Genomic DNA, 56,043 nt, shown 5'->3' on the forward strand with positions numbered 1-56,043 from the left:
AGCAGTAGGTGAAGCATCAACCAGATAATCCGATGAGATGCCGGTCTGTCTCACTCTCATGCAAAGGTAAGATCAACCATTTAATCCGCTTACCCGAAAAAACTTGGCCAACTCAACCAGGTGAAGCCAGGCAGCAATCGCAGCCAGCTCTCATACATCGCCCGATCGGGAAACAGCAGGCCGAAGCCGACGCATAGGATGAAGGTCACGGCCAGGAACAGACCCAGGCTCATACCCAGTGCGATCACCGGGATCCGCGGCACGGCTTGACCCGGCAAGGGGAGCGCATGATGCGGCTTGGGCTTGGCCGTCGAAGCAGTATCGATGTCAGGCATGTTCGTTCTCCGGCTGGGCGGGTGGGCTCTTGGCTTCAGCGGCGAGATAGTGCTCGGGCGCGGCTTCGAAGCGTTCCCGGCAGTCACGCGAGCAGAAGTAATAGACATGCCCATCGTGAACGCTCGGCTTTGCCCCTGCCGTATCGACGGTCTTGCCACAGACGGGGTCGACGTCCTCGGCTGGCGGAGTCCAGCGCAGGCTCTCGGTGGTCGCCTGCCTCTCTGGTGCCCCCTCGTCATGCTTGGCCTTGCCACGACCATGACCCATCACGTGAGCACCGCAGCCGAAGCGCATCATCAGAAAGATGATTCCCGCCCAGAGCATGAAATATATGAGCTCATTCATGGACTCTCTCCTGCTATTTCATTATCGGGCCCGGTGTCTTCGTCATGCCGAGAAGCCATCCAGAGTAAGGCTAGAACCTAGGTGTGACGCAGTGGTCAGGACCGAAGGCGATACCCTATGCCTCTCGTCGTCACGGAGGTTGTCAAAGGATATGCAGCAAAGCTGAGTCAATGCTGAAAAAGTGGCGTGCCCCGCCGCCTGGCGGTGGCTTGCGGTACGAGATGCAGCCAGCGTCAAGGCGAGGCTACGCGGTAGCCTGCCGCATGGACGGCTGGGGAAGAGCACATGCCTGGCCATGCAGCAGGGCTCCTGGGGAAGGACATGCCTTCCAAGGCAGTACAGTACCTATTGACCCTCATCAGCTCGGATGGCGCTGCAAACCTCGGGGCCGCATCGAGGTTGTGACCTGTGCTGGCAGCGTGAAATACTCATGTCGAAATCTGCGCTTCTGGAACCAGGCGACGCCTATGCCGCGCTCTGTCATGACATGGCTGCTGTGCATCCTGCTGGGTATCAGCATCGCGATGCCGGGTGTCGTCATGGCGGACGAAAATCACGCCGGAAATGCCTGTGTGGTCGAGTCGGCTTTAGACTTGGCGTCGGTCATGCCGGAAGCGGCCGATGAGCAGGGTGGGCTGACAATCTGCAGTGCACCCTGCGGACACTGCGACGCCGTGATGTGGCTCACCCGTTCCCTGACTGCTGTCCCCCTGCCGCCGGCCCCGGTCCGGAGCACGTTCTGGCCGCGGGCACTCCCCGAACGCCTCGATCGCCCGCCGCGCACCTGAACGACCTCCTGCCAGGTATCCCCCCGTTCACCCTCGGCGATTGCTCATGGCGACGTCGTGGCTCAATGCGGTCGTGACGCTTGGCGCCGTACAAGGGGGCCACGCCAAGGGTTACCGATGATGCCTTGCCGATGAGCCCTCCTTTTGCCGATGTGGCAGTTGACTCCCCTTTCCATACAGGGATGGAAACAAGATGATGCAGTATCCTCAGATCGATCCGGTTGCCGTCGCCATCGGGCCGGTGCAGGTCCACTGGTATGGCCTGATGTACGTTGTCGGCTTCGTCGCGGCATGGCTGCTGGGGCGCTACCGCGCTCCCCGGCTGGGCTTGAGCCGGGACGACATCGGCGACTTGCTCTTCTACGGGGCATTGGGCGTCGTGCTCGGCGGACGCCTGGGCTATGTCCTCTTCTATGGCATGGAACAGTTCCTGGCCAACCCGCTATGGCTGTTCAGGCTCTGGGAGGGGGGCATGAGTTTCCATGGCGGCCTGGCCGGTGTCCTGGTCGCTGCCCTGCTGTTTACCCGCAAGCACCGTCTCGGCTTCTTTCAGCTCACCGACTTCATCGCGCCGATGGTGCCGATCGGTCTGGGGGCCGGGCGTCTCGGCAACTTCATCAACCACGAACTGCCGGGGCGAATCAGCAACCTTCCCTGGGCCATGGCGTTCCCGCACATGGGACCGGAGCCCCGCCACCCCTCGGCGCTGTATGAATTTGCCCTGGAAGGCGTGGTGCTGTTCGCGGTGATGTGGTGGCTATCGCGTCGGCCGCGCCGCCGGGGGCTGATCTCCGGGAGCTTCCTGCTGCTGTATGGCATCTTCCGCTTCGTCGTGGAATTCGTCCGGCTGCCCGATCCCCATCTGGGCTTCATCGCCTTCGGTTGGCTGACCATGGGCCAGCTGTTGACGCTGCCGATGCTGGTGGCGGGGATGGCGCTGGTGGCGTGGTCACGTCGCCAACCTAGCCCGGTGGGCCAGGCGCGACAGCCGGAACGCCCCGTATCGGCTCCCTGATGACGGAGGATAGTGTCATGACGATCGACACCGATGGACCTGGTCGAAGAGGAGGGCGTCAGGCTCGGCGCTGGCTTCGGGCTGCGGTGCTGCTGCTTGCCGCCGGGAGTGCTCCCCTGCTGGCGGCCGGGGTGCCAGCCGACTGGCCCAAGGGCCACTACCCGCTGCCTGAGGGGAGCGACCTGATCGGGCAGGACTACACCGTCGAAGCGGGTGCCGAGGAGACGTTGCTCGACCTTGCCCGCGAGCACAACCTGGGATACGAGGAGATTCGTCGCGCCAATCCCGATCTCAGCGTCTGGATGCCAGGGGAAGACACCGAGGTAGTGATCCCGGCGCAGCGCCTGCTGCCGCCGGTACCCCGCGAGGGCATCGTGATCAACCTCGCCGAACTCCGCCTCTACTACTACCCGGAAGTGGAGGAGGGCGAGGTGCCGCGGGTCGAGACCTATCCCATCGGCATCGGTCGTGAGGGGTTCGACACCCCGCTCGGCAAGACCGAGACCACCATGCGCATCGAGAATCCTGCCTGGTACCCGCCCGAGTCGGTGCGACAAGAAGCGGCGGCGCGTGGCGAGCAGGCCCCCGCGGTGGTCCCACCGGGACCGGACAATCCCCTCGGCGACTATGCGATCCTGCTCGGCTTCGACGGCTATCTCATCCACGGCACCAATCGGCCGGACGGCATCGGCATGCGTGCCAGCCGTGGCTGCATCCGCCTGTTCCCCGAGGACATCGAATCGCTCTTCGCGCGGGTCCCCGTCGGCACCCCGGTCCACATCATCAATCGACCGATCAAGGCCGGCTGGCACGAGGGAGCGCCCTACGTGCAGGCCTACCGGCCGCTGGAGGCGCAGGAGAACGGCATGGCACAACTGCTGGAGGCATTGACCTTGCTGAGTCAGTCTGCCGCTGGGGAGTCCATGGCACTCGACTATCGGCAGCTTCGCGGGGTGCTGGATGCCGCCGATGGCCAGGCCGTCGCCATCCGGCCGGCGCCGGCCCCCGCCCCCGGGGTCGCCGAGGCGGAGAGCGAGGCCGGCGGTCTCTACGAACACCTGGGAGGACAGCAGGCCGTTCTCGCAGCCCCGGAAGTGTGACGCCCCGGCAGCCAGGCATCATCCGATTCGCGCTTGGTCCGGGGGCCACGCTCGTGGACGGACGGCTTCGTCGTTTGGGTCGCGGCCATGTCGCCATGGCCTTCAGCAAGGTGCCGGGCGAGCCTGGTGCGGTGACCAAGAATATGTCGTGACGGTGGGCGGCGATACGCCGAGACGTCGCAGCAGACGCGACGGTTGGATGCCGATCGGCGCCCTCAGCCGATCGTGGCCAGGGCCGGGAACCAGTCCACCAGGATGCTGGAGAGCCGGGTGAGCGTTCCCGAGACGATCAGCAACCCCATGAGGATCAGGATCACGCCGGCGATCGGTCGGGCATAGGCACTCCACTTGCCGAGACGGCCCCGGTAGTGGCTGAACTTGTTGAGCAGCAGGGTGCTGGCCAGGAAGGGCAGGGCCAGGCCCAGGGAGTAGGTCGCCAGGTAGAGCATGCCGGCCTGGGCGTTGGCGGTGGTCGAGGTGGCCATCAGGATCGCCCCCAGGATCGGACCGATGCAAGGCGTCCAGCCGATGGCGAAGGAGATGCCGAAGAAGGTCGCCGCCATGGGGGAGCCCCCTCTCAGCTCGGGCGACCACTGAAAGCTGCGCTGCAGGACGGGTAGCCGGAACACGCCCGTCATGAACAGGCCGAGCACGATGACGATGCTGCCGGTGATCCAGTTGAGCTCCTGGCGATAGCCGCGAAGGAGCTGGCCGATGCTGGTGACCCCCAGGCCCATCAGGATGAACACCACGCTGAAGCCGAACACGAAGAAGGTGCTCAGCAGCAACGCCTCGAAGCGCCGATCCGCCTTGCCGGCACTGCCGCCGGTGACCACCGACAGATAGGCGGGCAGCAAGGGCAGGGTGCAGGGCGAGAAGAACGACAGCAACCCGCCGACGAGGGCGCCGATCAGGCCGATGGAAGAGAGCGTTTCCACAGAGCTTCTACCCGGGTGAAATGAATGGCTATCGGCCGGCGATCGTCAGAGTCGCCGGCCTAAGTGCGGAAGCGGAGTCGGTGGTCACCTACTCCTTGGTTAACCTGGAACGCGATGCCTCGAGAGATATCTGGTGACCGATGCCCCCCAGCTCCACGGTCTGCAACACCTCGAGGGAGTCCGGGGCGAGGATCCACAGCTGGGGTTCGGCGCGGCTGGTGATCAGCACCCGCCCGTCGGTGGGTGCCACGGCAAGATGGTAAGGGGCCGGCGCCAGCTCGGTGCTGTGTCGTGTGCCGTCCTCGAGGGATATCCTGACGAGGCGGTTATCACCCTGGCTCGTCGCATAGAGCGTCTGACCATTGGGACTCAGGTCGATGCCATGAGGCGCCGCGCCGATCTCGTATTCCGCGGCCACATTCCCGCTCGCAAGCTCCAGCGCCAGGGCTCTCCCCCCGGTATCATCGTTGACTTACAGGCGTTCGCCACCCTTCGAGAGCACCATATGCTCCGGGCTGCCACCCACGCGCATGTTCCGTCGCACGAACCAGTGCTGGGGATCCACCTCGCTGATGGTGCCGTTACCGGCGTTGCTGACGAATATGCTCCCTCCCTCTTCATTCTGAACCAGGTAGTTCGGGTTCGGCCCCGTCGCCACCACATGCTGTCCGTCTTGCGTGATCAGGACATGGTGCACGGGCCCGGGCACCTCCAGCGTCCTGACGAGTCGGCTCGTGGCCGTGTCGGCGACGTAAAGAAGCCCCGTATTCGTGGTTTCCCGGGAGACCGTTCCGCCATTGCCATGGTGAGCCGCGTGCTCGTCTTCCGTGAGTGGGATCTCGGTATTGGGCTCATGAGGCGAGAGGCTGCCCAGAATCAGTTGCCGACCATCGGGCGTCAGGGCGGAGCCGTGCGTGTTGATCGTATCGGTGACGGTCGATATCACCGCCTGCCGGTCCAGGTCGATGACATCCACGGCATTGGCCAACCCCAGCGGCACGAAGGCCCGGTCGCCGTTCGCGATGGCGGCGGTCGAGGCGCCGAGGGCCATGCCGGCCACGAGAAAAGCCAGCCATGGGCGCTGCAGGACATTCATCATGAGAGGTATCTCCTAAGCATTGAGGCCCCTTATGGGCATGTGCGACCGTCGTCATGTGGTCGGACTATCTTGGACAACGTTCATGAGACCGTTGTTGATCCAGGCCATGTGCAGACGTCATCGCTCACGGCGTGTCACTAGATAGCGCATCGATGTAGCACTGCTCGCCGCGGTTGATCAGCCGCCTGGGCCAGCGCTGGTGGTGAGACCGGGCGCGATACGGAGAGCCGTGTCAATGGTCGTGGTTCTCGTGGCCGTCGTCGTGGCTAGTGGTGTCCTGGGCTGTCATGGCACTCATGTCGCCGTGCTCGTGGTCGTGGCCGTCGTCGGCAGGCGCCGACTCGGCCTCTTGCTCCTGATGGCTGCGGGTTATGGCGCTCATGTCGCCGTGCTCATGGTCGTGGCCGTCATCCGTGGCGGGCGGTGCCGTCATGGCACTCGTATCGCCATGCTCATGAGCGTGACCATCGTCCTTATGGGATGATGTGGTTGCTACATCTTGGGATGAAACAAGGTTGCTGTACTCTTGGTTGGAAAGAGATGGGATCTTTTGTATAAAGGCAACGAGCTCCCAGAGCTCCTTGTCCTCATGAGTCATTCCCCAGCTTGGCATTCCTGTCATTTTTATGCCATTTTTAACGACCCAAAACTGCTCTTCAGGAGAGCTGTCTATCATCTCTGTAAAGTCGGGTGGGGTAGGGTTAAGCCCCTGACGCAGTACCGTGTTGTTCATGCCGGGTTTAAGATGGCATGCCGCGCATAATGATTCATAAGCATTAGCCCCTTGTCTTATCATATCCATGTCTTCTAGGTTAGGAGCTTCAATATCTTTGCTTCTGGCTCTGACGGAGCTTTCCATGGTTTGATGCAGCGACCAGCCTACGATGGGGTGGTGATCATCTTGTGCAGACACATTGTAGAATCCACCGAAAATAAAGAATAATGTGCCGAACGATATTGCAATTGCGCCGACGGTGACTCCATGCCAAATCTTCATATTTTGATCTTTTTTTCCTGATTGAGAGGGTCGCTAAAGGGATGGGGGTGTCACTGGAATCCATGCGTTGATGTGGAGATCACATTCCCAACCCTTCTGAACATTTTTTGATAAAAGAAGGCCAGCCGAAGCTGGCCTTTCTATTATCATCAAGACCGCTGAAAGGTCGGTTATTTAAAGTTGACGTGGAGATTGTAACGGTTGGATACCTCGTTGGGGCTTCCCATGGCGTCGCCCGAGACCTCCAGGATATAGGTGCCGGGAGATACCCGCTCGGTAATCAGGAAGTGCCCGCGCGGATCGGTAGCCTGAGCGATCAGGTTTCCCGCATCATCATACAGGCGACCTTGGATGCGGACGTTCTCGCTGGAGTCGCTGGCCAGGTGCTCGCTACTCAATTGCAGTGTCGTCGCTTGCTGAACCTGGAGGCTATATCGTTTTGGCACTTGAGAGATCAGTTGGTTGTCGGAAACACCGGCTTCCAACATCATCGGCTCCGATGGTTGGCTGCCGGTGACGGCGAACGTCGCTGCCGAGAACAGCCCCAGCATGGCGGCTCCGATCAGGGTAGTATAGCGCTTCATGATGCATCTCCTTGTGTGGTTGACATGGTCGAGTATGGAATCCTTGTCTGAAACGACGCTGAAAAAAGTGCCATGTGTCACGGTATGGGGATGGCGGAGCAGCCGTTGGTTCAATACCACATGCGGATGCCGGCGACGATCCCGGTATCCTCGGTGGCCTCGCCTTCGGCTCGTGCCATATCGGCGGTATCACCATACGTTTTCTGCCAGTAGCCGCCGATGTAAGGGGCGAACTTGCGGTGAAACTCATAGCGTAGGCGAAGCCCCGTGCGCACGGAGTTCAGGCCTTTGCCGATGCCGAACTCCGGCACCTCATCGGCAGAAACCGCCATCTCCAGGCGGGGCTGAAGGAATAGCCGCTGGGTAATGCGAACATCGTATTCACTCTCCAGGCTTGCCGAGAGATCACCATCTTCGCTGATGCGCAGGTCGGCGTCGGTCTCGAAGCGATACGGCACCAGCCCCTGAAGGTTGATGACGCCAAAGTAGCGCTCGAGATGGTCATCCGTGGCGATGCCCCCCTGATAGCCGATCCCCCCCTGCAGCTCCCAGAAGGGAGCGATCAGACGGCTATACAACAGATCGAGACTCTCGAATTCGGGGGCCTCGCCATCGCCCTGGACGTTCTCGCCTTCTCCCTTCAGGTAGACCCGGTTGACGTCTCCGCCATACCAGGCGCGAAAGTCCCATACCAGCGCATCGTCTCCTTCGTCGGGCCTGGCGTATTCGAGGCGGTCGACGAGCAGCGAGCCGCGTGGATGCTCGACGATGGGCGATGGCCAGTGCGCTGGCGCATCGTAACCGTCCTCGGCCTGTATGCCGGTGGCGGCCAGCATGGCGATAGTGGTGCCGAGACTCACGGCGATCCTTTTGGCTTTCATGAACCCTCCTTAGGCGACCTTGACGACCCGGAACATGCCGGCATCCATGTGATAGAGCAGGTGGCAGTGGAAGGCCCAGCTACCCTCGGCATCGGCGGTGATCAAGGCGGAGAGGCGTTCTCCGGGCTTGACGTTCAGGGTGTGCTTGCGAGGAATCAGCTCGCCGGCGCCATTCTCGAGTTCCATCCACATGCCATGCAGATGAATGGGATGCTCCATCATGGTGTCGTTGACCAGGATCAACCGCAGGCGCTCGTCCTTCTCGAAGTGGATGGGGCCCGTGACCTCACTGAACTTCTTGCCATCGAAGGACCACATGTAACGTTCCATGTTGCCGGTCAGGTGCAGCTCGAGCTCGCGGCCTGGTGGGCGACGATCCGGCCAGGGACGCAGTGCCTTGAGATCGCGATAGACCAGGACTCGGCGCTCACCCGGATCGATACCGATGCCTGGCTGATCGAGGCGGGAGCCTGGCTGGGCCACGCCCACGGGAAGCATGCCGTCGGTCCTGCCGGATGCCGCGTCGGCCATGTGACCCCGATCCATGCCCTGCATACTCGAGTGATCCATGCCGGGCATCTTGGCGTGATCCATACCCTGCATGGTCGAGTGGTCCATGCCGGGCATCTTGGCGTGATCCATCCCCTGCATGGCCGAGTGATCCATGCCGGGCATCTTGGCGTTATCCATGCCCTGCATGGCCGAGTGGTCCATGCCTTGCATATCGGACATTCCCGACATGTCCATTCCCGCATGTGCGCCCATGGCTTCCATACCTCGGTCCGCAATCTGGCGGCGTACCGGGATGGGAGCGGTCATGCCGAGCCTGGGCGCGAGGGTGCCGCTGGCGTAGCCGCTGCGGTCCATGGACTCAGCGAAAAGCGTATAAGCCGTATTCGCTTCGGGAGTGACCAGGACGTCATAGGTCTCCGCGACGCCGATGCGAAACTCCTCGACGGGCACGGGTTGAATCGGTTGGCCATCGGCGGCCACGACCGTCATCGTTAACCCCGGAATCCGCACGTCGAAGTAGGTCATCGCCGAGCCGTTGATGACGCGAAGCCGTTGGGTTTCACCGGGCTTGAACAGTGCCGTCCAGTTCTGTGACGGAGATTGCCCGTTCATCAGATAGGTGTAGGTGCTACCGGTGACGTCGGCGATGTCACGGGAACTCATGCGCATATCCGCCCACATGGCGCGCTGGGCGGCGGTATCGGCAAAGCCGTGTCGCTCCACGTCGGCGAAGAAATCCGCGACCGTTCTTTCCTGAAAGTTGTAGTAGCCTTCACCGATTTTCAGGTTATGAAAAATGGTCGCAGGGTCCTCGAAGCTCCAGTCGGTCAGCAGCAGTACGTGTTCGCGATCATAGCGAAACGGCTCTGGCTCGGCGGCGTCGATGATCAGGGGACCGGCATGGCCGAGCTGTTCCTGCAGGCCGGAGTGGCTGTGATACCAGTAGGTGCCGTTCTGGCGTACCGGGAAGCGGTAGGTGAAGGTCTCGCCGGGGGCGATGCCTGCGAAGCTGACGCCGGGCACGCCGTCCATCTCCGGCGGCAGGATCAAGCCGTGCCAGTGGATGGAGGTCGGTTCCTCCAAGAGGTTGGTGACACGCAGCACGGCGTCCTGGCCTTCCCGGAGGCGAACGAGCGGGCCGGGGCTGGTGCCGTTGATGCTGATGGGGCGAGCCGACTGGCCCGCTACCGGAAACGACTCACGGCGGATGGCCAGCGAGACATTGGGACCTTGCTCGGTGCCTTGTGGGTATGCCGCGGTTTGGCCCCAGGGGGCAGCCCAGGCCGGTGACAGCCTGAGCGCCATGGCGCCGAGCCCCAGGGCGCTGCCGCCCTTGAGCACCTGGCGTCGGGTCAGCGGGGATGCCGTTTGGTTGGCCTTTATCATGCACGACTCCTTTCCGAGGCGATGGATGGAGTCGATGATGCCGTGGCCAGCTGAATCCAGGCTGAATATCGAATCAGGCCGCGGGAATATGGATCGTGACCCGCAGGCCCGAGTCGGGCGGTGCCTGAAACTCGATGTTGCCCCGATAGTGCTCCAGCAGCTGGATCAGGATTGAGAGCCCCAGGCCATGACCGGGCCGCCCCTCGTCGAGGCGTCTCCCTCGCTGGCCCAGTCGCGTGAGCTGCTCTGTCGGCACGCCGGGGCCATCGTCTTCCACCATCAGGCATAAGCCGTCGCTGACGGTCGCGTGAATGCGGATGGTATGGCGCGCCCACTTGCCGGCGTTGTCCAGCACGATTCCCGCCATTTCCATGAAGTCCTGCCGCTCCATGGCCAGCCTCGCATCGGCCTTGGGCATGCCGAGGGACAGGAAGGTCTTGTCGGGGTAGAGGGTGCGAAACATGTCCAGCAGGGTAGACAGCTCTCGCTCGGGACAGGTGTGCTGGCCGGAGTCGGCCCCGGCGATGCGCGAGCGACGCAGCTCGGCATTCAGCTGCGCCTGCATGTCCTCCAGGCGGGCCAGGATCTTGGCCCGCCGTGGTGGATCGATGGGGCGCTGGCCGCGCATGACCTGCATAATCGCGGCCAGAGGCGTCTTCAGGGCATGGGAGAGGTCGGACACGGCATGTCGGGAGCGCTTCAGGCGGTTCTCCTGGGCATCCATGAAACGGTTCAGTTGTGAGACCAGAGCCTCGAGCTCGGCGGGAACCGTCAACTGCAGGCGTGCCCGTGTGCCCTGACGAAGTTCTTCGAGCTGTCGCTGCAGCTGCGCGATCGGGCCCAGGCCGGCCCTCACGGCGAGCAGGTTCAACCCTATGAGCAGCAGCAAGACGAGCCCAGCAATGACGCCGATCCACCAATGCAATCGACTCAACCCCGCTTCGACTCGGTCGAAGCTCTCGCCGACGAGTAGTACACCTTCGTGACCGTCGAAAGAGAAGGCTCGACGATAGACGAGCAGGTGACTCCCTTGGCGATGAACGTCGATCAGAGAGGCATCGACACTCTCAAGAAACGGATGGAGAACCTCCAGCCAGGCCGGATGGGAGGTGGTGACCTCCCCGTCGAAGCGCAGCACGTAGAGATGGTGAAAGACCCGTGCCGCCAAGCTCGTCGGGGCCGTGAGCGGGGGACGGTCGGTCGGCTCCTGGCGAAGCCGCTCAATCGTGTAGGCAGCCTCCTGGCGCAAGCGATCGCCGAGGAAATCACGGGCCAGGTCTCGCAGCAGGATGCCATGCAGCAACCAGGTCATCGCCATCACCAGGAAGGCCGCCCCGCCCAGCCAGACGAGCAGCCTACCTCTCAGGCTGCGCCGATCAAGAAGATGCAAGGACGTACCCCTGGCCGCGGCGCGTCTGGATGACATCCTTGCCGAGTCGTCGGCGCAGCCGCCCGATATAGACCTCCACTAGGTTGGGCGCCGGGGCATCCTGTTCCAGGGCGTAGAGCTGGTCGAGCAGGCGAAGCTTAGAGTGAACGCGATCGGGGTGGTGCATCAGATAGCGCAGTAATCGAAATTCGGTGGCCGTCAGCGACTGCCAGGCGTTGCCGTCGGTACTCACACGTTGGAGATGTTCATCGAGATGGATGCCGTTGACCCTCAGCACGTTGCTGGTATTGCCGTGCTGGCGGCGCAACAGGGCATGTAACCTGGCCAGCAACTCTTCCTCGTGGAATGGCTTGGTCAGGTAGTCATCCGCCCCACGGCGTAGGCCAACGACCTTGTCTTCCCAGGTATCACGAGCTGTAAGAGCCAGGATGGGCTGCTTGTACCCGTTTTCCCGCCAGCGCTCGAGCAAGTCGAGGCCCGACCCGTCGGGTAGCCCGAGATCCAAGATGACCAGCGCGTAATCCTCCAACTGCATCAGCGAATCGGCCACACGTAGATGTGTGGCCGTATCGACGCGGTAGCCTTGGTCGCTCAGTGTCTCCGCGAGGCTCTCGCTGAGCAGGTCATCGTCCTCGAGGAGCAATAGCTTCATGGCTTAGCCTTCGATCTGGATATCGCCGCTCATGCCCGCTTCGTAGTGGCCGGGAATATTGCAGGCAAACTCCACTTCCTCGACGTCGTGCGGCGCGGTCCAGACCAGTGTCGCGGTTTCGCCGGGCGGGATGGTCACCGCTGGCATGTTACCTGCATCATCGTGTCCTCCGCCATGATGGTCGGCGCTCATGTCGTGCCCGCCGCCTGAGGCCATGTCACGCATCATCTCGCGATGCGCCGCTTGCTCATCATTGTCGCCAATCACGAATTCATGTTCGAGAGTGCCAGAGTTGGTGATTTCGAACTTAACTGTCTCGCCGGGGGCGATCGCCAGCTTGCCGGGGGTGAACCACATGTCCCCCGCCTCAAAGGAGAGGGTGCGATCAATCGCCGTATGGTCGGCAGCCCGTGAGCCGTCGCTGCCGTGCCCGGCACCGGCCAGGGCAGTGGTGGACGCCAGGCTGAACATGGCTACGAGAAGTGTATTACGCATCTTGATACCTCTTTAGGGTCTGTGGACCTTCCCATATTTAAGCCACCAAGCTGAATCGAGGCTGAATGCTGAGCGATCTCAATGATCGACAGTGGCTCCTTGCGCTCGTTTCTGGCAAGCCTTCCCCTGGTTATAAGATCGGGCCAGGCTGGAGACGTAGCATCCAGTCTGGCTCAAAGCGAATGGGCTCTAGGGATAGGGGGGCGGTGTCCGGCAGGGTGACCTGCGCGGTCTCAGGGCCCAGCAGCATGTGGGGCAGGTACGGAATCACTGGTCACGTTCGTCGGAATACGCAATGTTCTAGCCGGGCTTCGTGGCATGCGATGAGATGTCAACCGTCTCGAGGCTGGTATGTAGAATCATGCCTGTAGCCTAGGCCTAGTGTTGAAAAAATCGCCATTAGCCGCGAGGCCATGAATGATATTCTAGTTAAGGAGGCAAGTAGCCCCTCATTACTCTCCAGTTGCCTTCCGTGGTAGCGCAAGAGCCACCAGGGCGGCCGAGATCCACAGGCAGCCCACATCGGTCAGAAATAGCACCGCCATAAACGAGGTGATAGCCCGCTTATCGCCGGTGAGGTGGTGGGGCAGTCGAAGTGTCTGGGTCCATATGACGCCGTATCAGAGGTGATTTCCTGGTGTTCTGTTACGAGCAATATGTGCTGCCCCATCTCCTACACTTGGCATGCGGTAACAAGGTAGTCGATCGTCAGCGAGCGGCCGTGGTGCCGCAAGCGCGGGGGCGGGTCCTGGAGGTGGGCATGGGATCCGGTCTCAACCTGCCCCACTACGATCCGGATCGGGTCGAGCTGGTTTGGGGGCTCGAGCCCTCCGAGGGCATGCGCCGCAAGGCCCGCCATCACGTCGCCGGGGCGCCGTTCGAGGTTCGCTGGCTGAACTTGCCGGGGGAGGAGATCCCTCTCGAGGACAACAGTGCCGATACCGTGGTGCTGACCTATACCCTGTGTACGATTCCGGACTGGCACCGGGCGCTAGAGCAGATGCGTCGCGTGCTCAAGCCGAGTGGCCAACTGCTGTTCTGCGAACACGGCATAGCCCCAGATGAGGGCGTGCGACGGTGGCAGGACCGCGTCAACCCTCTGTGGGGCAAGGTGGCGGGTGGCTGCCATCTCAATCGCACCATCCCCGAGCTCATCGAGCACGCCGGCTTCGCTATCCTGCAGATGGAAACGGGCTATCTACCGAAGGTCCCGCGATTTGCCGGTTTCAATTTCTGGGGAGCCGCCGCTCCCCGTTGATCAAGCCCTCATGTAATGAGGCGATCAGCGGGCAGGTGATACTTCCCTCCTGTTCATGACATGCCTGTACCAGTTCGGCCAGTGTCCGCTCGATACGCTGAAGACTGGCGATCTTCTCTTGCACATCCGCCAGCTTATGCTCGGCCAGGGTGCTGGCCTCCTCGCAATGAGTGCCATCCTCCAATCGCAATAGCTCGGTGATCTCGTCCAGGCTGAAGCCTAGCCGCTGTGCGGTCTTGACGAAGGTCAGCCGCGCCACGTCGGCCGTGCCATAGCGACGGATACTGCCGGGAGGCCGCTTCGGCTCCGGCAGTATCCCGCGTCGCTGGTAATAGCGGATCGTCTCGACATTGACGCCAACCGCCTTGGCTAGGCCTCCGATGGTCAGAAAATTCGCTTCGCACTGCATGCGCCTTGACTCCGTATCTGACTACGGAAGTAACCTTATCTCAGTTACTACCGACACGAAAGGAGAGCCTGTGATGCCGCAACCGAAAATGGGGCGGGGGCCCCTGGCCGCCGGAGGGCTCGCAGCGCTTCTGGCCTCGGCCTGTTGCCTCGGTCCTCTGGTGCTGATCACGCTGGGCGTTTCCGGCGCCTGGATCGGCAACCTGACCGCCCTGGAACCCTACCGCCCGCTCTTCATCGGCGTCGCGCTGGTGGCGCTGTTCTTCTCCTGGCGTCGGATCTTCCGGCCTGCGGAAAGGTGCCGGCCCGATGAGGTGTGCGCCGTCCCCCGAGCCCGAGTGGCCTACAAGGGGATCTTCTGGATGGTGTCGGTACTGGTGCTGATCGCCCTGGTGTTCCCTTACGTCTTGCCCCTGTTCTATTGAAAGGAGAGTTTCCCATGAAAGCTCGTTTCGCCCTCATCACGCTACTCGCCCTGGTCAACACGCCCGCCCTGGCGGCCCTGCAGACCATGACGCTGTCGGTGCCGGGCATGACCTGCGCCGCCTGCCCGATTACCGTCAAGGCCGCCCTCAACAAGGTGGACGGAGTCGCGCGGGTCGACGTGAGCTATCCGGATCGTGAGGCGGTGGTTACCTTCGATGACACCCGGACATCCGTGGAGGCATTGATCGAGGCCACCACCAACGCCGGCTATCCCTCCACCCCGACATCCTCGAAATCGGATCGGGAGTGACCATGAAGAACCCCGAGACCTTGCTGCGCGTGAGCATGATCGGCACCGTCCTGGTGGCGCTGTGTTGCTTCGCGCCGATCCTGGTGATTCTGCTCGGCACCCTCGGCTTAGCGGCACTGACCGGCTATCTCGATGTTGTGCTACTTCCTGCTCTGGCCGTCTTCATCGGCCTGACTCTCTATGCGTTATGGCGCAAGAATCAACACGACGCCTGCTGTCACCACGATTCATCCGCTTCCAGGAATTCCCCTCATGAATGATGAAAAGAAGCTGCACATCGCCGTGATCGGCAGCGGTGGCGCGGCCATGGCCGCTGCGCTGAAGGCCGCCGAGCGGGGCGCCCGCATCACCCTGATCGAACGCGGGACCCTCGGTGGCACCTGCGTCAACACCGGCTGCGTACCGTCGAAGATCATGATTCGCGCCGCGCATATTGCGCATCTGCGCAATGAGAGTCCCTTTGACGAAGGGGTGAGTGCCCAGGCGCCGGTGGTGGATCGGGCGAAGCTACTGGCGCAACAACAGGCACGTGTCGAGGAATTGCGCGACGCCAAGTACGAGGGGATCCTGCGCGACCATCCGGCCATCACGGTCCTGAATGGGGAGGCCCGGTTTATCGATGAGCGGACCCTGACCGTTGCCCTCAGTGAAGGCGGCGAGAAAACCGTCCACTTCGATCGCGCCTTCATTGGCACCGGCGCTCGTCCGGCCGTTCCGCCGGTGCCGGGGCTGGCCGACACCCCGTACCTGACTTCCACCAGCGCACTGGCACTGGACACTCTTCCCAAGCGGTTGATCGTCATCGGCGCCTCGGTGGTGGCCGTGGAGTTGGCCCAGGCCTTCGCCCGTCTGGGCAGCCGGGTGACCCTGCTGGCCCGCAGCCGCCTGTTGTCTCAGGAAGACCCGGCCGTGGGTGACGCGGTGCAGGCGGCGTTTCGCCGCGAGGGCATCGAGGTGCTCAAGAAGACCCAAGCCAGCGGTGTGACCCATGACGGCCAGCTTTTCACCCTGCAGACCAACGCCGGCACCTTGCGGGCGGAGCAACTGCTGGTGGCCACCGGACGCACACCCAACACCGAGGCCCTGAACCTGGCGCGTATCGGCGTGGAAACCGCGCGTGGCGCGATTCTGGTGGATGAGCGCCTGCAAACCATGGCACCGGGCATCTACGCTGCCGGTGACTGTACCGATCAACCGGAGTTTGTCTATGTCGCCGCCGCCGGTGGCAGCCGGGCCGCTGTCAACATGACGGAAGGCGACGCCACACTAGACCTAAGCGCCATGCCGGCGGTGATCTTCACCGACCCCCAGGTGGCTACCATCGGCCTGACGGAAGCGGAGGCTGTCAGGCAGGGCTTTAAAGTGGATACCCGCTCTCTTGATCTGGAGAACGTGCCAAGAGCACTGGTGAACTTCGACACCGGTGGGTTCATCAAGATGGTGGCCGAGCGCGAGTCGGGGCGCTTGCTGGGGGTTCAGGCGGTGGCGGGAGAAGCCGGTGAGCTGATCCAGACCGCCGTGATGGCGCTGCGCGCCCGCATTACGGTGCAGGACATCGGCGATGAATTGTTCCCCTACCTGACCATGGTGGAAGGCCTCAAGCTCTGCGCCCAGACCTTCACCAAGGATGTGACGCAGCTGTCCTGCTGTGCGGGGTGAGGGAAAGTGTCGCTGGCACCTGTCCACTCCTTGCCCCCGTACCATGGTACGGCCAGTACACTCTTTTCGGAAACTACGCAGGTGCCGACATGAGTGACATGACCATCGGCAAGGTGGCCGAGGCAGTAGGCGTCGGGGTCGAGACGATTCGCTTCTACGAGCGACGCGGGCTCATCGAACAGCCGCCTCGTCCAGAGGGCGGAGGGTATCGCGTCTATTCGGATGAGGCGGTGCAGCGGGTGCAGTTCATTCGCCGCGCCCAGGAGCTCGGTTTCTCCCTGCGCGAGATCGCCGGGCTGCTCTCGCTGCGTACCGACCACGACACCGATGCCGGAGAGGTTCGGCGGCTAGCCACCGACAAACTCCAGGATGTGGATCGCAAAATCGAGCGGCTCCAGCATATCCGCCGAGGGCTAATGACGCTGCTCGACCGTTGTCCCGGCGAGGGACCATTGCGGTGCTGTTCCATCATCGACGCTCTGGAGCACGACGAGAGGCTGGCCGGCAAGCCGACCAAACGAAAGGAGCCTGACATGCAGACACTAAGACTCGCGATCGAGGGTATGCATTGCAACGGCTGTGCGGAGATCGTCCGCCACGTTCTCGAACGGCAGGCGGGGGTCAAGGGGTGCTCGGTCTCTCATGAGAACGGCGAGGCCAGGGTGGCCGTCGACACCACTCAGACCTCCGCTGAGCAGCTCGCCGAGGCGGTACGCGGTGCCGGGTATTCGGCAAGCATCGTGACAAAGGCAGACTAGCGCCTTGGAAATTGCCGTTGCCTTGCCGCTGGCCGCCGGGCTCGGGTTGCTGGGCTTCGTCGAGCCCTGTTCGGTCGGTAGCCACCTGCTGTTCATCCGCCATCTCGAACGGCTGCCTCGTCGGATGCAGGCCGTCCAGACGCTGCTGTTCACCCTGGCCCGGGCCGCGTTGATGGCCGGGCTCGGGGTGCTCGCGGCACTGATCGGCAGTGCGTTCACGGGGCTTCAGCACGCTCTCTGGGCCGTGCTGGGGAGCCTCTATGTAGGCGTGGGACTGCTGTATCTCGGTGGAGGCGCGCCCTGGCTCTTGACCCGCGTGAACCGCCTCCTGCCACGCCTGGCCGGGACTCCGGGCAGCCTGGGACTGGGCGTGCTGTTTGGCTTGAACGTGCCGGCCTGTGCCGCCCCTCTGCTGGCGGTCCTGCTCGGGGATACGGCCGCGCGGGCCGCGGCCGGTGGGGGCATCATCTTCGGCGCCACCACCCTGCTGGTGTTCGGCCTGGCGCTCTCCAGCCCCCTGGTGCTTGCTGTCTATACCGCCCGTGGCCGGCGTTGGCTCGAGGCCCTCGCGCGCCTCGCCGGCCGCATGCCGCGCTGGACGGGGGGCGTGCTGGTGGGACTCGGGGCCTGGACCCTGTGGCTGGCCTTCTCCTCGATGTGAGGACTCGACCGGCCCGACCACTGCGGTGCCTCTGTGCCTTCCCGTATTGATCCCCATTGGCGCTTGACCCCGTAGCAAAGTACGGCCTCTATCCTCGACGCATGACCTCATTTACATCAAGGGGGGCGGCGATGAGTTCGGCAGCGACAGCCACAGCGGAGGAAGGCCTCCAACCCTGGAGCCTGGAAGCCACTGGGGAGCCAGGGATCCAGCGGGTGCGGGCCCATATCGGCGGACTGCACTGCTCGCTGTGCACCGGCACCATCGAGCGGGCCCTGGGACAGAAGCCAGGGGTACGCCGCGTGGCGGTCAGTCTCACCCACGAGCAAGCCCTGGTCGAATACGACACGCGCGAGACCAGCGCCGAGACGCTGATGGGCACACTTCAGGCCATCGGCTACACCCTCAGCGACCCCCGCAAGATCGAACCCTACGCGAACCAGGAGCGCGAGCTAGCCCGCGAGCGTAACCGCTTCCTGGTCGCGCTGGCCGCCAGCCTGGCGGCGGTGGGCCTGATCGTCGATCCCACCTCGCCCTGGACCCTGGGGCTCTCCACCCTGGTCTATGTCAGCCTGGTGATCTTCGGCTATGCCGTCCTGCGTGGCCAGGGCACCCGAGCCGCCATGGGCGGTAGCGCCCTGTTGGCGCTGGGCGGCCTGGTCTTGTTCGCGCTACGTGCCGGCAACCTGCTAGCAGGCCAGGAGGCGACCGTGGTTGCAATCCTGGCGCTCGCCATGGTGTTCGGTATCGCCCGGCAGATGCTGGTCATGGCCTATCAGGCCCTGCGCCGGGGCATTCTCAACCAACACGTGCTGGTGGAGATCGGGGCCTTTGCGGGCCTGGTCGGTGGCGGCATCGGTCTGGCACTGCGGCCCGACAGCTACCCCACCGCCGCCTTCTTCGCCGTCTCGGTCATGGTGCTGACCTACCACCTGTTCTCCGAGTGGCTCTCGCTGATCGTCAAGACCCGCAGCTCCCAGTCGGTGCGCCGCCTGCTCGACCTGCAGCCAGAGACCGCCCACGTCATCGGTGGGGATGGCGAACGTGAACTGCCGGTGGCGCAGGTGGAAACCGGCATGCGGGTGCGTATCCGCCCCGGAGAGCGCATCCCGGTGGACGGCGAGGTCAGCGAGGGCGACTCGGCCGTGGATCAGTCCCTGGTCACCGGCGAACCCCTACCGGTCGAGAAAGGCGTGGGCGATGCGGTGGTCGGCGGCGCCATCAATGGCAACGGCACGCTGGTGGTGCGGGTGACGGCCACCGGCGAGGCGAGCTTCCTGCAGCAGGTGGTCCGCAGCCTGGAGGATGCGCGGGCGCTCAAGCCGGGTCTGCTACATCTGGTCGACCGGTTGCTGCGGGTCTATACCCCCACGGTACTGATCGTCTCCGCGCTGGCCTTCGTGTTCTGGATGAGTGCGCCGCTACTCTGGGGAGCCGGGGCCGACCTGGAACGGGCCGTGTTCGCCGCGCTAACCGTGCTGGTGATGGGCTATCCCTGTGCAGTGGGCATCTCCGCGCCGCTCTCCATCGTACGGGGCGCCGGTGAGGCCGCCGACCTGGGGGTGCTGATGCGCACCGGCGAATCCTTCCAGGCCCTGCGGCGCGTCACCACTGTGGTATTCGACAAGACCGGCACCCTGACCGAAGGTCGCCCCGCGGTACGCGAGGTTACCCGTGTCGAGGGCGACGAAGGCACGCTGCTGTCGCTGGCCGCCGCCGTCGAGTCCGCCTCGGAACATCCCCTGGGGCGTGCCGTGGTCGAAGCGGCCCTGGCTCGGGACCTAGCGATTCCCGACGTCACCGAGTTCCAGGCGCACTCCGGTCGCGGCGTCACCGCCCAGGTGGACGACGAAACGGTGTGGGTCGGCAGCCCGACCTTTCTCGTCGAGCAGGGCATCGACCTGGCACCGGTGAGCGATGGCATCGAGACCGACGAGCATCAGGGCCAGACGGTCATCGTCGTCGCCCGAGGCGAACGGCTGCTGGGGGCCATCGCCCTGGGCGACGGCCTGCGGGCCGATGCAGCGGAGACCGTGCAACAGTTGCGTGGGCTGGGCATCCGTACCGCCCTCATGACCGGCGATAACGCGCGCACCGCCCGACATATTGCGCAACAGTTAGGCATCGAGACCGTCCACGCTGGCGTACTGCCGGAGCAGAAGGCTGACCTGTTGCGAGGGATGCAGCACGAGGGACGGGTGGCCATGGTCGGCGACGGCATCAATGACGCCCCGGCGCTGATGCAGGCGGACGTGGGCATCGCCATGGGCAGCGGCACCGATATCGCCATTGACGCCGCCGACATCATCATCCTCAACGCACGGGTGAGCAGCGTGGTGACCGCCTGGCGGATCAGCCACTGGGGGTATCGCAAGATGCTGCAGAACGTCTCGCTGGCCTTCCTGTTCAACGGGGTGGGGATTCCGCTTGCGTCTACCGGACTGATCTATCCCGTCTGGGCTATGGTGGCCATGGCCGCCAGTGTGACTGCGATCTTCATCAACTCACTGTGGCAGCGGCCATCGCTGCTCTTCGATGCCGTGGCCAGCGTGCGCTCGAATGACCCGTGAAGCCTTGTCCTCAGCTACCTGCTGAAGAGTCCCTCAAGCGACTGGTACTGGGTTCCAGGTGGTTGAATACCTTTAACCCTGTATTTAGAGACGAGCTAAGTTTACGGGGGCCTATCACGTATCTTGAGAAACCTTGGGGATCACCGTTAGCCAAGGGATAGGACGAGGAGGATGTCAAAGGTCTGTGTGATAGGCTTTGCAAGATATGCGATGGCGAAAAGGCACGAGGTAGGGAATGACGGATCATGATCAGGATAACCATGAGAATCATCCGGTGGGCCACGAGGGGGCCAGTACCAAGCATCAGCGGCGGGGGCTTCGCCTGAGTGAGCATTGGCGTGAGCAAGCTCGGAAGGTGGCTTCTGGTGAGATTGATGATGTCGAAGAGACTTCGCCTACACGCGATACAGGACCCAACTTCTCATTTCCCAATGCATCACACGATGATGAGCCACCGGCCACCGTAAAGTCCCTCTTTCGTGACCCCGATCTCCAAGCTGCGCCCAATACTTCTTGGCCTTCTTGGTCGGCAGCGTCTGATTGGGGTAGTGAGTCTGGTACTAGAGGCATGGGGTTCTTTGGGGCGCGCCAAGTGCCAAAGCAGTCTCGTCATGATAGACAAGTAGCCGATGTCATGTCCATGCTGAAAGGACAGTTCTATATCACTAATAATGGGTCGAGAAGCCCTCTTTTGACTGATAAGTTTACGGGCGAAACCTTGCCGCATTTCGACCCAAAGATCCTTGAGAGACTGAAGGGGGAGTATTGGAGAACCTCCATAGGAAGGCAGCAGGATGTCTCCTATGGTGTCATCAAATCTGCCATCAGCAATTTTGTTTATGGTGCTATCCCCGAGGCTGTTCTACCGGTTTACGGTCGTGCAGGCGTCGACTTGAATAGCGGTCGACGCGCGCTGATCCTGGGGAATCAATGTCTGATTTTTTCACCGGGTTTATCGAGCTATGAAATACGGAATGGGATTCCCCATGTCATGCCTCGCGAAAGTTTTCCGGTGAGTGTTCCTGATGATATTGGGAATGTGCATCCTCAATCGATATCTACCTTATTTGATGTCACTTCGCTGCCAAGGGATAGTGACCTGTTGGTGATTGCCTGGATGATCATGGCCTGGCGCTCAGATAGTGCGCCCGTGTTGCTTGAGTTGTTAGGTGAGGTTACTCCTGAACTGATCGATTCACAGAAGTTGCTGAAGACGGTCATAGACCCGGCGAGTAGTCTGTTTGAGATCGAGGTTCCCAAGACGGTAAAGCAAGTGGATATACGGGCGCAGTGCCATTACCTAATGAGTTTTCATCAAGTGGATTCGCTGACCGAAACACAGCAGAAAGGCTTGCTTTCGATCATGCAGGGAAAGGCAGTAGAGTGGCGAACGAAAACGAAGCGTTCTGGGGTAGATCTCTTCATCCGTTGTGCGATCATGCTGAATAGCAGCGAGAGTGTGGTGACCTATGCACCGCTATCAGGCGCTACCCTGAGCATAGAGATGGATGAGGCTGGAGGGGGTAACCCTCAAAATGCAGTGAAGGATCGCAGCATGGCAGAGAGAACCATCATTCATGGCCTCCTCCAAATATTTGGCCATGTTAATAAGTTCTGGGGACATGTTGAAAATGATCGACAATTCGATTGCTATGGTGGATTGCGAGACCTATGCCGGATAGGTGTGCTGGTGGCTGATGCTTTGGGAAGAGGCACGGCTGAATTCTGGCAACAACTCGACGTCAACCAGCAAAGTCGTCGCGATTATGAGCTGGAGGAGAATCCCGTCGCGATGGCAGTTAAGCGTGTCATTGATGCGTCGGAGAATGGACGGATAGAGGCCACGGTCAAGGATTGGCTTGTACTGCTCGATGGGTATCGCCCTGAGTCTGATCCTGCAGGTTCCTGGCCTGTCACGTCCCGAGGGTTGGCGGCCAAGTTCAAGCAGAGCAGAGCCTTGCTCTCGACGTTCGGGATCCAGCTTGTCCCTCTCGAGAAACGTGGTCCCTATGGGCGCTGGCGTGCCTCATGCGATGCCTCTCGTCAGCAGTAGCGATGGACTCCTAGAACGTGAAAACTGGCATTGGGTTAGACATTGTGACTTTTAAATCTTAAAAAGCATCAAGGTCAGGCATCCTGAGGCGCCCATGTTGTCCGATAATCCGTTGCAATGTCTCAGACTCCATCGCTTTGGTGGGTCTCTACCCACTGTCTGAGCAGGGCATGGCCGACCCCAGAGGGCAGCCGTCGACCCTGCTCCCACTCCTGCAGGGTCCGCACGCTGACACCCAGTTCGGCCGCCAGCGCCGTCTGGCTCATACCTCGAATCCGGCGCAGGGCCATGATGTCACGTAGCAATCGGCGAGTGGGTTCCTTGCATTCCATCCTGGCAAGACGACGATCTCCTCGGGGGTCGTGGGATGACGGTACTTGCTGGCTGTCACGGGTATTGTGTGGGGTAGAGAAGGAAGAAAACATCGAAGTCGGGAACATGGCAGGCACCTTGTTGAGGGAGACAGAATGGGGCCGCAGAAGACGGCCTCATACCATGTCATTCAGTGATCAAAGACGGCTTCCATCGAAGACGTGTGCCTTCTGACCGAATGGTTTGCTGTAGGCCTTGCACAGGTAGCTGGCCATGTAGACCGCTTCATTCATGGCCATCCAATCATCCCGGTGCAGGATGCAGGACCAAGGTTCTTTCTTGACCGGGTCTTTGCAGACATGGATCAGCTGATGGAAGCGGGGATCGTTTGGGGCGAATCCCATCGCCTTCAGCCAGGAGCGCATCATGCGGTGGTAGAGATTGTTGAATGAGTAGATACCACGCCAATCTGCCGTGAACGCCCCCAGGCTGTCGTAGGCGTTCCTGTTGAGCATGATCATCAGGTGGTAGTGAGGCTTGTCGCTGTTGATCTGCTCGCGCGCCCACAGGTAGTGCAGCTGGGTCGGGTACTTGGTTTGCCTCTGCTTGAGTTCGTTGCGGAAATTTTCAAAGAACCTTGCCAGAACGACATTGGTCTCGTGCATGGGTAGGCGCGACATCTCATCCGGGAAGTGAAGGTCTACGCGGAAGACGAAGGTGGAATGATTGATCCATGTCACGGCATTGAGCGTCTTCAAGACTCGCTCCAGGTAGTTCGCGACCAGTGGGCCATCTGTCCAATGCTGAACGTCAAAGCCTCGATAGGTGTCGTCGTAGTGAAGACGCAGCTTGTCGTTGAGCGGATGACGAAGAGGGTGATGTTGAAACATGAGGAGTTACCTCGCTGTGGGAATGATGAAGGACTCCGCAGCGATTGTCTTGTCGGTCGATAGGGTGGATAGGGAACGGTAGGCGTTGACATGGGCATGATGCTGACGATCATCTGAGGTTCACATCAGGCGTTCTCCAGACGCCTGTCAGGTCAATCCCTAGAAAGGGGTGTCATGAATGATGACGGCACCATGGGGAGTGGTCTGTGGGGGACCACTCCTTGGATGGCCTCTCATGCTCTTGGATGGGCTTTCACAAGTGAGCCCATTATGGCCTAGTGCCTATCCCTGTAGATCCTGTTAGGTGTCTAGTGAGTATACCCATACTACTTACCCGTCACTGACGCATATCAGAACCCCAGGAAACGCCTATCCCTGGACATGCCAATCGCCCCAGTTTCCTGACGAATGAGGTGTCACTCACCTTTCCGGGAAATTCCGTTATCGATCCGTACAAGACGCCGTGACGTGATGACGTCACGGTTTCGCTGCATCCCATCTCACAGCGCTGTAAAATATTACGTCGTCTTGACTCATCATCCCGGCACTCATCGGATGGATGCTCTGGAACATGCTCAGGAAGCCGGTGGAGGCCGGAAAACCCGGCTTTTTCCCGTGGCTGACGTACACCCCGACGATGTGTTCGGTCTGATAGGCAAGAGCTTGCGCTTTGTCGATTTAACCGAATCTCAAACCTGTACTACCTCCTTGAAGCCCCAGACGGATGGCTTCGTTCTCATGTCTTTCCCTGCTTAGGAGGCAGTGCAATGCCAATGTCATGTCCCAGCTGCGGCGCGTCTCGGGTCGTGTCGCGCCATCATGGTCGGAAGGTGGGTGGCACCACGGGTGCCGTGGCCGGCACAGCCAGTGGGGCGGCCGGTGCCTGGAGTGGCGCCGAGGCCGGCGCGTTGGTTGGCGCAGTAGGCGGTCCGGTAGGGATCGCCGTCGGCAGTATCGCTGGAGCCGTATTTGGTGGGTTGGTCGGTGGTACGGCGGGCGGCGTCGCCGGGGCTCGCCTTGGCAGCGAGCTGGATAGCCAGGTGCTCGACAATCTCGAGTGCCGGGCCTGTGGCCACACCTTTCGTCCTCATGTCAATTGATCCCTGACGGCCTGTCTCACGAGTCCATCGCTACTCGGCGATGCCCCCACGATTCTCTCTCTACAAGCTCACGGTCGGCCTGCTTCCTTGGGGAGCGGGCTGTTATGCCGTGCGCGACTCACAAGGAGCTTTCCCCATGGCACACCTGATCGAGCAAATGGCCTACGTCGGCGATACCCCCTGGCATGGCCTGGGCCAGCAACTGTCTCGTCATCAACCGCTGAAGGTCTGGCGGCAACAGGCCGGCATGGACTGGCACATCGAAGAATCCCCGGTGCGCTTCATCACCGATGGTGCCGGCCACCTGGGCAGCATCCATTCCTTCCCCGAGCAGAAGGTCCTATATCGCTCCGACACCCGGGCCCCGCTGTCGGTGGTCTCCCAGCGCTACAAGGTGGTGCAGCCGGAAGAGGTGCTGGAGTTCTACCGGGACCTCACGGAATACGCGGGATACGAATTGGAGACCGCCGGCGTGCTCAAGGGCGGTCGCAAGTTCTGGGCATTGGCCCGCAGCGGCTTGGGCGGAGCTTTGAAGGGCCAGGACCAGGTCAACGATTACCTTCTATTGGCCACGTCTTGCGACGGTTCCCTGGCTACTGTCGCCACCCCGACGTCCGTGCGGGTGGTCTGCAACAACACCCTGACCATCGCGTTGGATGGCACCTCGCAGGGCGTGAAGGTGCCCCACAGCACCGAGTTTCGTCCGCAGCTGGTCAAGCAGCAACTGGGGATCTCCGTGTCCCAGTGGGACGACTTCATGTATCGCCTGAAGACCCTGGCCGAGCGCAAGGTCAGCCAGGAGGAGGCGAGGACCTACTTCCAGTCGCTGATCTGCAACGCCAAGGCGCCGCTGGAGGATCCGTCCAAGCTGCCCAACGTCCGCGCCCTCAATCGCGTTCAGAAGCTCTACCAGGGTGAGGGGCGCGGCTCTCAACTATGCACGGCACAAGGCACCGCCTGGGGCCTCCTTAATGCGGTCACCGAGTACGTGGATCACGAGAAGCGCGCCCGCAGCAACGACTACCGCATGGACTCCGCCTGGTTCGGCCAGGGCGCCGGCCTCAAGGACAAGGCGCTGGAGTCCGCCCTTGCGCTGGTGGCCTGAACGGGGTCCTAAAGCTCTCCCTACCTCGCCTTTCCCCTACCACGGCATATCGCCCGGCCCCACAAAGGCCGGGCGTTCCTGTTTCTGGAGATATCGATGCCATCACCCATGACTTTTGAGATCTGCCATGCCCTGACCCAGCTGACCCGTCAGCTGCTGGAGGCTGGCGAGCACGCGACCGAGACCCATGTGCTGGCCAAGGGCCAAGTCTATCGCGTGACCGTGTCCCTGAAGCCGGTCCCGACCGAGGAGCTCCCTGACGTCATCCAACGCTATCGATAACGGAGGCCATCATGGCGACCCCCATTCATCCCAAGACCGCCGACCAGTCACCGATCACTCAATCCACCCAGGACAGCACCGCGATCATTCAGGTGATCGAGCGGGCCGCCCTCAATCCCGAGGTCGACATCGACAAGATGGAGCGCCTGCTGCAGATGCAGGAGCGGGTGCTCGATCGCCAGGCGCTGATGGCCTATAGCGCCGCGATGGCGGCCATGCAGACCGAGCTGCCGAGCATCGCCGAGCGAGGCAAGACCAACAACGGTCACTACGCCACCCTGGAGGATATCGTCGATACCGTGCGACCGATCATGAAGAAGCATGGCTTCGCGGTGAGCTTCCGCATCCAGACCCAGGAAAGCGGTATCCAGGTCACCGGCGTGCTGATGCACCAGGACGGCCATCGGGAAGAGACCAGCATGCTGCTGCCGGCCGATACCAGCGGCAGCAAGAACGCTGTTCAAGCCTTTGGCTCCTCGACCAGCTACGGCAAGCGCTACGTGCTGTGTGCCCTGCTCAACATCACCACCCGCGGCCAGGACGACAACGGCCATACCGCCGCTCCGGTCAAACTCGTCACCCCCTTCCAGGCCGGGCAGATCCGGCAGCTGATTGCCGCCTGCCCCCCAGCGACCCAGGAGTGGTTCGTCGGCAAGTACGGCGACGCTGAGCAGGTGCCGCGTGGCGACTTCGACAAGCTGCGTGCCTCCCTGCAGAAGCGGGCGCAACCCCACCATCAACATCCCTGACCGGTCGGCGAGGGTCCTCCCCTCGCTGGTCTATGCCGTGTCATCGAGAAGGAGATTGTCATGCAGATCCTGACACTGGAACAGGGCACGCCCGAGTGGCATGCCGCCCGTCTGGGCATCGTCACCATGTCCGAGCTTAAGACGTTGCTGGTCAAGGGCAAGGGGCCGGGAGGCTTCGGTGCCGGTGCGATGAGCTACATGCATCAGCTGATCGGCGAGCGCATCACTGGCGAGCCGTCCGACGCCTTCCAGGGCAATACTCACACCCAGCGCGGCCACGAACTCGAGCCTGTGGCCCGAGAGCTCTATCACGAGGCCGCCGGCCTACCCCAGCTGGAGCAGATCGGCATCATCCTCAATCACGGGGTGGGCTACTCGCCGGACTGCCTGGTGGACAGCAACGGCCTGGTCGAGATCAAGACCAAGTTGCCCAAGTACCAGACCGAGCTGCTACTGGCCAACGAGCTGCCTCAGGAGCACGTGGCGCAGTGCCAGGGCGGCCTGTGGGTCAGCGAGCGGGAGTGGATCGACTTCGTCAGCTACTGGCCGGGGATGCCGCTGTTCGTGAAGCGTGCCTACCGGGACGAGGGAATGATCCGCACCATCGCCGAGCGGGTCGAGGCCTTCTACGAGGAGCTGGAGCGTCGCATGGCCATGGTCATGGCGGCTTGATGCCTGAAGATAACCTGGTGGATTTACACGCCTAGTGGTCGGCAGTGAGGAGATGGTGTCCTTCGCTGAGTGAGGATGTCTATGAAAAAATAACATGATAATGCCGACACAGCTTCCTGCGTAGGAAGCTGTGTCGGCTGGTAGGGCGGTATTTTTTTATTCGGCGGGAATGTTGCAGCTAAGTGGAATGACGAGCGTGGTTTTTTTACGCTGTTTATGCAAGGTCTCTTTCGGCTATTTTTTCTAGGATCCAGTCCTGAATTTCTTCCTCTACCCAGGCGACATTTCTTTCCCCCAAGGATACTGGTTTTGGGAATCTTTCTTCGGAAATGTATTTGTAAATGGTGGAGCGTGCAAGACCTGTAAGGCTGATGACATCTTTAAGCTTGATTAGTCTCATGGCGCTTTCTCCAAATTGGCTCATGAGATGTTGTTGGTGTGTAGAAATTTACGTTGTGAGTTAGGGCGGGTTGATTGCAGGCCCAAGAAGGTCTGCGACCTTGCTGATCGCTTCTTTTCGCTCGTCAAAGTAGTCGTAACGGTCGTAGATGCCTTCGACGCCCTTGAGCTTGTGATTCAAGCAACGCTCCGCGACATGCCCCGGTACACCAACCGCAGCGAGTAAGCTACGGCATGTGCGGCGCAGATCATGCACAGTAAACTCGGTGATATCACCCATCCGGTTCTCTGGTTGCGGCTTCTTGCCAGGCTCCTTGCCGAATAGCTTGGCAATGGCACGATTCAGCGTGTCTTTGCCCATGTGGGCCCGCTTACTACTGCGGCGATTAGGGAAGACATAGTCCGAGCCGCAGGCACGGATCTTGAGCTCTTCCAGCCAGCCGATGGTTTGCGGGGGGAGGGGAATGATGATCCCGGCGCCTGTCTTGCTGCGCTCACCGTTCAGGTTCCACCGGTCGTTCTTCAGGTCGAATTCTGACCACAGGGCTTCGGTCAGTTCGGTCTTACGTACCCCTAGGACGAGCAGTAGCGCGCAGGCGAGGTAGTTGTCGCGGCTGAAGCTGTCGCTATTGTCTCTGAAGGCTTGGAAGACGTTCCGAATCTCATCGAGGCTCAAAACCCTATCGCGGCTTTTCTCAATGCCGCCTGCGTCGTTGACGTTGAAGGCTGATGCTGGGTTGTAAGTTAAAATTCCCAGCTTTATGGCGTGGTTGAACATCTGTTTAAGATACATCAGTGTATCATTAGCTATTGTCGGCCTTCCGCTGTTTGTTACTCTCCTAATTATTTCGCGGATATCAATTGGGGTGACGGCATCCAGCGATCTACCCCCGATGAGGGGCGCCACTTCTTTTGTGTATATCCGCTTTGGAATAGCTGGGTGCTTGAGTCTTCTCTCTAGCTCCGGGTACCAGTCTGCAAACAGGTCCTCCACTGTCCTGATGAAGGCTTGGCTATCGCGTTTGCGTTCCTCGATGGGGTCAAGGCCTTCGCGGATAGATTTTTGGTTTTCAACCGCTTTCGTCCGAGCCTCGGCGAGAGAGAGGTGGGCATGTTTGCCCAGCGTCATCTCACGCCGCTTGCCAAACAGCGTGTATCGCAACATCCAGTAAGGAGTTCCTTTCCTCGGTATCATCAGGTAGAGGCCGTTGCCGTCGCTGTAGCGCCCTGCTTTACCCTCCTTGACCAGCGACTGGCTCTTCTTGGCGGTAAGGCTTCCCATTATTTCCTCTCGTCCCCTGCGGGAAAAATAAAACAAACGACCGTTTATCAGCTGCTCGGACTAGATAGGCGGCTCAATGTCATATGAGCTCGTCACTGGCGCCCATTGGGCCTTTTTGCAACGGCATTAGAGTGCCAGCGGGCATCCCCACTTTCTCCCAGTCATGCACTCGGATCGACATGTCTGGGGAGTACCTATAAGGGTATGTGTCTGAGGGAGGGGGGGCAATGCTTTTTCTCCCCTGTTTACTCCCCGATATGATCTGGATTTCCGAGGAATTTGGTGGACCTTTGTGGACTTGTTATGCCATTTTTTTATTTAAAAACAATAGATTAATGGTGGCTGGCGGCCTTTGGTGGGTGCTACTCAATATTCTGGATCTGCTCGCGCATCTGCTCGATCAGCACCTTGAGCTCCACGGCGCAGCGGGTGGTGTCGGCGACCACCGATTTCGACGATAGCGTGTTGGCCTCGCGGTTGAGCTCCTGCATCAGGAAGTCCAGGCGCCGGCCGATGGGTCCCTTCTGCTTGAGCTGGCGCTCGACCTCACCGACGTGAGTCTCCAGGCGGTCGAGCTCCTCGGCCACGTCGGCTTTCTGGGCCAGCAGCACCAGCTCGGCCTCCAGACGCTGGGGGTCGAGCTCGGTGCGCATCTCGGCGAGGCGCTCGAGCAGCTGGGCGCGCTGGCGCTCGAGGATCCCGGGCAGCAGGCGGCGGACCTCGGCGACCTGGGTGCGAATACCCGTCAGCCTCTCGCGGATCAGTTCGGCGAGCTGGTCGCCCTCGCGTGCGCGGCCGGCGACCAGGTCGTCCAGGGCCACGTCGAACAGGGCGCGTGCCTCGGCCTTGATGGCCTCGAGATCGAGCCCGGGTGCCTCGAGTACGCCGGGATGGTCGAGCAGCGCCAGGGCATCGGGCAGCGGCGCCTCGGGAATGGCCTCGCGCACCTCGCCCAGCGCCGCACCCAGGGCGCGCAGTCGGTCGTGATTGACGGCGGCGTCGGCGCTGCGCTCGGCCGGGTCGAAGCGCAGCGTGCACTCCACCTTGCCGCGGGCCAGGTGGCTCCGCAGGGCATCGCGGAAAGCGGGTTCCAGGTCGCGCAGGGCTTCGGGCAGCCGGAAGTGGGGGTCGAGGTAGCGCTGGTTGACCGATCGCAGCTCCAACTGCAGCCGTCCCCAGTCGGCATCGCGGTCCTGCCGCGAGAAGGCGGTCATGCTGTGCACCATGGAGTGGGCTCCTGTGGAACGATCGATGTCGGGAAACGAGCCAGTGTAACTGATTCCCCCGGTAGTCCGTGTAGAATGGCCGGCCATCCATTCCCGATTGCGAGAGAGGTGCCATGTCTCCGGACTTCCGGCGTCCCAGCGGACGCACCCCCGACCAGCCCCGCGACATCCGTTTGACCCGCGATTACACCCGCCATGCCGAGGGGTCGGTGCTGGTGGAGTTCGGCGATACCAAGGTGCTGTGCAATGCCAGCGTCGAGGCTGGCGTGCCGCGTTGGCTGCGCGGCAAGAAGCAGGGCTGGGTCACCGCCGAGTACGGCATGCTGCCCCGTGCGACCCACACCCGCGGCGGTCGCGAGGCGACCCGCGGCAAGCAGGGCGGTCGCACGCTGGAGATCCAGCGGCTGATCGGGCGCTCGCTGCGCGCGGCGGTGAACCTGAAGAAACTCGGCGAGTTCACCATCACCGTGGACTGCGACGTCATCCAGGCCGATGGCGGCACACGTACGGCATCCATCACCGGCGGCTGCGTGGCGCTGGTCGATGCCCTGCGCTACCTGCAGCGCGAGAAGCTGATCAAGAGCGATCCCTTCCATCAGCTGGTGAGCTCGGTCTCGGTGGGCATCTTCCAGGGTGTGCCGGTGGTCGATCTGGACTATCCGGAGGACTCTCGCGCCGGCACCGACATGAACGTGGTGATGGCCGAGGGTGGCGGGCTGATCGAAGTGCAGGGCACCGCCGAGTCGGGCACCTACAGCCGTGCCGAGCTCGATGCCATGCTCGATCTGGCCGAGAAGGCCGGCGGCGAGCTGTTCGACCATCAGCGCGAGGCGCTGGGCATCCGCCGCTGAGGTGGAGGAAACGGATTGATTTCCGCACTTGGCAGGAGTGCAGCAGACAATCAGTGTTTCCCTAACGCAGCACGCCGGCCACTAGGCCGGCGTGCTGCGTCATGCCTGGGGCATGACGGCGACGAAGGGAGGCGACTCAGAGCGGCAGGTCGTACTCGACGATCAGCGGCGCGTACTCGGAGAAGGTCGCGTCGTAGTCGATCCAGGCGTCCACCACGTGGCGGCGGAAGTTGGGGCCGACCAGCTGGTAGTCGATGCGCCAGCCTTCCTGGCGCTCGCGGGGCTGGTCCTGATCCAGCGCCGGCCACCAGGTGTATTCGCCGGCGTCGCGGTTGATCTCGCGGAAGGTGTCGATGAAGCCGGTCGGGCCGAGCACCTGGTCCATCCAGGCGCGCTCCTCGGGCTTGAAGCCGGGGGTCGTCTGGTTATCGGCCCAGTTCTCCAGGTCGATCGTCTTGTGGGCGATGTGCCAGGTGCCGCAGATGATGTACTCGCGGCGCTTGCGAGCCATCTTGGCCAGGTACTCCTGGTACTGGGCCATGAACGACTGCTTGGCGGCCGGATCGCTGCCGTCGGGCATCAGGAAGCTGGCGATGCTGAAGCGGTCGTAGTCGGCCTGCAGGAAGCGTGCTTCGTGGTCGCACTGGGGGAAGCCCAGGCCGTACATGATCGCCTTGGGGATCTTGCGGCAATACAGGCCGACGCCGGAGAAACCGTCCTGTTCGGCATCGAGGAAATAGCCCTCGTAGCCTTCCGGATAAAGGATGCTGTCGTCGAGCTCGAAACTCTTGGCCTTGAGGTTCTGCACGCAGACGACGTCGGCATCCTGGTTGGCCAGCCAGTCGAGGAAGCCTCGGCCGACCGCCTCGCGGATGCCATTGACATTGATGGTGGCGATTTTCATACATGGTCCCTTTTGCGTCGCGCGTGTATGATACCCGACGTTTCGACGTTTGGGTAAATGGCGTCCGCCAATAAACGTGATAGGAGGCTCCGTGGCCGCATCGACCCTGCAACCCTACCAGCAGGCCTTCATCGAGTTCGCCATCGAGCAGGGCGTGCTGCGTTTCGGCGAGTTCACTCTCAAGTCCGGGCGCGTCAGCCCCTATTTCTTCAACGCCGGCCTGTTCAAGACCGGCCGTGCCCTGGCCGAGCTGGGCCGCTTCTACGCCCAGGCCATCGCCGACAGCGGCCTCGAGTCCGACGTGCTGTTCGGCCCGGCCTACAAGGGCATTCCGCTGGCCGCTTCCACCGCGGTGGCCCTGGCGGATCATCATGACCTCGATCTGCCCTATGCGTTCAATCGCAAGGAGGCCAAGGCTCACGGCGAAGGCGGTAACATCGTCGGCGCCGAGCTTGCCGGCCGCATCCTGATCATCGACGACGTCATCACCGCCGGCACCGCCATCCGCGAGGTGATGGGGCTGATCGAGGGCGCCGGGGCCGAGGCCGCCGGTGTGGTGGTCGCCCTGGATCGCCAGGAGCGCGGCGGTGACGACAGCGATCCGCGCAGCGCCATCCAGCAGGTCGAGGCCGCCTACGGCATGCCGGTGTTGAGCATCGTCACCCTGGACATGGTGCTCGAGTACCTCGAGGTGCATGCCGGCGAGGCGCTGCGCGGCCATGCCGAGGCGATTCGCGCCTATCGCGACCGCTACGGCGTGGCCCAGGGCTGAACGGCCGTCGCGCCCGGAGGGATATGCTTCCGCCTCGTCGCCGCGCCGGTTTCTCGGGCCCCCGTCGGGGCCCGAGCGCGTTGTCGGTCCAGTATATCAGGAGTCATCGATGCTCGACGTGGTGCTCTACCAGCCCGAGATTCCCCCCAACACCGGTAACCTGATTCGACTGTGCGCCAATACCGGCTTCCGGCTGCACCTGATCGAGCCGCTGGGCTTCACCCTCGACGACAAGCGGCTGCGCCGCGCCGGCCTCGACTATCACGAGTGGGCCCGCGTGCGAGTGCACCGGAGCTGGGAAGCCTTCCTCGCGGCGGTGGCCCCGACGCGGGTATTCGCCGTCTCGACCCGGGGGCGCGTCGGCTATCACGAGCCTGCCTACCGGGAAGGCGACGCCCTGGTCTTCGGCCCCGAGACCCGCGGCCTGCCCCAGGCGATGCTGGATGCCTTGCCCGAGGCGCAACGCCTGCGTATCCCCATGCTGCCCGAGAGCCGTAGCCTGAACCTGTCCAACGCCGCCGCGGTGCTGGTCTTTGAAGCCTGGCGCCAGATGGGATTCGTGGGGGCCGGCCATCCGGGGTCCGGCCTCCCGGGGGCCGGCCAGCCGGAGGCGGCACTGTCCAAGAGCGAACCGGCCGCCACGCCGAGGAGCGACGCATGACCCAGAGCATCGCCAGCCGCATCGCCAAGCTCAATCCGCGCCAGCAGGAGGCGGTGCGCGCCATCGACGGCCCCTGCCTGGTGCTGGCCGGGGCCGGCTCGGGCAAGACCAGCGTGATCACCACCAAGATCGCTTACCTGGTGCAGGAGTGCGGCATGAGCGCCCGGCGCATCGCCGCCGTGACCTTTACCAACAAGGCCGCCCGGGAGATGAAGGAGCGGGTGGGCAAGATGCTTCAGGGCCGCCAGGGTCACGGCCTGACGGTGTCGACCTTTCATACGCTCGGCCTCAACATCATCCGCGGCGAGCTCAAGGCGCTGGGCTACAAGCCGGGCTTCTCGCTGTTCGACCCCGAGGATGCCAAGGCGCTGCTGCGCGACCTGATGAACAAGGACGCCCAGGTCGACGCCGAGGCGATCAATCAGGTCCAGGCGACCATCTCCAACTGGAAGAACGACCTGGTGCTGCCCGGTCAGGCGCTGTCGCACGCGGCCAGCGAGGACGAGCTGTTCGCCGCCCGGGTCTACGAGGCCTACGGCCGCCACCTCAAGGCCTACAACGCGGTGGACTTCGACGACCTGATCCTGCTGCCGGTGACCCTGCTGCGCGATGATCCCGAGGCCCTCTCTCGGTGGCGCAAACGCATCCACTACATGCTGGTGGACGAGTACCAGGACACCAACGTCAGCCAGTACCAGCTGGTGCAGCTGCTGATGGCCGAGCGTCAGACCTTCACCGTGGTCGGCGACGACGACCAGTCGATCTACGCCTGGCGCGGCGCGCGGCCCGAGAACCTGGTGACCCTGGGCGAGGACTTCCCGCGCCTGAACGTGATCAAGCTGGAGCAGAACTATCGCTCCACCGGTACCATCCTGCGTGCGGCGAACACCTTGATCGCCAATAACCCCCACGTCTACGAGAAGACCCTATGGTCCGACATGGGCCAGGGCGCGGCGATCCGCGTGGTGGTCAACCGCCACGAAGAGGCAGAAGCCGAGCGGGTGGCCAGCGAGATCCTCACTCGGCGCATCAAGGAGCGCGCGGAGTGGCGTGACTTCGCGGTGCTCTACCGCGGCAACTTCCAGGCCCGGCTGCTGGAGCTGAAGCTGCAGCACTACCAGATTCCCTACAAGCTCTCCGGTGGCACCTCCTTCTTCTCGCGCAACGAGATCAAGGACGCCATGGCCTACCTGCGGCTGCTGATCAATCCCGCCGACGACAGCGCCTTCCTGCGCATCGTCAACGTGCCGCGCCGCGAGATCGGGCCGACCACCCTGGAGAAGCTTGCCAACTATGCCACCGAGCGCGGCGGCTCGCTGTTCGCCGCCTGCCAGGAGCTGGGGCTGGCCGAACAGCTGCCGGTCCGAGCCGTCGAGCGTCTGGGCAGGTTTACCCACTTTATCGAGGGCGTGCGTCGGCGCATGGACCAGGGCGACGCCATCTCCGCCATCCGCGAGATGCTGCGTGACATGGACTACGAGGCCTGGCTCTACCAGAACGCCAGCGCCCCGACCATCGCCGAGCGGCGCATGGCCAACGTCTGGACGCTGATCGACCAGCTCGAGAAATCGATGGGTGCCGATCCCGAGGAGGAAGCCGCCAGCACGACCACCGAGACCGACGGCGTGGAGGCGGCGATCTCGCGGCTGGTGCTGCGCGATATTCTCGAGCAGCAGGCCGAGGAGGACGACTCCGACCGCGTGCAGCTGTTGACCATGCACGCCTCCAAGGGCCTGGAGTTTCCCCACGTCTATCTGATGGGCCTCGAGGAGGAGCTGCTGCCGCACCGCAACGCCATCGAGGTGGGCACGGTCGAGGAGGAGCGTCGCCTGGCCTATGTGGGCATCACTCGGGCGCGGCGCACCCTGACCATGACTCTGGCGCGCCAGCGCAAGGCCTACGGCGAGTTGATGGACTGCACGCCGAGCCGCTTCCTCGACGAGCTGCCCGAGGATGCCCTGGAGTGGGAGGGACGGCCCGATCGCGAGGACCCGGAGAAGAAGCAGGCGCGTGGCAAGGACGCCTTGGCGGGGATTCGCTCGCTGCTGGGATAATCGTGGCTGCGGGCTGCGGGCTGCGGGCTGCGGGCTGCGGGCTGCGGGCTGCGGGCTGCGGGCTGCGGGCTGCGGGCTGCGGGCTGCGGGCTGCGGGCTGTGGGCTGCGGACTGCGGACTGCGAGCTGCGGGCTGCGGACTCGCGACGCATCCCATGACCATGGCAGAACGCCGGCGGGGCGCCGATTGGCGCCCCACGTCGTCTCGGCGACCGCGTTTACTCCACGGAGCTGACCAGATGATCGACGGCGGCCTTGACCTCGTCGTCGGACAGGCTGGGGTTGCCGCCTTTGGCGGGCATGGCGTTGAAGCCGTTGATCGCGTGGTCGTAGAGGGTTTCGATGCCCTTGTCGAGGCGTGGGCCCCAGGCGGCAGCATCGCCCTTCTTGGGAGCACCGGCGGCACCGGTGTCGTGGCAGGCCATGCAGATGCCGTTGTAGATCGCCTCGCCGTCGATGCCGGCGGTAGCCGATTCCGTGGCGCTCGCCTCGCTGGCGGCATCGTCGCTCGAGGTGTCGGTCGTGGCGGTGCTATCCCCCGATGCCTCGGCGTCCTCGGTTCCTGCGGCGGCGGGCACGTCCATCACCGGCTCGACCAGGTAGGCGACAGCGGCGTGCATCTCTTCGTCGGAGAGGTTGGGGTTGCCGCCGCGGGCCGGCATGGCGTTGTAGCCGTTGATGGCGTGATCCAGCAGGGTCGCGAACCCCTGCTCGGTGCGGCTGGACCAGGCGTCCTCGTTGCCCCGCACCGGAGCGCCGGCGGCGCCGGTCTCGTGGCAGGCCATGCAGACGCTGTTATAGATGCCGGCCCCGTCGGGACCTTCCGCGCTAGCCGTCTGCGTGCCGCTGTTAGCCGCCGCGGCGGTGCCGCAGTCCTCACCCTGGACGCAAAGCTCGCCTACCGGCGCCAGGCGTTCGGCGATGGCCGCGCGATCCTCGTCTTCCTGGGCATATGCCGTGGTCGTGACCAGGCCGAGAATGGCCAGACATCCCAGGATCCGCTTGCTGGATTTCACTCTCACCACCTCATTTGACGTTCTTGTCATCGAATCACGGTCGGCGCCACGACGGCCGGGAGACGCTTCGAAGCGCGATGCGCGCCAGTATAGCGGCATCCCCAATCCCGCGAAAATGTCGCCGATCAACTCCGGGGCGCATGGCGAGATCGCGGAGCGCCTTCGCGGCTGGACAGCCTGCAGGTGGCACGGTAGGATGTCGCACGCCTGATGGCGATCCCATCGGGCACCGCGCGCCCTTAGCTCAGCTGGATAGAGCGTCGCCCTCCGGAGGCGAAGGTCAAAGGTTCGAATCCTTTAGGGCGCGCCATCGAATTTCAGGGCCTGCGAGCAATCGCAGGCCCTTTTTCGTTGTGCGCCAGGCATGGCGCGCAGCGCCTGATTGGCGCTGTTCCTGAAAGTGGTGTTTCGGGATGACTTGGGGGTGAAAGTCCCCTGCACGCCCGGCAAGGGGAAGTGCTAGCCGACGGCAAGGGTGTCCGCCGCGAGGGGGAATCCGAAGGCAGCCCGAGGCAAAACGCTGGCCTGACGAACAGGCAGCGGATATGAGGCGGCATGGCGGGGTGAGATGGCACCAATCATCAAAGCCCAGTACTTGCACGGAACGCCATGCCGTAAATCCGACAGGCATAAGCGGGAAGGTCGCGCGTCTTACCCTGGGAGGTCTGATGGCCTGCCACAGAGCTACCGGCGTCGAGAGGCGACGGGATGGGCCACCAGACGTCAGCAGAGGCCATAGTAAGTGCCGATTCACCCCGGCACCAAGGGCCGAACATGAAGAGCCGCGAGTAGGCGATGACGTCTCGAGGATCGATCAGGAAGACAGGAACTGGCGCTGATGCCGTCACCCACCCAGAGGGGCAGGGGCAGTACCCTGAGTCCCAGCCGGTGGGCGTCGAGACGGTTCCGGCGTCGTCATCGTGGACGAAAGCGAAGTCCGTCCCGCTCATGGAAGTCGTGGTAGAGAAGGCCAACATGGCGCGGGCTTACCGGAAGGTGGTCGCCAACCAGGGCGCACCGGGTGCCGATGGCATGCCGGTGGACCAGTTGGCTGACCACCTGAAACAGATCTGGCCAACACTGCGCGAGCGGCTGCTGGCCGGTGAGTACCCCCCAGTCCGGTCCGAGCCGTCGAGATCCCCAAGCCCAAGGGCGGGACGCGACAGCTCGGTATTCCCACGGTCACCGATCGGCTGATCCAGCAGGCGCTGCTGCAGGTGCTGACGCCGATCTTCGATCCGGGCTTCTCCGCATCGAGCTACGGCTACCGCCCGAAGCGCAGCGCCCAGCAGGCCGTCTCGGCGATGAAGGCCCATGTCACCGCCGGCCACCGCTGGGTGGTCGACCTCGACCTGGCAGCCTTCTTCGACCCGGTGAACCACGACCTGCTGATGGCGCGGGTCGCGCGCCGCGTCCGCGACAAGCGGGTGCTGCGCCTGATCCGCCGTTACCTGGAAGCCGGCATGTTCGGACGGCCTGGCCGCGCCACGCCGACAGGGAACGCCTCAGGGCGGACCGCTGAGTCCGCTGTTGGCGAACGTCCTGCTGGACGACGTGGACAAGGAACTGGAACGCCGCGGCCACCGCTTCTGCCGCTACGCCGACGACATGCAGGTATATGTCAGGAGTCGGCGGGCGGGCGAACGCGTCATGACCAGCCTGAGTGATTTTCTCGAGAGCTCGCTCAGGCTCACGGTCAGTCGCGACAAGAGCACGGTGGAGCGGCCGTGGAACCGAGGGTATCTGGGCTACACGCTGACTCGGCACAGGCTGCCGAAGCTGACATTGGCCAAGGCCAGTCTGCAACGCTTGATGGGGCGTGTCCGCGAGATCCTGAAGCGTGGCAGGGGACGCGGTGTTCGGCGCGTCACCCAACCGCTGGTTCGCTCAGCGTGGGTTAATCTCGGTACTGGACACGGTAAGAGGGCTTAGTCGTTCTTCGTGAACCGCCGTGGTACGGAACCGTATGCCCGGTGGTGTGAGAGGACGGGGGAGGTGACTCCCCCTCCTACTCGATTCCCGTTGCTTACCACGCTTCAACGCTTGCCAGGCCGATGTCGGCCTCACCCCGGAGGGATGCGATAACGCCGTCAGGGGGTGAGCGCCCTATGTTCAAACCGGTATGATTATTCCATTCCTTTTCTCAAATGGAACCGTGCCGATCGACGCCGACGGTTCGACAAGGACGTATGCATGACCCTTCCCGACTACTCCTGGCTCGCCTGGACGCTGATCGTCCTCTCCACCTATCTCACCGGTATCTCCAAGGGCGGCTTTGCCGGCGGCTTCGGCACCCTGTCGGTGCCGCTGATGGCGCTGGCGATCGGCCCCATCGAGGCCGCTGGCCTGCTGCTGCCGCTGTTGCTGGTGATGGACGCGCTGGCGGTGAAGGCCTGGTGGGGGCACCAGGACATGGCCGAGGTGAAGCGTTTGATCCCCGGCCTGGCCATCGGCGTGGCGGCGGCGACGCTGGTGGCGGGCAGCCTGGACGAGGATCACGTTCGCCTGTTGCTCGGCGTGATCTCGCTGCTGTTCGTCGCCTACATGATCGTCAAACCCGCCGCGTCGCGGCCGATCCGCCCCTTCTGGGCCTGGCCCGCGGGGATCGCCACCGGCATTACCAGTTTCATCGCCCACGCCGGGGCGCCGCCGATGAATCTCTACCTGGTCCCGCGGCGCCTGCCGAAGATGACCTTCATCGCTACCACCACCCTGGTGTTTGCCGCCGTCAATCTGATGAAGCTGCCGCCCTACCTGTGGCTCGGCGACATCAACCTGACCAGCGCCTGGGCCTCGCTGGCGCTGGTACCGGTGGCCTGGGCCGGGGTGCGCAGCGGCCTGTGGCTGCAGCACCGGGTCAACGAGCGGCTGTTCTATCGGCTGGTGGTGCTGGCCATGGCCATCGTCGGCGTGCAGTTGATCGTCAAGGCGCTGGGGTAGCCGCCGGACAAAAAAGCCCCGCATGTGCGGGGCGAAGAGACGTCAGGACGCCTTGGGCAATGGCAGGGAGGGTCGTCACTGCTTGACGATCCACTCGTGCGCCGGGTCGTTCTGGAACTTCCATTTGCGTTTGGGGCCGGCCATCACGTTGAGGTAGTAGAGCTCGTAGCCGTGGGGAGCGCCGACCGGGTGGTAGCCTCGGGGCACCATCACGCAGCAGCCGTTCTCCACCGCCATGGTCTCGTCCAGGCTGCGGTCGTCGGTGTAGACCCGCTGGAAGGCGAAGCCCTGGGACGGGTTCAAACGGTGATAGTAGGTCTCCTCGAGGATCGACTCCTCGGGCAGGTTGTCCACGTCGTGCTTGTGCGGCGGATAGCTGGACCAGTTGCCGGCCGGCGTGTAGACCTCCACCACCAGCAGGCTGTCGGCCGGCTCGGTCTCCGGCAGGATGTCCTGGATATGGCGGGTATTGGTACCGCCACCGCGGGTGGTCTGCTTGACCCGGTCGGGGGCGATCAGCCGCGGCTCGTGGTTGCCGTGCCCCGGTGCGCTGCACACTGCAAGCTCCATGTCGGTGGTGGCCTCTACTTCGAAGCTGACCCCGTCGGGCAGGTAGACGGCGTAGGGCGGCACCTTCTCGAAGATGTCCATGCGCTCGCCGATGTCCTCCCAGCGATGCTCGCCGCAGGCCACGGTGGCGCGGCCGGTCAGCAGCACCAGGCAGTGTTCGCGGTCGCCGGTGTTGGCTTCGAGGCGCTGGCCTCTGGCCAGCCTGTGCACCCGGAAGCCGACGTGGTCCCAGCCGGCGGATTGCGGCGTGATGTCGAGTACCGTGCCCTGGTCGTCGGGCGCATGGGGGCGTACCAGCAGTGACGTCATGGGTCGCTCCTGTCGAGTCAGTGAATGTCAGCCAGTGCGATACGGCGGCCTTCCCGTAACGAGCGCTCGGCCGCCTCGGCCAGGCGCAGCGCTTCCAGGCCGTCACGGGCGCCGGCCAGCGGCTCGCGCCCCTGCCGCCAGGCGTGGACGAAGTCGTCGATCTCACGGCGATAGGCCTCGGCATAGCGTTCCAGGAAGAACCACTTGGGCTTGTCTTCCACCTGGCCGGGTTCACCCGTGAAGCGCAGCCGGGTCTCGCTCTCGTTCTGTGCCTGCAGCATGCCGGCGCTGCCGAAGGCCTCGATGCGCTGGTCATAGCCGTAGCTGGCGCGGCGAGAATTGTTGATATGGCACAGGCGACCGCTGGCCGTGGTCAGGGTGACCATGGCGGTATCGACATCCCCTGCTTCGCCGATCGCGGGATCGATCAGGCAACTGCCCTGCGCCTGCACCTGGGCGATGGGCTCGTCGAGCAGCCAGCGGGCCATGTCGAAGTCGTGGATCATCATGTCGCGAAACAGGCCACCCGAGGCCCTGACGTATTCGGCGGGGGGCGGCGCGGGATCTCGGCTGATGATGGATAGCGTCTCCAGGTCGCCGATCCGCCCGTCCACCACGGCGCGCTTGAGGGCCGCGAATTGCGGGTCATGGCGACGGTTGAAGCCAAGCGCACAGGTCACCGGGTGTGCCTCGAGGACTCGCAGCGCCTCGCCGGTGCGGGCCAGGTCGAGGGCGATCGGCTTCTCGCACAACACCGCCTTGCCGGTGCGGGCGGCGCGCTCCAGGTAGTCGGCATGAGTGGGCGTACTGGAAGCGATCAGCATGGCATCGATGTCGTCGTCCTCGAAGATGGCATCGGCCGCGATGGCCCGCGCACCGTACTTTTGAGCCAGGGTCTCGGCGGCCTCGGCATGGTAGTCGGCCACGGCGGCCAGGGTGACGTCCGGGTGGGCATCGATGGCCTGGGCGTGTACCTGGCCGATGCGGCCGGCACCGATCAGAGCGAGTCTCATGGCGTGTCCTGTGGGTCGGGGGGAAGGGGAAGCGCTAGCCCGTCATGCGATCAGGCGCGCTCTTCGTCGTCTTGTTGTTGCTGAGCGGAGCGCTCGCGAGCCTTGTCTTGGCGTACGCCCAGCGAGATGGCCAGGGTCTGTGTCAGGCACAGCGAAGCGGTCAGGCCGCGGAAGCTCTTGACCTCTGCCTCGTGCACCACCAGCGAGACATCGGCGATACGCGCCAATGGGCTGAGGTTGGAGTCGGTGATCACTACCAGAGGAATGCCGCGTTTGCGGGCCTCGTCCGCCACCTCGCGGGATTCCTGGGCATAGGGCGAGAAGCTGACCACCAGCAGGGCATCCTGGGGCTCGATGTTGCGGATCTGCTCGCCGTACATGCCGCCCAGGCCATTGACCAGGAAGGTGCGCTTGTCGATGTGGTGCAGTGCATAGGTCATGTAGCTGGCCACCACGAAGCTGCGTCGCGCGCCCATCACATGGATGGCGCGAGCCTGCTCGAAGATGTCCAGGGCGCGCTCCAGGTGGCGCGGGTCGATGCGCCCCGGCAACTGGTCGAGCACCTCGCGATTGGCCTCGGCGAACTCCCACAGCAGCTGAGTGCTGTCCGGCGTCTCGCCGGTAGCGGAACGCACGGCGCGAATACGCTCGTTGTAGTTGGGCAGCTCGTCCACCAGCCGTGAGCGGAACAGCTGCTGCATCTCGGAGAACCCGGAGAAGCCGAAGTGGTTGGCGAAACGGATCAGGGTCGATGGGGTGACGCCTGCCTGCTCGGCCAGTTTGGCCACGGTGGCGAAGGCCACCTCCTGGGGATGATCGAGCAGGAAGCGCGCCGTCTGCTGGAGGCGGCGGCTCAGCGACGGGTAGTCCGCCGTGATGCGTGTTTCCAGTTCCTCGAAATCCTGTGGCGTCTGATTCATGTGAGGGTCCTCGTCTTCGCCGCAATGGCGTTGACTGCCGATGCGTTCGTCTGATGGCAGTCTAGGCGAAATGGAATGTATGTTCTAATAATACCAAAGTATAGAATATATTATTTGTAAAGCCGCAGTATTGGAATCTATATTCCATAGCGTCATCCCGCTGGTGTCTCTACCCACACAACGACAAGCGAGAGAGGAATTTCATTCATGGCACGTCTATCTCACTGGTTGCTGGCTTCGACCGCTGCTGCTGCGCTCATGGCGGGCACCGCCCAGGCACAAGAACCAAATCGCTTCGTCATGGTGACCCATGGCGTTCCCTCCGACCCTTTCTGGTCCGTGGTCAAGAATGGTGCCGAGGCTGCGGCCGAAACGGTAGGAGCGGAGTTGGAGTACCGTGCGCCGTCCACCTTCGACATGGCCAAGATGCAGCAGTTGGTCGAGGCGGCGGTGGCCTCTGACCCGGACGGTCTTATCGTCTCCTTCACCGATGAAGATGCGCTTGGGGGCGTCATCCAGGAGGCCTCGGACAACGGTATTCCGGTGATCACCATCAACTCCGGTGGCGATGTCGCGCACAAGTATGGAGCTCGCCTCCATGTCGGTCAGAGCGAGTACGAGGCAGGCAAGCGGGCCGCCGAGCGTATGCAGGAGATGGGCGTCGAGAAGGCCGTCTGCGTCAACCATGAGCAGGGTAACCAGGGTCTCGACCAGCGTTGCGATGGTTTTCTCGAGGGGTTTGACGGCAACGCCGAGCAGCTGGCGACGACCTATGATCCGACGTCGATCCGCAATGCCATCGTGGCCTACCTCAACGAGAACAGTGATGTGCGCGGTATCCTGACGCTGGGGGCGCTGGCCGCCGAACCCATGATCCAGGCCATGCGTGAACAGGGTGCCACCGACATGTTTACCCTCGGCACCTTCGATCTCTCACCCGGCATCCTGGAGGCTCTGGAGGCCGAAGATCTGGACTTCGCCATCGATCAGCAACAGTACCTGCAAGGCTACCTGCCGGTCATGTTCCTCGATCAGTATGCCAAGAACGGTTTGCTTCCAGCAGGCGATGTGGCCACCGGCCCCGGCTTCGTGACGCCGGAAAACGCTGCGCAGGTGCTCGACCTGAGCGAGCAGGGTATTCGTTGAACACCATCACGCATGAAGGGGCCCGTCCGACGGGTCCCGGGAGTCAACCGTCATGAAGTCGAGTGCATCCCCCCAAGCCGATGCTGTGGAAACACAGGACGAGCGTATCCAGAAGGTCTCGTTCTGGAAGCGGGCACTAAGCCGGCCCGAGTTCGGCGCATTGGCCGGCACTGTCCTGGTGCTAGCTTTCTTTCTCGTCGCTGCCAGCGGCACTGGCATGTTTACGCCGGCAGGTATCGTCAATTTTCTCGAGGTGGCGGCCCAGCTGGGGATTATTGCCACTGCCGCTGCTCTACTGATGATCGGCGGTGAGTTCGATCTTTCCATTGGCTCGATGATCGGCCTGGCCGGCATCCTGATTGCCATCCCTGCCGTGGAATACGGCTGGCCGCTGTGGGCCGCGATCCTGCTGGCGTTCGCCTGTGCGGGCCTGGTGGGCTGGATCAACGGCAATCTGGTCAACAAGACGGGGCTGCCTTCCTTCATCGTGACCCTGGGCTTCCTGTTCATCCTGCGTGGCCTGGCCATCGGCGTCAGCCGCCTGCTGACCGGCCGCACCCAGATCGGTGGGGTTCATGATCATATCCCCGGCGACTGGTTTGCTTCTCTGTTCTCGGGTGAGGTGGCTACCGGACTCTTCGCCTGGATGGCCGAACAGGGGTGGATCGCCACCAATTTCGCCGGCAACCCGGTCGTCACCGGCATCCCGGTGTCCATCGTCTGGTGGTTGGGCCTGACCGCCGTGGCGACCTGGGTGCTGCTTTGCACGCCTTACGGCAACTGGATCTTCGCCAGCGGCGGCGATGCCAACGCCGCGCGCAACTCCGGTGTGCCGGTCCATCGCGTCAAGATCTCGCTGTTCATGTTCACCGCCTTCTCCGCCACCATCTTCGCCTGCCTCCAGGTGATGGACACCGGGTCGGCCGACACCATCAGGGGGCTGCTCAAGGAGCTCGAGGCGATCATCGCGGTGGTCATAGGTGGCGCACTGCTCACCGGTGGCTATGGCTCGGCTATCGGCGCGGCGCTCGGCGCACTCATCTTCGGCCTGGTGCAGATGGGTATCTTCTACACCGGTGTCAATACCGACTGGTTCCAGGTCTTCCTCGGCGTGATGCTGCTGGTGGCCGTGCTGTTCAACAATTTCATGCGCAAGAAGGCGATGGAGGCCAAGTGAGATGAGCGAACGTACGCCCATGATCGAGATGCGCAGCGTCAGCAAGCACTTCGGCAGCGTCATCGCCCTGAGCGACATCTCTATGCAAGTCTATTCCGGCGAAGTCATGTGCCTGCTGGGCGACAATGGTGCCGGCAAGTCGACACTGATCAAGACGCTTTCGGGAGTTCATCAGCCGACTCACGGCGAGATGCTGCTGGGGGGAGAACCGGCCCGGTTCAAGTCGCCGGCCTATGCTCTCGATGCCGGTATTGCCACTGTCTTTCAGGACTTGGCGATGATTCCCCTGATGTCGATCACGCGAAACTTCTTCATGGGTCGCGAACCCACGGTGGGCTGGGGACCTTTCAAGCGCATCGACTGGAAACTGGCCGATCGTATCGCCAAGCAGGAGATGGCCAAGATCGGTATCGACGTGCGTGATCCCAGCCAGCCCGTAGGAACGCTATCCGGAGGCGAGCGACAATGTGTGGCAATCGCCCGGGCGGTCTATTTCGGCGCCAAGGTGTTGATCCTCGATGAGCCCACCTCGGCACTGGGGGTCAAGCAGGCCTCGGTGGTGCTGCGCTACATTGCCAAGGCGCGGGCCGACGGCCTGGCGGTGATCTTCATCACCCACAACGTACACCATGCCTACCCCGTGGCCGATGCCTTCACCTTGCTCAAGCGTGGCGGCAGTCTCGGGACTTTCCGCAAGGAAAACATATCTCGCGAAGAGGTGCTTAACATGATGGCCGGCGGTGCAGAGCTGGAGAGCCTGGATGCCGAACTGGCCGAGTTCCAGCGCAGCGATAGCGAGAAAAATGCCGACACCGAGGAGACCGCTACCGCCTCGAAGACTCGCCTTGCGGCCGGTCAGTGAGAGGAGCACGAAAGCCATGATGAAACGTCATGATCCGACGCCCTTCACCCTGGCCGCTTGTGCCGAGATGCTGTTTTGCGGCCTGCCGATCACCGAAAGGGTCAGGCGGATCGATGCCCTGGGCTTCCAGGTGGAAATCTGGGACTGGACTCGCCATGACATCGAGGCTCTGAAGAGCACGGGAGCCACCTTCTCCTCCATGACCGGCTATGTCGAGGGAACTCTGGCGGACAAGGAGGGGGCCGAGAGGCTGGTGCAGACAGCCCGGGAATCGATCGCCGTGGCCAAGCGCCTGGGTATTCCTCGTCTCAACCTGCATGGTACCGGGCTCGATGGAAAAGGACTGCCGGTCAAGCCGGCCAGCCAGGTGTCGGGAGCGATGTGGATTCGGGCTCACGACACGCTCAATCGACTGGCTGACCTGGGGGAGGAGCATGGCGTGACCTTCGTGCTGGAGAACCTCAATACCCAGGTCGATCACCCCGGCGTGCCCTTTGCCCGTGCCGAGGACGTTCTGGAGTTGGTGGCCAGCGTCGAGCGCCCGGAGTTGAGGATGATGCTGGATCTCTATCACGCCCAGATCGGCGAGGGGAACCTGATCGAGCTGCTGCGCCGCTCCGCACCCTATATCGGCGAGATTCAGGTCGCCGATGTGCCGGGCCGCTGTGAACCGGGCAGCGGAGAGATTCACTATCCGGCCATCGCCCGGGCTCTGAACGATATGGGCTACCGGGGCACCGTCGGTCTGGAAGGGTGGGCATCGGAAGGGGATGAACTGGCCCTTCAGCGTTTCAAGGATGCTTTCACCCTTTGATCACTGATCGGAAATTGCGTCGTAGCGCCGAGACAGTGTTCCACCACGTCAGCTTCTCGGGATTAGGCGCGACTGAATCGCGACGCGGAGAGACGATATGCAAGAAGCACATACCAACAACAGACCTATGGATCTGATCTGCCTGGGCCGCGTCGCCGTCGACCTTTATGCTGAACAGATCGGCAGTCGGCTGGAAGACGTCTCCAGCTTCGCCAAGTACCTGGGCGGCAGCTCCGGCAACATGGCCTACGGCACCGCCCGCCTGGGCCTCAAGTCGGCGATGCTGTCGCGGGTCGGCAACGAGCAGATGGGCGGCTTCGTCCGCGAGGAGCTCGAGCGCGCCGGCGTCGACACCAGCGCCCTGCAGACCGACCCCCAGCGCCATACCGGCCTGGTGCTGCTGGCGCTCAAGGATCGCGACAGCTTCCCGCTGCTGTTCTATCGCCGCGACTGCGCCGACATGGCCATCGACGCCGAGGCCATCGATCCGGCCTTCATCGCCCGCGCCAAGGCGCTGGCCATCACCGGCACTCACCTGTCCACCGAGACCACCGCGCGGGCCTGCCGCAAGGCGCTGGACGCCGCCACCGAGCACGGCGTCAAGCGGGTGCTGGACATCGACTACCGCCCGGTGCTGTGGGGCCTGACCACCCCCGGCGACGGCGAGACCCGCTTTATCGCCGATGAGTCGGTCACCACCGATCTGCAGCATTGGCTTGGCGACTTCGACCTGATCGTCGGCACCGAGGAAGAGTTCCACATCGCCGGCGGTAGCACCGACACCCTGGAATCCCTGCGGGCGGTGCGCCAGGTCAGCGGTGCCACCCTGGTGTGCAAGCTCGGCGCCCTGGGCTGCGTGGTCTTCGAGGGCGAGATTCCCGACCGCATCGAGGACGGCATTCTGGTGGAAGGCGTCAAGGTCGAGGTGCTCAACGTGCTGGGCGCCGGCGACGCCTTCATGAGCGGCCTGCTCCGCGGCTGGCTGCGCGGCGAGAGCTGGGAGACCAGCGCCAGCTACGCCAATGCCTGCGGCGCCCTGGTGGTCTCGCGTCACGGTTGCGCCCCGGCCATGCCCACCGAGGAAGAGCTGTTCGACTACCTGGACCGCCGTGCCACGGTGCCGCGCCCTGACCAGGACGAGCGCCTCAACCACCTGCATCGGGTGACCACCCGGTCCCCCGCCGACTGGCCCCAGGTCTGTGGCCTGGCCTTCGACCATCGCCGCCAGCTCACCGACATGGCCCGCGACGTCAAGGCCGACCCGGCGCGCATCCCGGTGCTCAAGCAGCTGCTGGTGCGCGCCGCCGAGGAAGGCGCCCGCCGCACCGGACTCGCCAAGCCGGCCATCCTGGTCGACGACGTCTTCGGCCAGGACGCGCTGAACGACGCCACCGGCAAGGGCTGGTGGATCGGCCGCCCGGTGGAGCTGCCGAGCTCCCGGCCGCTGCACTTCCAGCATGGCGACGATCTGGGCAGTGAACTGCGCCACTGGCCGGCGGAACACATCATCAAGTGCCTGGTGTTCTATCACCCGGACGACCCGGTCTCGCTGCGGCTCGACCAGGAGGCGCGCCTGCGCCAGCTGTATCAAGCGGCCTGTGCCAATCACCTGGAACTGCTGATCGAGGTGATTCCGCCTAACCAGCAGGAGGTCGACGACCGGACCCTGGCGCGCTCGCTGCTGCGTTTCTACAACCTGGGCATCCGCCCTGACTGGTGGAAGCTGCCGGCCATGTCCGACACCGCCTGGGACGCGGTCTGTCAGGCGATCGAGGAGCAGGATCCGCACTGCCGCGGCGTGGTGCTGTTGGGACTGGACGCGCCCATGGACGACATGAAGCGGGGCTTCGCGGCCGCCGCCCGCCATCCTCAGTGCAAGGGCTTCACCGTGGGCCGCACCCTGTTCGCCGGGCCCAGTCGTGAGTGGCTGGCCGGCGCGATAGACGATGCCCAACTGATCGACAAGGTCGCCGCCAACTACGCCGAACTGATCGAGGAATGGCAGCGGCTGCGCGCCGCCCAGCCCACTGCAGAGGATGTCCTGTCATGAGCATCATTCGACTCACCATGGCCCAGGCGCTGGTCAGATACCTGGCGGCACAGCGCATCGAGGATCAGGGACAGGAGCTCCCGCTTTTCGAAGGCGTCTTCGCGATCTTCGGCCACGGCAATGTGTCCGGCCTGGGTGAGGCGCTCTACCATGCTCGCGAGGCATTGCCGACGTTCCGCGCGCACAACGAGCAGACCATGGCGCATGCCGCCATCGCGTTTGCCAAGGCACATGGCCGTCGCCGGTTGATGGCCGCGACCAGCTCTATCGGCCCAGGGGCGACCAACATGGTCACTGCCGCTGGCTTGGCGCACGCCAACCGACTTCCGGTTCTGCTGCTGCCCGGCGATACCTTCGCGACCCGTGACCCCGATCCTGTGCTGCAGCAGGTAGAGCATTTCGGGGATCCGACCATTACGGTCAATGACAGCTTCCGCCCGGTATCACGTTATTTCGATCGCATTACCCGGCCCGAGCAGCTGCTGACCAGCCTGCCCCAGGCCATCGCCACCTTGCTCGACCCGGAGCATTGCGGGCCGGCGACCCTCGCGTTGCCCCAGGATGTCCAGACCTTCGCCTACGATTTCCCGGAAAGCTTCTTCGCACCTCGAGTGCATCGCATTCGTCGTCCCCAGCCCGACCCTCGAGAGCTGGAAGAGGCCCTTACTGCCCTGGCTCGTGCCGATCGCCCGCTGATCATCGCCGGTGGTGGGGTGCATTACGCCGGGGCTTGTGAACGGCTCGCCGAGTTCGCTCGGACTCATGGGGTACCGGTGGCCGAGACCCAGGCTGGCAAGGGTGCTTTGCCCGATGCTCATCCCTTGGCGATGGGGGCCATCGGCGTTACCGGTAGCGAGGCGGCCAACCGCCTGGCCGAGCAGGCGGACCTGATTCTCGCCATCGGCACCCGGTTGCAAGATTTCACCACCGGATCGCGGGCGCTCTTCGAACGCGATGACCTGGCGCTGGTGGCGCTGAACGTGGGGCGTTTCGATAGCCACAAGCACCATGCCCTGCCGGTGGTTGGGGATGCCAGGGATGGCCTGGCCGCGCTGTCGACAGGCCTGGACGGCTGGCGCGCCGACGATGCCTGGCGGGAAAAGGCCGGGGGCCTGAAGCACGACTGGGCCCAAGTGGTGGCAAGGGTCACCGCCGACGAGGGGCGCGAGCTGCCCACCGATGCCCAGGTCATCGGGGCCGTGAATCGTCAGTCCGGTGAGGATGGCACCGTGGTCTGTGCTGCCGGAGGCCTGCCAGGCGAGCTGCACAAGCTTTGGCAGTGTGCCGGGCCTGGAAGCTACCACGTGGAATACGGGTACTCCTGCATGGGCTACGAGATCGCAGGCGGGTTAGGCGTGAAGATGGCCCAGCCCGAACGCGAGGTTTTCGTGATGGTGGGCGATGGCTCCTATCTGATGCACAACTCGGAGCTCGCTACCTCGGTGATGCTGGGCCACAAGCTCGTCGTGGTGGTGCTCGACAATCGAGGGTTCGGGTGTATCAACCGCCTTCAGCAGGCCACCGGCGGTGCCGGCTTCAATAATCTGCTCGACGACTGTCGCACGGTCCCCGAGGGGGCTCCCAAGACCGACTTCGCCGCCCATGCTCGTTCTCTGGGGTGCCAGGCCGAGCGCGTGCGCGGCATCGCCGAGCTGGAGCAGGCGCTGGTGCGGGCGCGCCAGGCGGAGAGCACCTACGTCATTACCCTGGATACCGACCCGCTGCCCAGCACCGCCGAAGGGGGCGCCTGGTGGGAGGTGGCCGTACCGGAGGTGTCCTCTCGCGAACAAGTACATAAGGCCTACCAGGGTTATCGGGAAGCCAAGCGGGATCAGCATCGCTGAACGGCCAGCCTCGTTGCCGACTCTCTTCATTTTTCGAACCATCCAGGCGGTCCGTGGGGCCGCCTGACAGGAGCAAGCCCATGTCCACCGTACGCCTGGGAATCAACCCCCTGACCTGGACCAACGACGACCTGCCGAGCCTGGGCGGCGACACCCCGCTCGAGGTATGTCTCTCGGAGGGTCGTGAGGCCGGCTTCACCGGCTTCGAGCTGGGCCACAAGTTTCCGCGCACCCCGGATGCCCTGTCCCGGGTGCTGGGCGAGCACGACCTGTCGCTGGTCTCCGGCTGGTATTCCAGCCAGCTGCTGGAGCGCAGCCCGGAAGAAGAGATCGAGGCGGTCAAGGATCACCTCGAACTGCTCAAGCAGTGCGGAGCCACGGCGATGGTGTTCTGCGAGGTCTCCCGCTGCGTCCACGGCGACCAGGGCACCCCGCTGTCCCGCCGGCCGCACCTCAGCGACGCCGACTGGCAGCGCCTCACCGAGGGGCTGAACGTGGTCGGCGATTACCTGAAGGAGCAGGGCGTGCACCTGGCCTATCACCATCATCTGGGCACGGTGGTCGAGAGCCAGGCCGACGTCGAGCGGCTGATGGACAACACCCGCGACTCGGTGGGGCTGCTGCTCGACTTCGGCCACCTGGTGGGCGCCGGCGGCGACCCGCTGGCTATCGCCCAGCGCTATGCCTCGCGCATCAAGCACGTGCACTGCAAGGACATGCGCCTCCCGGTGCGCGAGGCGGTGCGCAATCGCGACAAGAGCTTCCTGGACGGGGTGCTTGACGGCATGTTCACCGTGCCCGGTGACGGCGACATCGACTTCCTGCCCGCCCTCGAGCATCTCCGTGAGAACGGCTACCGGGGCTGGCTGGTGGTGGAGGCCGAGCAGGACCCGCAGATCGCCAACCCGCTGACCTATGCCCGCCTGGGCTACAACAACCTGCGTTCCCTGGCCGAAGGGGCCGGCTTCATCATCGAGAAATAAGCACGAGAAGGTAACGTCATGAACCAGATCCAGCACTATCTCAACGGCCGCCACGTCGACGGGCGCAGCGAACGCTTCGCCCCGGTCTACAATCCCGCCACCGGCGAGCAGAGTGCCCAGGTCGCCCTGGCCTCCGCCGACGAGACCCGCGAGGCGATCGCTTCCTCCGAGGCGGCCTTCGCCACCTGGTCGAAGCTGTCGCCGCTCAAGCGCTCGCGCATCCTGTTCACGTTCAAGGCGCTGGTCGAGGAACACGCCGATGAGCTGGCCGCCATGATCTCCCGCGAGCACGGCAAGGTGTTCTCCGACGCCAAGGGCGAGGTGACCCGCGGCCTGGAGGTGGTCGAGTTCGCCTGCGGCATCCCGCACCTGCAGAAGGGCGAGCACTCGATGAACGTCGGCACCGGCGTCGACAGCTACTCGATGATGCAGCCGCTGGGCGTATGCGCCGGGATCTCGCCGTTCAACTTCCCGGCCATGGTGCCGATGTGGATGTTCCCCATCGCCCTGGCCTGCGGCAACACCTTCATCATGAAGCCGTCCGAGAAGGACCCGTCCACGCCGATGCGCCTGGCCGAGCTGCTCAGCGAGGCCGGACTGCCCGACGGCGTGTTCAACGTGGTCAACGGCGACAAGGAAGCGGTCGACGTGCTGCTCACCGACGAGCGCGTCCAGGCGGTGAGCTTCGTCGGCTCCACGCCGATCGCCGAGTACATCTATGCCACCGCCTCGGCGCATGGCAAGCGCGTCCAGGCGCTGGGCGGGGCCAAGAACCACATGGTGGTGATGCCCGATGCCGACCTCGACCAGGCGGTGAGCGCGCTGATGGGCGCGGCCTACGGCTCCGCCGGCGAGCGCTGCATGGCGATCTCGGTGGCCGTGCCGGTGGGCGAGGAGACCGCCGAGCGACTGCGTGCCAAGCTCGTCGAGCAGCTCGAGCAGCTGCGCGTCGGCCCGGGCATCGTCGAAGGGCCCGACAACGACATGGGCCCGCTGGTCACCCGCGAGCACCTGGAGAAGGTCAAGGGCTATATCCAGGCCGGGGTGGACGAGGGCGCCGAGCTGGTGGTCGACGGCCGCGAGGCGGTGATCGACGGTGCCGGCGACGGCTACTTCGTCGGCGGCACCCTGTTCGATCGCGTCACCCCGGGCATGCGCATCCATTCCGAGGAGATCTTCGGGCCGGTGCTGGCCATCGCCCGGGCGGCGAGTTTCGACGACGCCGTGGCGATGATCAATGACCACGAGTACGGTAACGGGACCGCCATCTTCACCCGTGACGGCGATGCCGCGCGCCAGTACTGCGAGCAGATCCAGGTCGGCATGGTCGGCGTCAACGTGCCGATCCCGGTGCCCATGGCCTTTCACAGCTTCGGCGGCTGGAAGCGCTCGCTGTTCGGCCCGCTGCACATGCATGGCCCCGATGGCGTGCGCTTCTATACCCGCATGAAGACCATCACCCAGCGCTGGCCGAGCGGCATCCGCGAAGAGACCAACCACTTCACCATGCCGACCCTGTGAGTCACGTCAATTTATTACCCAAGGCGGCATCGGGCCGAGAGGTCTGGCGTTGCCATCTCATCCGAGGATGACGGGATGACAGATCTAACGTTCGGTCTGATCGGCACCGGTTTCATGGGCAAGGCCCATGCCATCGCCCTCAAGGCGGCGCCCACCGTATTTTCCCTGCCGGCTTTGCCGGTTTGTGAACTGCTTGCCGAGGTCGATGACGAATATGCAGCCTGCAAGGCGCGGGAACTGGGCTTTGATCGTTCCACCGGGGACTGGAAGTCCCTGGTCACTGATCCGCACGTGGACGTGGTCGATATCTGCGCGCCCAATTTCCTGCACAAGGAAATGGCCTTGGCCGCTATTGCGGCGGGTAAGCATGTCTACACCGAGAAACCGTTGGCGCTTTGCGCTGCCGATGCTCAGATGATGGTAGAAGCGGCCGAGGCGGCCGGTGTGAAGACGCTCGTCGGCTTCAACTACATCCGTAATTCGGCCACACAGCTGGCCCGCGAGATCATCGCCAGCGGTGAACTCGGCGAGCTGATTCACTTTCGAGGCCGTCACAACGAGGACTATCTGGCCGACCCGGCCAAGCCCCTCGATTGGCACTCGCGCCGTGGCACCGCCGGGGCGGGGGCACTGGGCGATGTGGGTTCGCACATCCTCAATATGGCGGAATATCTCACCGGGCAACGCATCCAGGAGGTCGTCGGTCAGTTGCAGACGGTGATTCCGACGCGTCCGTTGGCGGACGGCAGCGGCGGTCTTGGCGAGGTGGAGAACGACGACCAGGCTCAGGCGCTATTGCGCTTCGACGGCGGCTTGATTGGCAATGTCGAGACCTCGCGGGTAGCGACTGGACGCAAGATGGGCCTGGCTTACACCGTCACCGGTACCAAGGGAAGCATCGTCTTCGACCAGGAGCGCATGAGCGAGCTGCAGCTCTACAAGTGCGAGGGGCCCGAGGGTCGCCAGGGATTTCGCACGCTGTTGATGGGCCCTGAGCATCCGGATTATGCGGCCTTCAGCCCTGCTCCCGGTCATGGTCTTGGATACAACGACCAGAAGATCATCGAGATTCGGGATCTGATCGAGGGCATCGTTTCCGGCAGGCCCCTCTATCCGGATTTCCGTGAAGCCTGGCGGGTCAACCGAATGATTGACGCCATCGAAGCCTCTCATGCACAGGGGCGCTGGGTCCCGGTCTAGCGCCTTGTGGCCCGCTGTCCTCTCGCATGACATGGGCGTTGTCATAGTGGTGCATGCCAAAGGATGTCTCGCTCGACTACGCGGGCGTCGTAACCGGAATGCCGCGCTCCCTGGAGGCGTTCCACGCTTTTCGAGAAGGCGTGGACTCAGGACGAAGGCGCTGTCGGCGGCGGCGCCTCGCGGGAGGGCGAGATGACCGATTACATGCCGTGGCGCGACGACGAACCCCTGGCGCAGGAATCCGTGTCGCTGGAGGCGGCGCCCCCTCCCGACTGGCCGGCTCCCGGCTCGCCGGATATCGTCATCGCGCGGGCGGTGACGCCGCGCCCCATCGCCGAGGTGGCGGCACGGCTCGGCATCGAGGCCTCGCAGCTGCTGCCTTTCGGCCACGACAAGGCCAAGCTGCCCCACGCCTTTACCGATGGCCTGGCCGAGCGCTCTCGGGGCAAGCTGGTGCTGGTGACGGCCATCACCCCGACGCCTGCCGGCGAGGGCAAGACCACCACCACCGTAGGGCTCGGCGACGGCCTGACCCGGCTCGGTCATCGTGCCGCCATCTGCCTGCGCGAGCCCTCGCTGGGGCCCTGTTTCGGCATGAAGGGCGGCGCCGCCGGCGGCGGCCGCTCGCAGGTGATTCCCATGGAGGACATCAACCTGCACTTCACCGGCGACTTCCATGCCATCACCAGCGCCCACAACCTGCTGGCCGCGTTGATCGACAATCATCTCCACTGGGGCAACGAGCTGAACCTCGACCCCGAGCGTATCACCTGGAAGCGGGCGATGGACATGAACGACCGGGCGCTGCGCCACCTGACCGTCGGCCAGGGTGGGCAGGGCGTGCCGCGCAGCGACGGCTTCGACATTACCGCGGCGTCCGAGATCATGGCGATCCTGTGTCTGGCCCGGGACCTTGCCGACCTGCAGCGACGCCTCGGCGAGATCGTGGTGGCGCGCACCCGTGATGGGGCGCCGGTGCTCGCGCGAGACCTCAAGGCCGACGGCGCCATGGCGGCGCTGCTCAAGCAGGCCCTGGCCCCCAACCTGGTGCAGACCCTCGAGCATACGCCGGCCTTCGTCCACGGCGGCCCCTTTGCCAATATCGCCCATGGCTGCAACTCGGTGATGGCGACCCGCTCGGCGCTGGCCCTGGCCGATGTGGTGGTCACCGAGGCCGGCTTCGGCGCCGACCTGGGCGCCGAGAAGTTCTTCAACATCAAGTGTCGCCAGGCCGGCCTGGCGCCCAGTGCCGTGGTGGTGGTGGCCACCCTGCGTGCCCTCAAGATGCACGGCGGCGTGGCCCGCGAGGCGCTGGGCAAGCCCGACCCCGAGGCGGTGCGCCGCGGCGCCGCCAACCTTGCTCGTCACGTCGAGAACCTGCGCGGCTTCGGCGTACCGCTGATGGTGGCGGTCAACCAGTTCGATCAGGATTCGGCCGAGGAGCATGCCGTGCTGCGCGAGGCCTGCGACGCCCTGGGCGTGGAGATGGCGGTGAGCAGCCACTGGCGGGACGGCTCGGCCGGCAGCGAGGCGCTGGCCGAGCGAGTGGCGGCCTTGCTCGACGCGCCGGCGCCCGAGCCGACGCTGACCTACGCCGACGATGCCGGGCTGGTGGACAAGGTGCGAGCCATTGCCACTCGCCTCTATGGCGCCTCGGACATTAGCCTGAAAGACCGGGCCCGACGTCAGCTGGAGGAGTACGAGGCGCTGGGGTACGGCCACCTGCCGGTATGCATCGCCAAGACGCAGTACAGCTTTGCCGCCGATCCCGAGATGAACGGTCTGGCCACCGGGCACG

General features: G+C 63.5%; 56 protein-coding genes, 1 tRNA gene and 1 pseudogene (1 of these 58 only partly in view). 34 read left to right on the forward strand and 24 right to left on the reverse strand.

Going from position 1 to position 56,043, the window contains the following annotated elements; translation table 11 throughout:
* Positions 1-89: 89 nt before the first annotated feature.
* On the reverse strand, positions 90-335 hold the full coding sequence (locus FHR96_RS05675; RefSeq protein ID WP_183386946.1) for a hypothetical protein: 246 nt from the start codon (positions 333-335) through the stop codon (positions 90-92).
* A complete protein-coding gene (locus FHR96_RS05680) occupies positions 328-681 on the reverse strand; it encodes a YHS domain-containing protein (RefSeq protein WP_035594400.1) in 354 nt (117 codons plus the stop codon). Before FHR96_RS05680 ends, FHR96_RS05675 begins: the two co-directional genes overlap by 8 nt.
* A gap of 482 nt (positions 682-1,163) precedes the next feature.
* Here FHR96_RS05680 and FHR96_RS05685 point away from each other — a divergent pair, with 482 nt between their 5' ends.
* From FHR96_RS05685 to FHR96_RS05695, 3 genes are all read left to right on the forward strand, one after another.
* Entirely contained in the window at positions 1,164-1,469 is a 306-nt protein-coding gene (locus FHR96_RS05685) for a hypothetical protein (RefSeq protein WP_152561226.1), read from the forward strand.
* A gap of 193 nt (positions 1,470-1,662) precedes the next feature.
* The gene (gene lgt / locus FHR96_RS05690; RefSeq protein ID WP_035594395.1) at positions 1,663-2,484 is read left to right on the forward strand and encodes a prolipoprotein diacylglyceryl transferase; all 822 of its coding nucleotides are present in this window, start codon (positions 1,663-1,665) and stop codon (positions 2,482-2,484) included.
* Positions 2,485-2,501: 17 nt separating this feature from the next.
* A complete protein-coding gene (locus FHR96_RS05695; protein ID WP_052052405.1) occupies positions 2,502-3,584 on the forward strand; it encodes a L,D-transpeptidase family protein in 1,083 nt (360 codons plus the stop codon).
* 215 nt (positions 3,585-3,799) lie between these two features.
* Here FHR96_RS05695 and FHR96_RS05700 read toward each other — a convergent pair whose 3' ends face one another.
* From FHR96_RS05700 to FHR96_RS05740, 10 genes are all read right to left on the reverse strand, one after another.
* Positions 3,800-4,522 carry a cytochrome c biogenesis CcdA family protein gene (locus tag FHR96_RS05700; protein ID WP_035594393.1) on the reverse strand — a complete coding sequence of 241 codons (723 nt, stop codon included), beginning with the start codon at positions 4,520-4,522 and terminating at the stop codon, positions 3,800-3,802.
* Positions 4,523-4,610: 88 nt separating this feature from the next.
* Positions 4,611-4,940 (reverse strand): YncE family protein, encoded by a 330-nt coding sequence (locus tag FHR96_RS22325; protein WP_221195717.1) that lies wholly within the window; start codon positions 4,938-4,940, stop codon positions 4,611-4,613.
* A 54-nt stretch (positions 4,941-4,994) separates the two neighbouring features.
* Positions 4,995-5,621, reverse strand: coding sequence for a YncE family protein (locus FHR96_RS22330; protein WP_221195718.1), 627 nt, complete (start codon positions 5,619-5,621; stop codon positions 4,995-4,997).
* A gap of 232 nt (positions 5,622-5,853) precedes the next feature.
* On the reverse strand, positions 5,854-6,618 hold the full coding sequence (locus FHR96_RS05710; protein ID WP_183386703.1) for a c-type cytochrome: 765 nt from the start codon (positions 6,616-6,618) through the stop codon (positions 5,854-5,856).
* Between the two features lie 170 nt (positions 6,619-6,788).
* A complete protein-coding gene (locus tag FHR96_RS05715; protein ID WP_183386704.1) occupies positions 6,789-7,202 on the reverse strand; it encodes a hypothetical protein in 414 nt (137 codons plus the stop codon).
* Positions 7,203-7,312: 110 nt separating this feature from the next.
* Entirely contained in the window at positions 7,313-8,083 is a 771-nt protein-coding gene (locus FHR96_RS05720) for a copper resistance protein B (protein ID WP_183386705.1), read from the reverse strand.
* Positions 8,084-8,092: 9 nt separating this feature from the next.
* Positions 8,093-9,982 carry a copper resistance system multicopper oxidase gene (locus tag FHR96_RS05725; protein WP_183386706.1) on the reverse strand — a complete coding sequence of 630 codons (1,890 nt, stop codon included), beginning with the start codon at positions 9,980-9,982 and terminating at the stop codon, positions 8,093-8,095.
* 73 nt (positions 9,983-10,055) lie between these two features.
* Positions 10,056-11,372, reverse strand: coding sequence for an ATP-binding protein (locus FHR96_RS05730; protein WP_246392806.1), 1,317 nt, complete (start codon positions 11,370-11,372; stop codon positions 10,056-10,058).
* On the reverse strand, positions 11,359-12,024 hold the full coding sequence (locus tag FHR96_RS05735; RefSeq protein ID WP_183386707.1) for a response regulator: 666 nt from the start codon (positions 12,022-12,024) through the stop codon (positions 11,359-11,361). Before FHR96_RS05735 ends, FHR96_RS05730 begins: the two co-directional genes overlap by 14 nt.
* Before the next feature lie 3 nt (positions 12,025-12,027).
* Complete coding sequence (locus FHR96_RS05740) at positions 12,028-12,519, reverse strand: cupredoxin domain-containing protein (RefSeq protein WP_183386708.1); 492 nt, start codon at positions 12,517-12,519, stop codon at positions 12,028-12,030.
* Positions 12,520-13,177: 658 nt separating this feature from the next.
* Here FHR96_RS05740 and FHR96_RS05745 point away from each other — a divergent pair.
* Positions 13,178-13,777 carry a class I SAM-dependent methyltransferase gene (locus tag FHR96_RS05745; RefSeq protein ID WP_343066336.1) on the forward strand — a complete coding sequence of 200 codons (600 nt, stop codon included), beginning with the start codon at positions 13,178-13,180 and terminating at the stop codon, positions 13,775-13,777.
* Here the strand turns inward: FHR96_RS05745 and merR are convergent.
* Positions 13,746-14,186, reverse strand: a complete 441-nt coding sequence (gene merR, locus FHR96_RS05750) for a mercury resistance transcriptional regulator MerR (RefSeq protein ID WP_183386710.1) — start codon at positions 14,184-14,186, stop codon at positions 13,746-13,748. The genes FHR96_RS05745 and merR overlap by 32 nt on opposite strands.
* Before the next feature lie 73 nt (positions 14,187-14,259).
* Here merR and merT point away from each other — a divergent pair, with 73 nt between their 5' ends.
* The 8 genes from merT to FHR96_RS05790 all read left to right on the forward strand — a co-directional run bounded on the left by merT (position 14,260) and on the right by FHR96_RS05790 (position 22,622).
* Positions 14,260-14,610, forward strand: a complete 351-nt coding sequence (merT, locus tag FHR96_RS05755; RefSeq protein ID WP_183386711.1) for a mercuric ion transporter MerT — start codon at positions 14,260-14,262, stop codon at positions 14,608-14,610.
* Positions 14,611-14,624: 14 nt separating this feature from the next.
* Positions 14,625-14,921, forward strand: coding sequence for a mercury resistance system periplasmic binding protein MerP (merP, locus tag FHR96_RS05760; RefSeq protein WP_183386712.1), 297 nt, complete (start codon positions 14,625-14,627; stop codon positions 14,919-14,921).
* 2 nt (positions 14,922-14,923) lie between these two features.
* Positions 14,924-15,181 (forward strand): mercury resistance system transport protein MerF, encoded by a 258-nt coding sequence (merF, locus tag FHR96_RS05765; protein WP_183386713.1) that lies wholly within the window; start codon positions 14,924-14,926, stop codon positions 15,179-15,181.
* Positions 15,174-16,580 (forward strand): mercury(II) reductase, encoded by a 1,407-nt coding sequence (gene merA, locus FHR96_RS05770; RefSeq protein ID WP_183386714.1) that lies wholly within the window; start codon positions 15,174-15,176, stop codon positions 16,578-16,580. Before merF ends, merA begins: the two co-directional genes overlap by 8 nt.
* 89 nt (positions 16,581-16,669) lie before the next feature.
* Positions 16,670-17,338 (forward strand): MerR family transcriptional regulator, encoded by a 669-nt coding sequence (locus FHR96_RS05775; RefSeq protein ID WP_183386715.1) that lies wholly within the window; start codon positions 16,670-16,672, stop codon positions 17,336-17,338.
* Positions 17,339-17,342: 4 nt separating this feature from the next.
* A complete protein-coding gene (locus FHR96_RS05780; RefSeq protein ID WP_183386716.1) occupies positions 17,343-17,999 on the forward strand; it encodes a cytochrome c biogenesis protein CcdA in 657 nt (218 codons plus the stop codon).
* 215 nt (positions 18,000-18,214) lie between these two features.
* Positions 18,215-20,569, forward strand: coding sequence for a heavy metal translocating P-type ATPase (locus FHR96_RS05785; protein WP_221195720.1), 2,355 nt, complete (start codon positions 18,215-18,217; stop codon positions 20,567-20,569).
* 235 nt (positions 20,570-20,804) lie between these two features.
* Positions 20,805-22,622, forward strand: coding sequence for a hypothetical protein (locus tag FHR96_RS05790; protein ID WP_183386718.1), 1,818 nt, complete (start codon positions 20,805-20,807; stop codon positions 22,620-22,622).
* A gap of 122 nt (positions 22,623-22,744) precedes the next feature.
* On the opposite strand, the gene FHR96_RS22670 is transcribed toward FHR96_RS05790, so the two are convergent.
* The 3 genes from FHR96_RS22670 to FHR96_RS05805 all read right to left on the reverse strand — a co-directional run bounded on the left by FHR96_RS22670 (position 22,745) and on the right by FHR96_RS05805 (position 24,915).
* Positions 22,745-23,062 (reverse strand): helix-turn-helix domain-containing protein, encoded by a 318-nt coding sequence (locus tag FHR96_RS22670; protein WP_343066337.1) that lies wholly within the window; start codon positions 23,060-23,062, stop codon positions 22,745-22,747.
* Between the two features lie 69 nt (positions 23,063-23,131).
* Positions 23,132-23,824, reverse strand: coding sequence for a YagK/YfjJ domain-containing protein (locus FHR96_RS05800; protein ID WP_183386719.1), 693 nt, complete (start codon positions 23,822-23,824; stop codon positions 23,132-23,134).
* 776 nt (positions 23,825-24,600) lie between these two features.
* Positions 24,601-24,915, reverse strand: a complete 315-nt coding sequence (locus tag FHR96_RS05805) for a hypothetical protein (RefSeq protein ID WP_183386720.1) — start codon at positions 24,913-24,915, stop codon at positions 24,601-24,603.
* A 145-nt stretch (positions 24,916-25,060) separates the two neighbouring features.
* Here FHR96_RS05805 and FHR96_RS05810 point away from each other — a divergent pair, with 145 nt between their 5' ends.
* The 4 genes from FHR96_RS05810 (at position 25,061) to FHR96_RS05825 (ending at position 27,732) form a co-directional block, all read left to right on the forward strand.
* A complete protein-coding gene (locus FHR96_RS05810) occupies positions 25,061-26,029 on the forward strand; it encodes a DUF932 domain-containing protein (RefSeq protein ID WP_183386721.1) in 969 nt (322 codons plus the stop codon).
* Between the two features lie 96 nt (positions 26,030-26,125).
* The gene (locus tag FHR96_RS05815; protein ID WP_183386722.1) at positions 26,126-26,311 is read left to right on the forward strand and encodes a hypothetical protein; all 186 of its coding nucleotides are present in this window, start codon (positions 26,126-26,128) and stop codon (positions 26,309-26,311) included.
* 11 nt (positions 26,312-26,322) lie between these two features.
* On the forward strand, positions 26,323-27,060 hold the full coding sequence (locus FHR96_RS05820; protein ID WP_183386723.1) for an ERF family protein: 738 nt from the start codon (positions 26,323-26,325) through the stop codon (positions 27,058-27,060).
* 60 nt (positions 27,061-27,120) lie between these two features.
* Entirely contained in the window at positions 27,121-27,732 is a 612-nt protein-coding gene (locus FHR96_RS05825) for a lambda exonuclease family protein (protein WP_183386724.1), read from the forward strand.
* A gap of 214 nt (positions 27,733-27,946) precedes the next feature.
* Here FHR96_RS05825 and FHR96_RS05830 read toward each other — a convergent pair whose 3' ends face one another.
* The 3 genes from FHR96_RS05830 to FHR96_RS05840 form a co-directional block, all read right to left on the reverse strand.
* On the reverse strand, positions 27,947-28,132 hold the full coding sequence (locus FHR96_RS05830; protein ID WP_183386725.1) for a helix-turn-helix transcriptional regulator: 186 nt from the start codon (positions 28,130-28,132) through the stop codon (positions 27,947-27,949).
* A 60-nt stretch (positions 28,133-28,192) separates the two neighbouring features.
* Positions 28,193-29,413, reverse strand: a complete 1,221-nt coding sequence (locus FHR96_RS05835; protein ID WP_183386726.1) for a tyrosine-type recombinase/integrase — start codon at positions 29,411-29,413, stop codon at positions 28,193-28,195.
* Positions 29,414-29,775: 362 nt separating this feature from the next.
* Complete coding sequence (locus FHR96_RS05840; RefSeq protein ID WP_183386727.1) at positions 29,776-30,639, reverse strand: YicC/YloC family endoribonuclease; 864 nt, start codon at positions 30,637-30,639, stop codon at positions 29,776-29,778.
* A 113-nt stretch (positions 30,640-30,752) separates the two neighbouring features.
* Here FHR96_RS05840 and rph point away from each other — a divergent pair, with 113 nt between their 5' ends.
* On the forward strand, positions 30,753-31,490 hold the full coding sequence (rph, locus tag FHR96_RS05845; protein WP_183386728.1) for a ribonuclease PH: 738 nt from the start codon (positions 30,753-30,755) through the stop codon (positions 31,488-31,490).
* Between the two features lie 136 nt (positions 31,491-31,626).
* Here the strand turns inward: rph and FHR96_RS05850 are convergent, their stop codons facing one another.
* Positions 31,627-32,394 carry an exodeoxyribonuclease III gene (locus FHR96_RS05850; RefSeq protein WP_183386729.1) on the reverse strand — a complete coding sequence of 256 codons (768 nt, stop codon included), beginning with the start codon at positions 32,392-32,394 and terminating at the stop codon, positions 31,627-31,629.
* A gap of 91 nt (positions 32,395-32,485) precedes the next feature.
* Between FHR96_RS05850 and pyrE the strand changes: the two genes are divergently transcribed.
* The 3 genes from pyrE (at position 32,486) to rep (ending at position 35,881) form a co-directional block, all read left to right on the forward strand.
* Positions 32,486-33,166, forward strand: coding sequence for an orotate phosphoribosyltransferase (pyrE, locus tag FHR96_RS05855; RefSeq protein WP_183386730.1), 681 nt, complete (start codon positions 32,486-32,488; stop codon positions 33,164-33,166).
* Positions 33,167-33,275: 109 nt separating this feature from the next.
* The gene (gene trmL / locus FHR96_RS05860; protein WP_246392812.1) at positions 33,276-33,827 is read left to right on the forward strand and encodes a tRNA (uridine(34)/cytosine(34)/5-carboxymethylaminomethyluridine(34)-2'-O)-methyltransferase TrmL; all 552 of its coding nucleotides are present in this window, start codon (positions 33,276-33,278) and stop codon (positions 33,825-33,827) included.
* Entirely contained in the window at positions 33,824-35,881 is a 2,058-nt protein-coding gene (rep, locus tag FHR96_RS05865; RefSeq protein WP_183386731.1) for a DNA helicase Rep, read from the forward strand. Before trmL ends, rep begins: the two co-directional genes overlap by 4 nt.
* 217 nt (positions 35,882-36,098) lie before the next feature.
* Here rep and FHR96_RS05870 read toward each other — a convergent pair whose 3' ends face one another.
* Positions 36,099-36,896 (reverse strand): c-type cytochrome, encoded by a 798-nt coding sequence (locus tag FHR96_RS05870; RefSeq protein ID WP_343066338.1) that lies wholly within the window; start codon positions 36,894-36,896, stop codon positions 36,099-36,101.
* 233 nt (positions 36,897-37,129) lie between these two features.
* Between FHR96_RS05870 and FHR96_RS05875 the strand changes: the two genes are divergently transcribed.
* From FHR96_RS05875 to FHR96_RS05890, 4 genes and pseudogenes are all read left to right on the forward strand, one after another.
* Positions 37,130-37,206, forward strand: a tRNA-Arg gene (locus FHR96_RS05875).
* Positions 37,207-38,092: 886 nt separating this feature from the next.
* Positions 38,093-38,311, forward strand: a pseudogene (locus tag FHR96_RS22795) (reverse transcriptase domain-containing protein); the annotation flags it as partial.
* Between the two features lie 115 nt (positions 38,312-38,426).
* Entirely contained in the window at positions 38,427-38,828 is a 402-nt protein-coding gene (locus FHR96_RS22800; protein WP_281378374.1) for a reverse transcriptase domain-containing protein, read from the forward strand.
* Positions 38,829-39,089: 261 nt separating this feature from the next.
* On the forward strand, positions 39,090-39,836 hold the full coding sequence (locus FHR96_RS05890) for a sulfite exporter TauE/SafE family protein (RefSeq protein ID WP_183386733.1): 747 nt from the start codon (positions 39,090-39,092) through the stop codon (positions 39,834-39,836).
* A 75-nt stretch (positions 39,837-39,911) separates the two neighbouring features.
* On the opposite strand, the gene iolB is transcribed toward FHR96_RS05890, so the two are convergent.
* The 3 genes from iolB to FHR96_RS05905 are packed head-to-tail and all read right to left on the reverse strand — an operon-like array spanning position 39,912 to position 42,648.
* Positions 39,912-40,715 carry a 5-deoxy-glucuronate isomerase gene (gene iolB / locus FHR96_RS05895; RefSeq protein WP_183386734.1) on the reverse strand — a complete coding sequence of 268 codons (804 nt, stop codon included), beginning with the start codon at positions 40,713-40,715 and terminating at the stop codon, positions 39,912-39,914.
* Positions 40,716-40,732: 17 nt separating this feature from the next.
* The gene (gene iolG / locus FHR96_RS05900; protein WP_183386735.1) at positions 40,733-41,728 is read right to left on the reverse strand and encodes an inositol 2-dehydrogenase; all 996 of its coding nucleotides are present in this window, start codon (positions 41,726-41,728) and stop codon (positions 40,733-40,735) included.
* Between the two features lie 50 nt (positions 41,729-41,778).
* On the reverse strand, positions 41,779-42,648 hold the full coding sequence (locus FHR96_RS05905; RefSeq protein ID WP_183386736.1) for a MurR/RpiR family transcriptional regulator: 870 nt from the start codon (positions 42,646-42,648) through the stop codon (positions 41,779-41,781).
* Between the two features lie 258 nt (positions 42,649-42,906).
* Here FHR96_RS05905 and FHR96_RS05910 point away from each other — a divergent pair, with 258 nt between their 5' ends.
* From FHR96_RS05910 to FHR96_RS05955, 10 genes are all read left to right on the forward strand, one after another.
* Positions 42,907-43,794, forward strand: coding sequence for a sugar ABC transporter substrate-binding protein (locus FHR96_RS05910; RefSeq protein WP_246392814.1), 888 nt, complete (start codon positions 42,907-42,909; stop codon positions 43,792-43,794).
* Positions 43,795-43,846: 52 nt separating this feature from the next.
* Positions 43,847-44,971 carry an ABC transporter permease gene (locus tag FHR96_RS05915; protein ID WP_183386738.1) on the forward strand — a complete coding sequence of 375 codons (1,125 nt, stop codon included), beginning with the start codon at positions 43,847-43,849 and terminating at the stop codon, positions 44,969-44,971.
* Position 44,972: 1 nt separating this feature from the next.
* Positions 44,973-45,833 carry an ATP-binding cassette domain-containing protein gene (locus tag FHR96_RS05920; RefSeq protein WP_183386739.1) on the forward strand — a complete coding sequence of 287 codons (861 nt, stop codon included), beginning with the start codon at positions 44,973-44,975 and terminating at the stop codon, positions 45,831-45,833.
* A 16-nt stretch (positions 45,834-45,849) separates the two neighbouring features.
* Entirely contained in the window at positions 45,850-46,647 is a 798-nt protein-coding gene (locus FHR96_RS05925) for a TIM barrel protein (RefSeq protein WP_183386740.1), read from the forward strand.
* A 97-nt stretch (positions 46,648-46,744) separates the two neighbouring features.
* Complete coding sequence (locus FHR96_RS05930; protein ID WP_183386741.1) at positions 46,745-48,697, forward strand: bifunctional 5-dehydro-2-deoxygluconokinase/5-dehydro-2-deoxyphosphogluconate aldolase; 1,953 nt, start codon at positions 46,745-46,747, stop codon at positions 48,695-48,697.
* The gene (gene iolD / locus FHR96_RS05935) at positions 48,694-50,541 is read left to right on the forward strand and encodes a 3D-(3,5/4)-trihydroxycyclohexane-1,2-dione acylhydrolase (decyclizing) (protein WP_183386742.1); all 1,848 of its coding nucleotides are present in this window, start codon (positions 48,694-48,696) and stop codon (positions 50,539-50,541) included. The genes FHR96_RS05930 and iolD overlap by 4 nt, the downstream gene beginning before the upstream one ends.
* An 80-nt stretch (positions 50,542-50,621) precedes the next feature.
* Positions 50,622-51,524 (forward strand): myo-inosose-2 dehydratase, encoded by a 903-nt coding sequence (iolE, locus tag FHR96_RS05940; protein ID WP_183386743.1) that lies wholly within the window; start codon positions 50,622-50,624, stop codon positions 51,522-51,524.
* 18 nt (positions 51,525-51,542) lie between these two features.
* Entirely contained in the window at positions 51,543-53,045 is a 1,503-nt protein-coding gene (locus tag FHR96_RS05945) for a CoA-acylating methylmalonate-semialdehyde dehydrogenase (protein WP_183386744.1), read from the forward strand.
* Positions 53,046-53,120: 75 nt separating this feature from the next.
* Complete coding sequence (locus tag FHR96_RS05950) at positions 53,121-54,245, forward strand: Gfo/Idh/MocA family protein (protein ID WP_183386745.1); 1,125 nt, start codon at positions 53,121-53,123, stop codon at positions 54,243-54,245.
* A 192-nt stretch (positions 54,246-54,437) separates the two neighbouring features.
* Positions 54,438-56,043, forward strand: partial view of a formate--tetrahydrofolate ligase gene (locus FHR96_RS05955; protein WP_221195721.1) — the 5' portion only. It continues 152 nt past the right edge of the window; only the first 1,606 of its 1,758 coding nucleotides appear in the window; its start codon is at positions 54,438-54,440; its stop codon lies beyond the right edge, outside the window.

Source organism: Halomonas organivorans, assembly GCF_014192055.1.
Lineage (GTDB): Bacteria > Pseudomonadota > Gammaproteobacteria > Pseudomonadales > Halomonadaceae > Halomonas > Halomonas organivorans.

Bases quoted from the DNA above. Each gene is read 5' to 3' on its own strand.
- FHR96_RS05675 (WP_183386946.1), bottom strand. From the start codon at position 335: ATGCCTGACATCGATACTGCTTCGACGGCCAAGCCCAAGCCGCATCAT.
- FHR96_RS05680 (WP_035594400.1), bottom strand. From the start codon at position 681: ATGAATGAGCTCATATATTTCATGCTCTGGGCGGGAATCATCTTTCTG.
- FHR96_RS05685 (WP_152561226.1), top strand. From the start codon at position 1,164: ATGACATGGCTGCTGTGCATCCTGCTGGGTATCAGCATCGCGATGCCG.
- lgt (WP_035594395.1), top strand. From the start codon at position 1,663: ATGATGCAGTATCCTCAGATCGATCCGGTTGCCGTCGCCATCGGGCCG.
- FHR96_RS05695 (WP_052052405.1), top strand. From the start codon at position 2,502: ATGACGATCGACACCGATGGACCTGGTCGAAGAGGAGGGCGTCAGGCT.
- FHR96_RS22330 (WP_221195718.1), bottom strand. From the start codon at position 5,621: ATGATGAATGTCCTGCAGCGCCCATGGCTGGCTTTTCTCGTGGCCGGC.
- FHR96_RS05710 (WP_183386703.1), bottom strand. From the start codon at position 6,618: ATGAAGATTTGGCATGGAGTCACCGTCGGCGCAATTGCAATATCGTTC.
- FHR96_RS05715 (WP_183386704.1), bottom strand. From the start codon at position 7,202: ATGAAGCGCTATACTACCCTGATCGGAGCCGCCATGCTGGGGCTGTTC.
- FHR96_RS05720 (WP_183386705.1), bottom strand. From the start codon at position 8,083: ATGAAAGCCAAAAGGATCGCCGTGAGTCTCGGCACCACTATCGCCATG.
- FHR96_RS05725 (WP_183386706.1), bottom strand. From the start codon at position 9,982: ATGATAAAGGCCAACCAAACGGCATCCCCGCTGACCCGACGCCAGGTG.
- FHR96_RS05735 (WP_183386707.1), bottom strand. From the start codon at position 12,024: ATGAAGCTATTGCTCCTCGAGGACGATGACCTGCTCAGCGAGAGCCTC.
- FHR96_RS05740 (WP_183386708.1), bottom strand. From the start codon at position 12,519: ATGCGTAATACACTTCTCGTAGCCATGTTCAGCCTGGCGTCCACCACT.
- merR (WP_183386710.1), bottom strand. From the start codon at position 14,186: ATGCAGTGCGAAGCGAATTTTCTGACCATCGGAGGCCTAGCCAAGGCG.
- merT (WP_183386711.1), top strand. From the start codon at position 14,260: ATGCCGCAACCGAAAATGGGGCGGGGGCCCCTGGCCGCCGGAGGGCTC.
- merP (WP_183386712.1), top strand. From the start codon at position 14,625: ATGAAAGCTCGTTTCGCCCTCATCACGCTACTCGCCCTGGTCAACACG.
- merF (WP_183386713.1), top strand. From the start codon at position 14,924: ATGAAGAACCCCGAGACCTTGCTGCGCGTGAGCATGATCGGCACCGTC.
- merA (WP_183386714.1), top strand. From the start codon at position 15,174: ATGAATGATGAAAAGAAGCTGCACATCGCCGTGATCGGCAGCGGTGGC.
- FHR96_RS05775 (WP_183386715.1), top strand. From the start codon at position 16,670: ATGAGTGACATGACCATCGGCAAGGTGGCCGAGGCAGTAGGCGTCGGG.
- FHR96_RS05790 (WP_183386718.1), top strand. From the start codon at position 20,805: ATGACGGATCATGATCAGGATAACCATGAGAATCATCCGGTGGGCCAC.
- FHR96_RS22670 (WP_343066337.1), bottom strand. From the start codon at position 23,062: ATGTTCCCGACTTCGATGTTTTCTTCCTTCTCTACCCCACACAATACC.
- FHR96_RS05800 (WP_183386719.1), bottom strand. From the start codon at position 23,824: ATGTTTCAACATCACCCTCTTCGTCATCCGCTCAACGACAAGCTGCGT.
- FHR96_RS05805 (WP_183386720.1), bottom strand. From the start codon at position 24,915: ATGAGGACGAAAGGTGTGGCCACAGGCCCGGCACTCGAGATTGTCGAG.
- FHR96_RS05810 (WP_183386721.1), top strand. From the start codon at position 25,061: ATGGCACACCTGATCGAGCAAATGGCCTACGTCGGCGATACCCCCTGG.
- FHR96_RS05815 (WP_183386722.1), top strand. From the start codon at position 26,126: ATGCCATCACCCATGACTTTTGAGATCTGCCATGCCCTGACCCAGCTG.
- FHR96_RS05820 (WP_183386723.1), top strand. From the start codon at position 26,323: ATGGCGACCCCCATTCATCCCAAGACCGCCGACCAGTCACCGATCACT.
- FHR96_RS05825 (WP_183386724.1), top strand. From the start codon at position 27,121: ATGCAGATCCTGACACTGGAACAGGGCACGCCCGAGTGGCATGCCGCC.
- FHR96_RS05830 (WP_183386725.1), bottom strand. From the start codon at position 28,132: ATGAGACTAATCAAGCTTAAAGATGTCATCAGCCTTACAGGTCTTGCA.
- FHR96_RS05835 (WP_183386726.1), bottom strand. From the start codon at position 29,413: ATGGGAAGCCTTACCGCCAAGAAGAGCCAGTCGCTGGTCAAGGAGGGT.
- FHR96_RS05840 (WP_183386727.1), bottom strand. From the start codon at position 30,639: ATGGTGCACAGCATGACCGCCTTCTCGCGGCAGGACCGCGATGCCGAC.
- rph (WP_183386728.1), top strand. From the start codon at position 30,753: ATGTCTCCGGACTTCCGGCGTCCCAGCGGACGCACCCCCGACCAGCCC.
- FHR96_RS05850 (WP_183386729.1), bottom strand. From the start codon at position 32,394: ATGAAAATCGCCACCATCAATGTCAATGGCATCCGCGAGGCGGTCGGC.
- trmL (WP_246392812.1), top strand. From the start codon at position 33,276: ATGCTCGACGTGGTGCTCTACCAGCCCGAGATTCCCCCCAACACCGGT.
- rep (WP_183386731.1), top strand. From the start codon at position 33,824: ATGACCCAGAGCATCGCCAGCCGCATCGCCAAGCTCAATCCGCGCCAG.
- FHR96_RS05890 (WP_183386733.1), top strand. From the start codon at position 39,090: ATGACCCTTCCCGACTACTCCTGGCTCGCCTGGACGCTGATCGTCCTC.
- iolB (WP_183386734.1), bottom strand. From the start codon at position 40,715: ATGACGTCACTGCTGGTACGCCCCCATGCGCCCGACGACCAGGGCACG.
- iolG (WP_183386735.1), bottom strand. From the start codon at position 41,728: ATGAGACTCGCTCTGATCGGTGCCGGCCGCATCGGCCAGGTACACGCC.
- FHR96_RS05905 (WP_183386736.1), bottom strand. From the start codon at position 42,648: ATGAATCAGACGCCACAGGATTTCGAGGAACTGGAAACACGCATCACG.
- FHR96_RS05910 (WP_246392814.1), top strand. From the start codon at position 42,907: ATGGCGGGCACCGCCCAGGCACAAGAACCAAATCGCTTCGTCATGGTG.
- FHR96_RS05915 (WP_183386738.1), top strand. From the start codon at position 43,847: ATGAAGTCGAGTGCATCCCCCCAAGCCGATGCTGTGGAAACACAGGAC.
- FHR96_RS05920 (WP_183386739.1), top strand. From the start codon at position 44,973: ATGAGCGAACGTACGCCCATGATCGAGATGCGCAGCGTCAGCAAGCAC.
- FHR96_RS05925 (WP_183386740.1), top strand. From the start codon at position 45,850: ATGATGAAACGTCATGATCCGACGCCCTTCACCCTGGCCGCTTGTGCC.
- FHR96_RS05930 (WP_183386741.1), top strand. From the start codon at position 46,745: ATGCAAGAAGCACATACCAACAACAGACCTATGGATCTGATCTGCCTG.
- iolD (WP_183386742.1), top strand. From the start codon at position 48,694: ATGAGCATCATTCGACTCACCATGGCCCAGGCGCTGGTCAGATACCTG.
- iolE (WP_183386743.1), top strand. From the start codon at position 50,622: ATGTCCACCGTACGCCTGGGAATCAACCCCCTGACCTGGACCAACGAC.
- FHR96_RS05945 (WP_183386744.1), top strand. From the start codon at position 51,543: ATGAACCAGATCCAGCACTATCTCAACGGCCGCCACGTCGACGGGCGC.
- FHR96_RS05950 (WP_183386745.1), top strand. From the start codon at position 53,121: ATGACAGATCTAACGTTCGGTCTGATCGGCACCGGTTTCATGGGCAAG.